The 56,508-nt window shown below is 62.2% G+C and carries 44 protein-coding genes and 1 pseudogene; 27 read left to right on the top strand and 18 right to left on the bottom strand.

Annotated features, from left to right (window positions below; translation table 11 throughout):
- A pseudogene (locus tag SM763_RS21085) lies at positions 1-301 on the top strand (hypothetical protein); the annotation flags it as partial.
- A gap of 6 nt (positions 302-307) precedes the next feature.
- Here the strand turns inward: SM763_RS21085 and SM763_RS21080 are convergent.
- Entirely contained in the window at positions 308-1,879 is a 1,572-nt protein-coding gene (locus tag SM763_RS21080) for a glycosyltransferase family 4 protein (RefSeq protein ID WP_368999637.1), read from the bottom strand.
- A gap of 125 nt (positions 1,880-2,004) precedes the next feature.
- On the opposite strand from SM763_RS21080, the gene SM763_RS21075 reads away from it, so the two are divergent.
- Together SM763_RS21075 and SM763_RS21070 are read left to right on the top strand one after the other, a co-directional pair.
- Complete coding sequence (locus tag SM763_RS21075; RefSeq protein WP_368999636.1) at positions 2,005-2,541, top strand: hypothetical protein; 537 nt, start codon at positions 2,005-2,007, stop codon at positions 2,539-2,541.
- Positions 2,538-4,550, top strand: coding sequence for a glycosyltransferase family 2 protein (locus SM763_RS21070; RefSeq protein WP_368999635.1), 2,013 nt, complete (start codon positions 2,538-2,540; stop codon positions 4,548-4,550). The genes SM763_RS21075 and SM763_RS21070 overlap by 4 nt, the downstream gene beginning before the upstream one ends.
- Positions 4,551-4,644: 94 nt before the next feature.
- On the opposite strand, the gene glmS is transcribed toward SM763_RS21070, so the two are convergent.
- From glmS to SM763_RS21050, 4 genes are all read right to left on the bottom strand, one after another.
- Positions 4,645-6,462 carry a glutamine--fructose-6-phosphate transaminase (isomerizing) gene (gene glmS, locus SM763_RS21065; RefSeq protein ID WP_368999634.1) on the bottom strand — a complete coding sequence of 606 codons (1,818 nt, stop codon included), beginning with the start codon at positions 6,460-6,462 and terminating at the stop codon, positions 4,645-4,647.
- Positions 6,463-6,480: 18 nt separating this feature from the next.
- On the bottom strand, positions 6,481-7,827 hold the full coding sequence (gene glmU, locus SM763_RS21060; RefSeq protein ID WP_368948826.1) for a bifunctional UDP-N-acetylglucosamine diphosphorylase/glucosamine-1-phosphate N-acetyltransferase GlmU: 1,347 nt from the start codon (positions 7,825-7,827) through the stop codon (positions 6,481-6,483).
- A 69-nt stretch (positions 7,828-7,896) separates the two neighbouring features.
- Positions 7,897-9,069: a UDP-galactopyranose mutase gene (gene glf / locus SM763_RS21055; protein ID WP_368981813.1), complete on the bottom strand. Its 1,173-nt coding sequence runs from the start codon at positions 9,067-9,069 to the stop codon at positions 7,897-7,899.
- Between the two features lie 80 nt (positions 9,070-9,149).
- Positions 9,150-10,067: a sulfotransferase gene (locus SM763_RS21050; RefSeq protein WP_368981814.1), complete on the bottom strand. Its 918-nt coding sequence runs from the start codon at positions 10,065-10,067 to the stop codon at positions 9,150-9,152.
- A gap of 156 nt (positions 10,068-10,223) precedes the next feature.
- Between SM763_RS21050 and SM763_RS21045 the strand changes: the two genes are divergently transcribed.
- Complete coding sequence (locus SM763_RS21045) at positions 10,224-12,947, top strand: amino acid adenylation domain-containing protein (protein ID WP_368999633.1); 2,724 nt, start codon at positions 10,224-10,226, stop codon at positions 12,945-12,947.
- Positions 12,948-12,983: 36 nt separating this feature from the next.
- Positions 12,984-13,952, top strand: a complete 969-nt coding sequence (locus SM763_RS21040) for a sulfotransferase family protein (RefSeq protein WP_368999632.1) — start codon at positions 12,984-12,986, stop codon at positions 13,950-13,952.
- 47 nt (positions 13,953-13,999) lie between these two features.
- Here the strand turns inward: SM763_RS21040 and SM763_RS21035 are convergent, their stop codons facing one another.
- From SM763_RS21035 to SM763_RS21015, 5 genes are all read right to left on the bottom strand, one after another.
- Positions 14,000-15,109, bottom strand: coding sequence for a hypothetical protein (locus tag SM763_RS21035; protein ID WP_368999631.1), 1,110 nt, complete (start codon positions 15,107-15,109; stop codon positions 14,000-14,002).
- Positions 15,110-15,124: 15 nt separating this feature from the next.
- Positions 15,125-16,321 (bottom strand): hypothetical protein, encoded by a 1,197-nt coding sequence (locus tag SM763_RS21030; RefSeq protein ID WP_368999630.1) that lies wholly within the window; start codon positions 16,319-16,321, stop codon positions 15,125-15,127.
- A gap of 56 nt (positions 16,322-16,377) precedes the next feature.
- The gene (locus tag SM763_RS21025; RefSeq protein WP_368999629.1) at positions 16,378-18,222 is read right to left on the bottom strand and encodes a glycosyltransferase; all 1,845 of its coding nucleotides are present in this window, start codon (positions 18,220-18,222) and stop codon (positions 16,378-16,380) included.
- Positions 18,223-18,378: 156 nt separating this feature from the next.
- Positions 18,379-19,032 (bottom strand): ABC transporter ATP-binding protein, encoded by a 654-nt coding sequence (locus SM763_RS21020; protein ID WP_368999628.1) that lies wholly within the window; start codon positions 19,030-19,032, stop codon positions 18,379-18,381.
- A gap of 23 nt (positions 19,033-19,055) precedes the next feature.
- The gene (locus tag SM763_RS21015; RefSeq protein ID WP_368999627.1) at positions 19,056-20,447 is read right to left on the bottom strand and encodes a KpsE/RkpR family capsule polysaccharide export protein; all 1,392 of its coding nucleotides are present in this window, start codon (positions 20,445-20,447) and stop codon (positions 19,056-19,058) included.
- A 92-nt stretch (positions 20,448-20,539) separates the two neighbouring features.
- Between SM763_RS21015 and SM763_RS21010 the strand changes: the two genes are divergently transcribed.
- Complete coding sequence (locus SM763_RS21010) at positions 20,540-21,382, top strand: ABC transporter permease (protein WP_368999626.1); 843 nt, start codon at positions 20,540-20,542, stop codon at positions 21,380-21,382.
- A 38-nt stretch (positions 21,383-21,420) separates the two neighbouring features.
- Here the strand turns inward: SM763_RS21010 and SM763_RS21005 are convergent, their stop codons facing one another.
- A complete protein-coding gene (locus tag SM763_RS21005) occupies positions 21,421-22,446 on the bottom strand; it encodes a glycosyltransferase family 2 protein (RefSeq protein WP_368999625.1) in 1,026 nt (341 codons plus the stop codon).
- A 182-nt stretch (positions 22,447-22,628) separates the two neighbouring features.
- On the opposite strand from SM763_RS21005, the gene SM763_RS21000 reads away from it, so the two are divergent.
- A complete protein-coding gene (locus SM763_RS21000) occupies positions 22,629-23,630 on the top strand; it encodes an NAD-dependent epimerase/dehydratase family protein (RefSeq protein WP_368999639.1) in 1,002 nt (333 codons plus the stop codon).
- 145 nt (positions 23,631-23,775) lie between these two features.
- Positions 23,776-25,080 (top strand): UDP-glucose dehydrogenase family protein, encoded by a 1,305-nt coding sequence (locus tag SM763_RS20995; protein WP_116560410.1) that lies wholly within the window; start codon positions 23,776-23,778, stop codon positions 25,078-25,080.
- Positions 25,081-25,206: 126 nt separating this feature from the next.
- Here the strand turns inward: SM763_RS20995 and SM763_RS20990 are convergent, their stop codons facing one another.
- A complete protein-coding gene (locus SM763_RS20990; RefSeq protein WP_368999624.1) occupies positions 25,207-26,316 on the bottom strand; it encodes a ParB/RepB/Spo0J family partition protein in 1,110 nt (369 codons plus the stop codon).
- Between the two features lie 51 nt (positions 26,317-26,367).
- Positions 26,368-27,783, bottom strand: a complete 1,416-nt coding sequence (locus tag SM763_RS20985) for an AAA family ATPase (RefSeq protein WP_368981826.1) — start codon at positions 27,781-27,783, stop codon at positions 26,368-26,370.
- 63 nt (positions 27,784-27,846) lie between these two features.
- On the opposite strand from SM763_RS20985, the gene SM763_RS20980 reads away from it, so the two are divergent.
- Together SM763_RS20980 and SM763_RS20975 are read left to right on the top strand one after the other, a co-directional pair.
- On the top strand, positions 27,847-28,128 hold the full coding sequence (locus SM763_RS20980; RefSeq protein ID WP_368999623.1) for a hypothetical protein: 282 nt from the start codon (positions 27,847-27,849) through the stop codon (positions 28,126-28,128).
- Between the two features lie 192 nt (positions 28,129-28,320).
- Entirely contained in the window at positions 28,321-29,334 is a 1,014-nt protein-coding gene (locus tag SM763_RS20975) for a replication initiator protein A (RefSeq protein ID WP_274834139.1), read from the top strand.
- Positions 29,335-29,447: 113 nt separating this feature from the next.
- Here the strand turns inward: SM763_RS20975 and SM763_RS20970 are convergent, their stop codons facing one another.
- A complete protein-coding gene (locus SM763_RS20970) occupies positions 29,448-30,695 on the bottom strand; it encodes a glycosyltransferase family 4 protein (protein ID WP_368999622.1) in 1,248 nt (415 codons plus the stop codon).
- 282 nt (positions 30,696-30,977) lie between these two features.
- Between SM763_RS20970 and rfbC the strand changes: the two genes are divergently transcribed.
- The 4 genes from rfbC (at position 30,978) to rfbA (ending at position 34,427) form a co-directional block, all read left to right on the top strand.
- On the top strand, positions 30,978-31,532 hold the full coding sequence (gene rfbC / locus SM763_RS20965) for a dTDP-4-dehydrorhamnose 3,5-epimerase (RefSeq protein WP_368999638.1): 555 nt from the start codon (positions 30,978-30,980) through the stop codon (positions 31,530-31,532).
- Between the two features lie 3 nt (positions 31,533-31,535).
- A complete protein-coding gene (rfbB, locus tag SM763_RS20960; protein WP_368999621.1) occupies positions 31,536-32,588 on the top strand; it encodes a dTDP-glucose 4,6-dehydratase in 1,053 nt (350 codons plus the stop codon).
- Between the two features lie 109 nt (positions 32,589-32,697).
- Positions 32,698-33,546 carry a dTDP-4-dehydrorhamnose reductase gene (rfbD, locus tag SM763_RS20955; RefSeq protein WP_368999620.1) on the top strand — a complete coding sequence of 283 codons (849 nt, stop codon included), beginning with the start codon at positions 32,698-32,700 and terminating at the stop codon, positions 33,544-33,546.
- The gene (rfbA, locus tag SM763_RS20950) at positions 33,543-34,427 is read left to right on the top strand and encodes a glucose-1-phosphate thymidylyltransferase RfbA (RefSeq protein ID WP_368999619.1); all 885 of its coding nucleotides are present in this window, start codon (positions 33,543-33,545) and stop codon (positions 34,425-34,427) included. Before rfbD ends, rfbA begins: the two co-directional genes overlap by 4 nt.
- Positions 34,428-34,433: 6 nt before the next feature.
- Here rfbA and SM763_RS20945 read toward each other — a convergent pair whose 3' ends face one another.
- Complete coding sequence (locus SM763_RS20945; RefSeq protein WP_368999618.1) at positions 34,434-35,549, bottom strand: polysaccharide biosynthesis/export family protein; 1,116 nt, start codon at positions 35,547-35,549, stop codon at positions 34,434-34,436.
- A 111-nt stretch (positions 35,550-35,660) separates the two neighbouring features.
- On the opposite strand from SM763_RS20945, the gene SM763_RS20940 reads away from it, so the two are divergent.
- A complete protein-coding gene (locus tag SM763_RS20940; RefSeq protein WP_368999617.1) occupies positions 35,661-36,578 on the top strand; it encodes an NAD-dependent epimerase/dehydratase family protein in 918 nt (305 codons plus the stop codon).
- 48 nt (positions 36,579-36,626) lie between these two features.
- Here the strand turns inward: SM763_RS20940 and eda are convergent, their stop codons facing one another.
- Positions 36,627-37,274 (bottom strand): bifunctional 4-hydroxy-2-oxoglutarate aldolase/2-dehydro-3-deoxy-phosphogluconate aldolase, encoded by a 648-nt coding sequence (eda, locus tag SM763_RS20935; protein WP_368999616.1) that lies wholly within the window; start codon positions 37,272-37,274, stop codon positions 36,627-36,629.
- Positions 37,275-37,371: 97 nt separating this feature from the next.
- A complete protein-coding gene (gene gntR, locus SM763_RS20930; protein ID WP_368999615.1) occupies positions 37,372-38,403 on the bottom strand; it encodes an HTH-type transcriptional regulator GntR in 1,032 nt (343 codons plus the stop codon).
- 96 nt (positions 38,404-38,499) lie between these two features.
- Here gntR and SM763_RS20925 point away from each other — a divergent pair, with 96 nt between their 5' ends.
- The 12 genes from SM763_RS20925 (at position 38,500) to glmM (ending at position 53,460) form a co-directional block, all read left to right on the top strand.
- Entirely contained in the window at positions 38,500-39,522 is a 1,023-nt protein-coding gene (locus SM763_RS20925) for a TRAP transporter substrate-binding protein (RefSeq protein WP_368999614.1), read from the top strand.
- Positions 39,523-39,588: 66 nt separating this feature from the next.
- Entirely contained in the window at positions 39,589-40,149 is a 561-nt protein-coding gene (locus SM763_RS20920) for a TRAP transporter small permease subunit (protein ID WP_368999613.1), read from the top strand.
- A gap of 3 nt (positions 40,150-40,152) precedes the next feature.
- Positions 40,153-41,478 carry a TRAP transporter large permease gene (locus SM763_RS20915; RefSeq protein WP_368999612.1) on the top strand — a complete coding sequence of 442 codons (1,326 nt, stop codon included), beginning with the start codon at positions 40,153-40,155 and terminating at the stop codon, positions 41,476-41,478.
- A gap of 9 nt (positions 41,479-41,487) precedes the next feature.
- Positions 41,488-43,284, top strand: a complete 1,797-nt coding sequence (locus tag SM763_RS20910) for an IlvD/Edd family dehydratase (protein ID WP_368999611.1) — start codon at positions 41,488-41,490, stop codon at positions 43,282-43,284.
- Between the two features lie 9 nt (positions 43,285-43,293).
- A complete protein-coding gene (locus SM763_RS20905) occupies positions 43,294-44,232 on the top strand; it encodes a sugar kinase (protein ID WP_368999610.1) in 939 nt (312 codons plus the stop codon).
- 100 nt (positions 44,233-44,332) lie between these two features.
- Complete coding sequence (locus SM763_RS20900) at positions 44,333-44,944, top strand: sugar transferase (protein ID WP_368999609.1); 612 nt, start codon at positions 44,333-44,335, stop codon at positions 44,942-44,944.
- Between the two features lie 259 nt (positions 44,945-45,203).
- The gene (locus SM763_RS20895) at positions 45,204-47,078 is read left to right on the top strand and encodes a polysaccharide biosynthesis protein (RefSeq protein WP_368999608.1); all 1,875 of its coding nucleotides are present in this window, start codon (positions 45,204-45,206) and stop codon (positions 47,076-47,078) included.
- Between the two features lie 91 nt (positions 47,079-47,169).
- Positions 47,170-49,443: a YjbH domain-containing protein gene (locus tag SM763_RS20890; protein ID WP_368999607.1), complete on the top strand. Its 2,274-nt coding sequence runs from the start codon at positions 47,170-47,172 to the stop codon at positions 49,441-49,443.
- Between the two features lie 2 nt (positions 49,444-49,445).
- Positions 49,446-50,165 carry a YjbF family lipoprotein gene (locus SM763_RS20885; protein ID WP_368999606.1) on the top strand — a complete coding sequence of 240 codons (720 nt, stop codon included), beginning with the start codon at positions 49,446-49,448 and terminating at the stop codon, positions 50,163-50,165.
- Positions 50,166-50,339: 174 nt separating this feature from the next.
- Positions 50,340-50,591: a hypothetical protein gene (locus tag SM763_RS20880; RefSeq protein WP_368999605.1), complete on the top strand. Its 252-nt coding sequence runs from the start codon at positions 50,340-50,342 to the stop codon at positions 50,589-50,591.
- A gap of 204 nt (positions 50,592-50,795) precedes the next feature.
- Positions 50,796-52,070 (top strand): Vi polysaccharide biosynthesis UDP-N-acetylglucosamine C-6 dehydrogenase TviB, encoded by a 1,275-nt coding sequence (tviB, locus tag SM763_RS20875; RefSeq protein ID WP_368999604.1) that lies wholly within the window; start codon positions 50,796-50,798, stop codon positions 52,068-52,070.
- A gap of 46 nt (positions 52,071-52,116) precedes the next feature.
- Entirely contained in the window at positions 52,117-53,460 is a 1,344-nt protein-coding gene (gene glmM / locus SM763_RS20870) for a phosphoglucosamine mutase (RefSeq protein WP_368999603.1), read from the top strand.
- 12 nt (positions 53,461-53,472) lie between these two features.
- On the opposite strand, the gene SM763_RS20865 is transcribed toward glmM, so the two are convergent.
- Positions 53,473-56,157, bottom strand: a complete 2,685-nt coding sequence (locus SM763_RS20865) for a methyl-accepting chemotaxis protein (RefSeq protein ID WP_368999602.1) — start codon at positions 56,155-56,157, stop codon at positions 53,473-53,475.
- Positions 56,158-56,508 lie beyond the last annotated feature (351 nt).

Below are 56,508 nucleotides of genomic sequence, written 5' to 3'. Positions count from 1 at the left end.
TGAAGGCGACCCTGGAAGCCATCGCCGCCGGTCACCCGGCCAGAAGGATCGACGAGCTGCTACCTTGGAACTTCACCCCGTCAAGCTGAACAGGCGTGGGGTGGCGACAGCGCTTACGAATGTTCTGTGCCCGATCGACAATCAGGGGGTTGAAGGCGCAGGGTGCTGGTATTTGGGCCTTCGTGGCGACATGTTCTGGCTGCGCGCCATCGCCAGATTCTATAACCCCGTCCGGCGACATTCATCGCTCGGCTTTCTAAGCCCCATCGCATTCGAGCAAAAGGCCCGGAAAGTGAGCTAAACGCTCTCAACGGAAATCAGCACGTAACACGTCCAGTTTTCGTAGTATCTGATCAGCAATACGCGACCAGGCGTATTCTGAATTGGCCCGGACCTGAGCAGACTTCCCCAACCGCGCGCGCAGATCCACATCTGTGAGCAGCAATGCTATCTGGCGCTGAAGATCCTCGCCATCACCCTTGTTAAAGACCAGCCCACTTTCGCCATCTTCCAGCAGCCCTTGCATGCCTCCGACCGACGAAAGAACAATCGCTTTACCTGCTGCCATCGCTTCTACCGGCTTCAGCGGCGCGACCGTTTCGGTAACCAGTAGCGGACGGCGGGGAAACACGCAGATGTCGAACAACTCCAGCCAGTGCGCGACCTGCTCCAGAGGTACCCGTCCCGGCATGATGCACCAGTCCTCCAGCCCCAGTTCCGCCGCTTGGCGGCGCAGGGTCTGGCTTACTGGGGTTCCATGCACCCCGGTGCCCTTTTCATCTCCGACCAGCACGAGCCGAAAGCGATGGCCTGCGGTCTTCAATCTGGCCGCCACAGCGATTAGATCCTCCAAGCCCTCATAGGCCGGAAAACTTCCTGCATAGCCGATGACCGGCACACCTTCCGGTAAATTCAGTTCCGCTGCCAGCCTCTTATTATGGCCCGTCGGAACAAAGTCGGTTGGATCGCAGCCGTTGGGTAAAAAGGTAACCCTCTCCGCCGTTAGCCCACGGGAAATCAAAGTCTGGCGCATCGGCTGCGACAGGACAAAGACGTGGTCGGCCTGCATCGCAACCTGGGTTTCCAGCCATCGTTCATAGCGGTACTGCGGCGCGCCGAGAAACTCCGGTTCTCGGGCTGTGCGGCTCAGTTCCCAAAAGCCGCGCATCTCATATACGATGGGCAAACCAAGACGGCGGGCAGCGATCTGCGCGGGCAACGCACACGCATGGTTCGAGGCCGCCAGCACCACTTCTGGTCGCAACTCCAGCAGCCGCGCCGTGAGCACATCGGCACTTTCACGAACATAGGTCCAGTAATTCTGCCAATTTCCAAATTGAGGTTCCGCGCAACGCAGGTAAGGCACACCTGCAATCTCCTCTTCAAAGGATCCAGCGCAGGATAAATCAACCGACAGCACCGCCGGATCCTCATCCCAGGGAAATCCAGGACGGGTCAGGCAATGAAGATCCGCCCCAGCATTGCGTAACGCCGATGCCAAGCGTTGCGAACGCACTGCATAGCCAGTGGAGATCCAAGGCAGGCTGCTGTACAGAACATAGGCGATGCGCCCGGGTACAGGCGCCCACCCCCCAGGGGGTGCAGGCTGGGGCATCCGTGTCAGAGCGAACATCCGCTCTGCACGCTGCTGCAACAGCTGCCGATCCGGGGTATCCGGCAGCAGCGCAAGCGCCTCCGCAACGCATTCCGGCTCTGCCAGATCCAGCGCAGCTGTCGCTAGCTCAAGCCTGTCGCTCTCACTATTTGCCTCCGCAAGCGCCCGACGCAGCAACGCCTCGGCCGCATATTCGGATTGCCGCATGGCCAGCATCCGCCCAGCTGAAATATAGCCCTGAATCAAGCTATTATTGTGTTGCATTGTTCTCTCATCTAGCGGAGCCGATACGTTGGCACAGCAGCTGTACCCCCTCTTTTGCCGATGGACAAACCAAAGCGAACACGGCACTACAAGTGCCCGACGAATATACGTTTGAGGCACCCCTTATGATTGATAATATTTCTTCTGGGCCAGAAGCCAATCTGAACTATGCCCTTTCAGTACTGCGTGAAAATCAAACCAGTGGAGATATTGCCGAACACCCCGAGATCCAACCAGGCATTACCTTGCATGCGGATCCAGCCCTCAAGCTGCAAGGCCAGTGGCATTCTCCTGCCGGGCGGCTATTGGAGTTGGACATTTCCACCAATGGCCAGGGGAGCTGGTTCGGTCTGCATATGGAGCTTGGCGATATCGATTTATCCCAAGTCGGTATCATCGGTATCGCCTGTCGTAGCGCCGCTACGACGATTGAGGTGGTTCGCGCCTGCATCCGCTCGGGCCGCAGCGAAGGCGGCTTCGACGATTGCTTTTTCACAAAACGTATTTTGGCGCATCCAGAAGCCTCCAGCCATCTTGACGCCTTGCAGGTCGGACAGCAACAGAACTTACCCCCCCAAGCCCCCTGGCGCGAACTGATCCTATTTCTTCCACTGCACAGCTTTCGCTTGAATCTGCACGATCTGCGTCTTTTCATCGTATGACTTTAACCGTTATAATCCCTGTCCATAATGATGAAGCTCGGCTGCACCGCCTGCTCAGGCACATGCAGCAACTGAACTTCGCCAGCCATGTAATCATCTGCGATGATGGCTCGACACCTGAGGTTTCCTTTGACCCTTTGCCGATCGCGGTAGGTCTGCCCCCGGAACGGATCACACTTTTGCGTCAGGAAACGCCACGCGGTGCGGGCGCAGCCCGCAATCTTGCGCTTCGGCATGTGACAACGGATCATGTGATGTTTCTCGACGCTGACGATTTGCCACTGCGCGAATTGCCGGACCTGTTGAAAGATCTAGAAGGCAAAACCTTTGATTTTTGCATCTTCCAGCACCACGACAGCCGTCGTGGCGCTGAAGGTCAATGGGGGCAGATGCCCATGGACCAACAGCTGTGGCACACCGCAGGCGTGGATGTGGGCGCTTTGTCACAAGTCTCCCCGACTGCCGCTCTCAGCCTGAGTCAGACCGCCAATTATCCGTGGAACAAGATCTACCGTACCAATTTCTTGCGGGAACATGAGATCCACTGCACTGAAATCATGGTTAATAATGATATAGAGCTACATTGGCGCAGTTTTTTCAATGCAACAACCATATTGGCAAGCGACCGTATCGGGGTAATCCATTATGTCGCGCCCAACCAGGATCGGCTAACCAATCGCAACGGCCCGGAACGCCTTCAGGTGTTCACAGCCCTGTCTCGCGTATCTGCCGAAATCCAGTCTTCCAGGACATACAGCCCTTTTGCCGTTCCCTATTACCGTTTTGCGATCGGGCTACTGCATTGGATCAGGAGCTTTATTCGGTCAGACCTGCTGCCCGAACTCGCGCGCCGGACTGGAGATTTCTGGGAAACTGAAGTACCAGCGGACATCAAAGCTATGATTGCTAGGGATCAGGACACACCTCCCGATCCTATAAAAACTGACCCTCTGTTGCGCTCGATAGCCACTCCTGCATACCTAGGAAAGCGGCCCGAGCGTCAAGTCTGGCTGCACGTCGGGCTTCCCAAATGCGGGTCGACAACCCTTCAGCAGCATATGTTAAAATCCGAAAAGCTGCATCAAGAACAGGGGTTTTGTTATCCGCAAAGCTGGCGCAGCCGGGATGGATACCAAAATCACCTACCATTGGCCAAATTAGCACCAGAGGCTTTGCCACAGGCCTTGGAAGATATCACTTCCGAAGCGCTCAACCGGCAATGCAAACACATCGTACTGTCATGCGAACATTGGACCAACGCCTTTTCCAGCAGCAATCTGCCCCAACTTCACGCAACATTGCGTGCCCAGTGCCCTGATTGGCAGGTCCGGATTCTAGCTTATTTTCGAAATCCATATGATTTCGTTGAATCTTGCTATGCGCAGTATGTACGGGCCGGACTCTTCCAGATTTCCCGTCACCGTTTCTATGCCGATGGCGCTCCCTCAATCGAAAAATTCCTTGCCTGCTTCGAAGACAGTTGGGGCTTTCCACTCTATTCCAATTTACAATTTGCCCGCCTTCTGAGCGAGCATTTCCCTTCTGATGAGCTACTGTTGCGCTCAATCGAGCCACAAGACCTTGCAGAACCCGATATGCTAGCGGATTTTTGCCACCTGCTGGAGCTACCCACACCGGACAAGACCCAGCGGAGCAACCAGCGTATTAGGACCCGCAAGCTGGCTGAGCTGGAATACGTACAGACGCTCACAGATCAGGATAGTTTTTCCAAGATGCGTTCACGGTTGCTGGAAACGGATATTATAAAGTCTCCAAGGACCGACAATAACCGGAGCTCCACGTTACATATTGGCGCCGAAACTGCAGAGATCATTACGAAGCATATCAAAAATGAAAAAGAAGAGTTACAGAAGATATTCTCTACAAGAGTCCATAGCTTGTGCTCAACACGCAGCCCTGAATCTGCGACAGACTGGGCCCGCAGCGACCTTTTAGGTACGGAAGACAAAATCGCGTTGCAGACATTTGTAGCTCGTCAGAACAGCTGATGCGTTGACTCTCACTCTTCGCCAAAGGTGCGATGCCGAAAATTTTAACCCCGCTCGGTCTAATTTTCGACAGGCACATAAGATGAGCGTTCTTCTACTCCACCGTCACCGATTTCGCCAAGTTGCGTGGTTGGTCCACGTCGGTGCCTTTCTCAACTGCAGTATGGTAGGCTAAAAGCTGTAGCGGCACCGCATAGGCGATAGCTGCGAAAGGCCCCTGAACCGGTGCCATGCAGATTTGCTGCCAGATACCCTCTCCAGCCTCTTTCAACCCCTTGGCATCACTCACCATTACAATCCTGCCGCTGCGCGCCATCACTTCCTGCATGTTGGAAACCGTCTTGTCGAAGAGCGGATCATGCGGTGCCAGCACCACAACCGGCATTTCCTCGTCAATCAGTGCGATGGGACCATGCTTCAGCTCGCCGCTGGCATAGCCCTCGGCATGAATATAACTGATCTCCTTCAACTTCAGAGCTCCCTCCAGTGCCAGCGGATAAAGCGCGCCGCGACCAAGAAACAGAGCGTGGCTGAAACGGGCAAGCTGCGCGGCCACACCACGCACCTCTGCCTCGCAGGTTAGCGCCTCCGCGACCTGGCTGGGCATATGGCGCAGTTGAGCCTTATAGTCCTGCAGCAACCCTGTTGGCTGGGTCCCGGCCTGATGTGCCGCTTCCAACGCCAGAGCAGCTAGCACCGCCAACTGGCAGGTAAAGGCCTTGGTAGAGGCCACACCAATTTCCGGCCCCGCCATGATCGGCAGCGCCACGCCACTTTCGCGCGCGATTGAGCTTTCGGGTACGTTAACGACAGACAGGATCATACCGGCCTTTCCCGCGCAGTAACGCAGCGCCGCCAATGTGTCGGCAGTCTCCCCTGACTGCGATACAAACAATGCTAGGGTTCGCTCTGACACCGGCGGTTCGCGGTAACGGAATTCTGAGGCGATATCGACCTCGACCGGTAGGTTGGCGATTTGCTCGAACCAATATTTTGCAGTCAGGCAAGCCAGAGAAGCAGTCCCGCAAGCCACCATCACAACCCGATCAAAACGGCTGAAGTCAATCTGCTCCAAAGCCCGTTGCCCATCACCACCGTCCAGATAGTACTGGAGAGCTGCGCCCAGAACCCCAGGCTGTTCCGCAATTTCTTTGGACATGAAATGGCGATGGCCATCCTTTCCCACAGCGGCAACCGATTGCCCGATTTCTTTGCGGTTACGTTCTACCGGAGTACCTTCGGCATCTTCAATGTCACAGCCTGCCCGGGTTACCACTGCCATGTCACCCTCTTCCAGATAAGTGACTTGCGAGGTCATCGGTGCCAGCGCCAATGCATCTGACCCGATGAACATCTCGCCTGTGCCCCAGCCGATCGCCAGCGGGCTGCCGTGGCGGGCGGCCACAATCAGGTCCTCTTCCCCTTCAAACAGGAAACACAGCGCATACGCCCCTTCCAGTCGAGAGATGGTCGTACGGGCAGCTGCCACTGGCTCCAGCCCCTGCTGCAGATAATACGCGCACAGCATCGCCAGGGTTTCGGTATCGGTCTCGGTTTCCGCCTTCAGCCCATGCTCCGCCAGAAAAGCACGTAGCTCACGATAATTTTCGATGATACCGTTATGGACAACCGCAACCCGGTCCCGGGCATGGGGGTGGGCGTTTTTCAAGGACGGCCCACCATGGGTGGCCCAACGCGTATGACCAATGCCCGCAGTACCGGCCAGAGGCTCATGCACCAGCAGATCACTCAAGTTGGCCAGCTTTCCGACTGCCCTACGGCGGTCCAAGCAACCTCCACTCAAGGTTGCGATACCCGCGCTATCATAGCCACGATACTCCAGCCGTTTCAATCCTTCGATCAAAACAGGCGCTGCCTGATGCTGGCCCAAGACACCAACGATTCCACACATGCTATGTAGTCCCTTGCATTATTTCACTGCAGTCTTTCGGTTTCTCTGGCGCTGCCGTAATCGGTCTGCGCCGCCTGCCTTATTGTTCTGATCCGCCCGCGATAGAGCCAGCGCATCGCTTGGCACCTCATGAGTAATCACGGACCCCGCTGCCACAATGGCCCCGGCTCCAACGGACACCGGCGCCACCAAGGCACTGTTACTTCCGATGAAGGCCCCCGCCCCCACCTCGGTTTGGTGCTTCATCACCCCATCATAATTGCACGTAATCGTACCCGCTCCGATATTGGCTGCAGCGCCAATATGCGCATCCCCCAGATAACTCAGGTGATTGGCCTTGGCACCCGCCTCAAACGTGGTGTTTTTAGTTTCCACAAAATTACCAACCTTAGCCCCTTCACCAATAGAGCTGCCAGGCCGTATACGGGCATAAGGACCAATCACGGCCCCCCGACGGATCCGGCATCCCTCTAGGTGCGAAAAGGCGCGCACCACCGCACCTTCATCCAATCGAACCCCAGGTCCGAACACCACATGCGGCTCCACCAGAACATCCCGGGCCATCCGCGTGTCAGGCGCAAAAAAAACAGTTTCCGGCGCAACCAATGTCACACCTTCAGCCATTGCAGCCTGGCGCGCCCGGTTCTGAAAAATCGCTTCAGCTCGCGCCAGCTCTGCCCGTGAATTGATGCCAAGCGTTTCTTCCTCCGCACAGGTCACAACCGAGCAAATAAGCCCCGCATCATTGGCTTTTTCCACGACATCTGTAAGGTAATATTCTTGAGCTGCATTATGGCACCCAATTTGACTGATCAACTCAAACAGGTTTTTCCTGTCCGCACAGACCACCCCAGAATTGCATAGCCCGATTTTCAGCTCTTCAGCCGTCGCGTCTTTGGCTTCAACAATCCGGCGCAAACGCCCTTCTTCCACGACCAGACGACCATAGCGCCCCGGATCTTCAGGTTCGAACCCCAAGGCGACAAAATCCGCCCCCGCACGGCGCGCCTTCAGCATCGCCTCCAGCGTATGAGGACGAATGAACGGAGTATCCCCGAATAAAACAATAACATCACCCTCAAAATCTGCCAGAAGTCCACGTGCCTGATCGACCGCATGGGCTGTTCCAAGCTGTTCGTCCTGAATAACAATTTTGGCATAAGGAGCATACGCCTGCACAGCATCAGCCGTTTGCTGTGCGCCAAAGCCCGCAACGACAATGAACTGCTCGGGCTCCAGAGAAGACGCTGCCCGCATCGCATGGAACAGCATCGGAAGACCTGCAATCGGGTGCAGAACTTTAGGCTGCGCTGAAACCATCCGCGTTCCGCGGCCGGCAGCCAAAACAACAATCGCCAGTGCCATAATAAATCCTGATATTAGGTCTGAAGGAAATGTGGATCGCTCACTCGTGGCAAATCTGCCTGAGACCCTCTACAGCGGCGCCACGGCAAAGGCCGGGGCCGCATTGCCCGCCTCGGCGGCCTCAAGGAAGCCGCGCGCGGTGTCCAGCGCCTCGCGGATGGTCACATCCATGTCGAGATAGCGATAGGTGCCAAGACGCCCCACGAAGGTGACGCCCTCGGTCTGTTCGGCCAGTTTCACGTAATCGGCCAAGAGGGCTTTTTCCTTCACCTGGCGGATCGGGTAATAGGGGATATCGCCCGGCTCGGCGCTGCGGGAATATTCGCGATAAAGCACCGATCCCTCGTGCTCTTCCCAGGGGGAGAAATGCTTGTGCTCGGTGATGCGGGTATAGGGCACCGCTTCCTCGCCATAGTTCATCACCGCGCAGCCCTGGTAATCGCCCTCATGGGTGAAGCGTTCGAAATCCAGCGTGCGGTAGCCAAGGCGGCCCAGCTCATAATCGAAATAGCCATCCAGCGGACCGGAGTAGAACACGTGGTCATATTCCGCAGCCATCTCACGGGTGAATGTGGTCGACAGCTTCACGGTGATGCTTGGGTGGTCGAGGATCTTCTCGATCATCGAGGTATAGCCGTTTTCCGGCATGCCCTGGAATTTGTGGAAGAAATAATTGTCGTCGTAGTTGAAGCGCACCGGCAGGCGTTTCAGGATCGAGGCCGGCAGTTCAGACGGCTGCACGCCCCATTGCTTGATGGTGTAGCCCTTGAAGAAGGCCTCATAGAGATCCTTGCCGACAAAGCGCATCGCCTGTTCTTCAAAGGTCTGCGGATCGGTGATCGAGGTATCGGCCTGTTCCTCGGTGATGAAGGCGTGTGCCTCTTCCGGGCGCAGGGTCTTGCCGAAGAACTGGTTGATGGTGTGCAGGTTCACCGGCAGCGAGAAGACGCCGCGCTGCCCCTTGGGATCGACCGAAGTGGTCTTCACCCGGTTCTTGTAGGGCAGGAAGGTCTCATAGGTGTTCACATAGTCCCAGACCTCGGCATCGTCGGTGTGGAAGATATGCGGCCCGTAGATATGCACCATGACACCAGTGTCGACATCCCGTTCGGTGTGGCAGTTGCCCCCGATATGATCGCGCGCATCCACCACGGTGATGTCATAGCCCGCCTCGGCCAGATGCCGCCCGATCACTGCACCGGAAAGGCCTGCGCCCACCATAAGGAGTTTTCCTGCTGACATAACCCTGCCTCCTGCATCAAATTTCTAAGGGGATACCCTGTCATCGTAAAACAGGGAATACAGCCCGTCCGCACCACGCCTCAGCCAAGTCCCCTGCTATAGCCAAGGGTTTCCGCAAAGGGAAAGGTCACCTCTTCGGCCATGGCATGAAGATCGGCATTCTTGGCCTGCTTCCAGCTTTCGGCAGGACGGATCTCGATCTTGGACTTGCGTTCTTTGAGAACCGTAGCATTGGCCGGCGGGAAGAGATGCGCCTCCTCCCAAGAAATATCCGCAGTATCGGGGCCGGTGAACAGGGTCAGATCCTGCGGCACCCCGGCCCAGTCCTGAATCCGTCCCATCCAATGCTGCGGATCCACCGTGAGATCCTCATAGCGCAGTAGCATGAATTTCGCAGGATCCAGCGCCTCAAGCCGTTTCAGACGGCGCTGACGGCCCGCCCAGTTACGGGTCCGTCCCCGCAGCACCTTCGGACGTTTCAGCACCTTGGCCCAGCTAACCGCCACCGCGCGCGGATCGCGCACCAGATTAAGGATATGCAGATCGACCTGCGGCAACAGGCTCAGCGCCAGACACAGGTCCACCGATTTCGAACTGTCGATGAGCATCCGCCCACCTGCCTGCTCCGCCGCCGCCGCATAAAGATCACCGAACAGGGTCAGAAACTCTGCATTCTCCCGCGCCAGTTTGTCGCGCACCTGCGGCTCATGCCAGTTGGGGGCCTCCCCGGAGGCCGTGCCGAACGCCGCCATTCCTGCCTGCAGCGCCTGCAGCGCATCCGGGCCATGGGCTGCCTCGAGCCGGGCGATCACCGGTCCCCAATACGCACAATCCGGCACCGGTCTGCGGCAACTGCAGGGCGCCGCACTCCTGCGGGCCTCAGGCAGGTCGCGGATCTGGCCAATGTTATAGGTCTGCGCATGCTGGGACAGCATCAGAGACAAAAACGTCGACCCCGATCGTCCCGCTCCCGCAATATAAAGCACTTTGATCGACATCCGCTTATATGTCCTATTCTGGATCGTGTTTTCCCTGCACGCCTGCCCCAGCCGCAAAAGCCTCGGTGGCGGCTGGCTCAATAATTTACACCTTGTTTCACGACTGCGTTTTTGGGACAAGCTCAATGATAATTTCAGCTGGCGGACTCTTCGAATATGGCAAACCTTGAACCGCGTTCTCAAGTTCATGGGACATGGCAGGCGGCTGACGACTTCCGGGCTTCAACCCTGCATTACGCAGATCAGCCCGCCCTCAGCGCAGGTGGTAAAACGCTCAGCTACGCGGCCCTCAACGCCCGGGTTCAGACTATTGCAGCCGCCATTGCCGACACCGAAACGGCACAGACACAACCAGTCACCGCGATCTACGCCAGCCGCGGTGCGGATATCTATGCCGCTGTGCTGGGGGCGCTGATGCGTGGCCATGCCTATGTGCCGCTGAACCCGAAGTTCCCGCCTGAACGCAACCGCTATATCCTGGAGCGCTCCGGCGCCTCGGCGGTGCTTTATGAAGCGCAGGATGCCGCAGCCGTAGAAGGCATCCTGGCCGTGCCTGCCGACGGGCCGCTGCCGCAGCAGATTGATCTCAGCGCCCTGCCCCAAGAGCGTACGCCGCCTGCGCGGATCCATGACAACCCCTACGCCTATGTGCTGTTCACCTCAGGCAGCACCGGCCAGCCCAAGGGGGTAGCGATCCGGCACAGCAACCTCGGTGCCTATCTTGATGCCACCTTCCAGGTCGCCGATTACGGCCCCGTCGACCGGCTGTCGCAGAACTTCGACTTGACCTTCGATCTGAGCGCCCATGACATGTTTGTCTGCTGGCGGGCTGGCGCGCATCTGATCGTGCCCTCGGCTGCGGATCTGGAGGCCCCGGCCGACTATGTCCGCCGTCAGGGTATCACCTGTTGGTTTTCGGTGCCGAGCCTTGGCCAGAAGATGCGCCAGCAGGGCGCGCTGACCCCCGGCGCCCTGGATCAGCTGCGCTTGTCCCTGTTCTGCGGTGAGGCCCTTCCGGTCGATCTGGCGCAGGACTGGGCCCGGGCCACCGGCCACCGGGTGGAAAACTGGTACGGCCCGACCGAGGCCACCATCGCCTGCACCCGCTATGTGCTGCCCGCCGACCCTGACAGAATTCGCGGCCGTTTCAACCTGGTCCCGATCGGCACCGCCCTGCCAGGCATGGAAACCCTCGTGCTGAAAGAGGACGGCACCCCCGCCAGTGTCGGCGAAAGCGGTGAATTGCTGGTGACTGGCCCGCAGGTGGCTGATGGCTATGTGGCAGATGCTGAAAAAACCGCCGCGGCCTTTGTGCAGCCCGCGGGCAAGGACAGGGTGCATTACCGCACCGGCGACCGGGTCGATGTGGGGGCCGATGGCACTCTTCAGTTCATTGATCGCATAGACAATCAGATTAAGATCCGCGGGTACCGGGTAGAACTGGGCGAAATCGAGTCCCTGCTACGCGCCACCGCCGCCGGCTGCAACGCCGTGGTGGTGCCGATGCCGCTAAAATCCCCGACCCCCACATCGCTGGTCGGCGTGGTCGAAGGCTGGGACGGCCCCGGCCACCAAATCCGCACGGCCATCAAGGGGCACCTGCCCGACTACATGACCCCCACCCGAGTTCTGGTCATGCCGCAATTCCCCAAGAACGCCAGCGGCAAGGTCGACCGCGGCGCCATTGGCCAGCGCGTTCTAAAGCGTCTCGAGAAACAGAACCAGCAATCCGCCCCCAAACAGAAGATGAAGCGCTATGACCGGCTGATCCAGTTTGCACAGGAGATCAACCCGGCCCTGTCACGCAAGGAACTGGAACAGGCCGAAAACCTCATGGATGGCGGGCTGGATTCAATGGGGTTCGTCGATTTCACCGTGCGGCTGGAAAAGCATTTCGGACTGGAGCTAACCCAAGAGACCGCAACCGAGCTGTCGCAAATGTCCCTGTGGCAGATGGTGGCATTTCTACGCCGCGCTCTGGCACCGAAAGGAGCGGACCGCTTTCAGCCTCCTGCCCCGGGCAGCCTGAAAGCCCCCGAACTGAAACGCAACCTGCACTACCGCGCCATGCGGGCGCTGGATATGCTTGATAAATTCCCCGGGTTCGTCGCCGACACCCCAAAACCGCTGGTACTCTGCGTCGGCTCTTCCGGCTTCATGCGCGGGATCAGCCCGGAAACCATCGAATCCTGCGCATCCGGACAGGATGTGCGAGTTGCCAATCTTGGCATGGCCATGCTCAGCGTCCAGGGCATCGCCGAAGTCTGCGAATATATCCGTGACACCCTGCAGGCCCAGGGGCGTCGTCTGGCCCATGCCGTGATCGAAATGGAAATCATGCAGCTGTCGATCATGCCCCCCGCAGGCGACATCGAGATCCTGGAGGATTTCAAGGCTGGCCTGTTTCGCGATGTTCCGCGCAAATACTATGACGCAGACACCATCTGGGACACCGCCACCGGCGGCGCCATCGCGCCGATGGACACCCCTGGGAAGGTCGCCCCGCAAGCCAACTGGGAACGCAAGCGATCCAAGGAAATCTGCGAGGCTTTCGAGGGCGGGATAAAAATGGACGACAAGGCTGTCGCTGCCTGGATCCGCGGCGTCAGGGCTTTGCAGGAGGTCAGCGACCGCGTAACCGCAGTGATCCACCCCATCCAGCACCCCGAGGGCCAAAGCGCCCTGAACGCAGCAAGAGCCCGCGGCCAAAATCATTTCAGCGCCGTGGTGGAGCAGGCTGTCCGCGAGACCGGAATTGACATCATGCTGGACACCGATTTCGTGGTCGAGCAGGCCGATTTTAAAAATATCAGCCATATGAATGACTATCACGGGCGACAGAGTTTCTCGCGCCAGATCGCCCGGCGCATATTTCGCTGACCCGCTCCCTGCGTCGGCCCCAACGAAAAGAAAAAAATGCAACACCCCCCCGTTTTCCTGATCTGCTCTGAACGTTCCGGCTCTAACCTGATCAGCCGTATCGTGGGCGCCCATTCTGCGTTTTATGCCCCGCCGCCGTTTCACTTTGGCCAGAATGTCCTGCTTAATCTTCACCAGACCCTGGCCGGTGGCACCCAATCTGTCGCCTGGCAGCGGATGTGTAACAGGATCCCCAAAAGGCTGGAAAAGCTGCTCGGCACAAAGAAAGAAGCGCAGGCCGCCGCCGCCTGGCTCTCTGCTCAGGATCAGATCGATCCGCATCGCCTGGCCCGGTTTCTCTATATCGACGCCACGCCTGCAGCCGCAGGCAAACGGGTCTTCATCAAGGAAAACAACCTGCACAAGCTGCTATTCTTCATTCTGGAGTGTTTTCCGGATGCAAAATTTATTTTTCAGGTGCGTGACCCCCGCGACTATTTTGCCTCAGCTGCAGCCCTGAGAGAGGGCACAAAAAACAAATTCGGAACCACCAAGAACGCACTGCGGATCTGGAAAGAAGACCAGTTGGGCGGCCTGCATGCGCTTGGCGTCCTTGGGCCTGAACGCGTCTTTCTGCATCGCTACGAAGACCTGCTGATTGATGCCGAAGCTGTTCTGCGGCGCCTGTGCCTCTTTCTCGACCAATCATTCGAGCCGGAGATGCTAGACTTTCACAGCACCGAGGAGGCCACCACCTTGGCAGGTAGCAACCGGCAACGTCAGAATGTCGCCAAGCCTCTCATGACCACAAATTTCGCCAAATTTCGCCACGCGCTTCCCGCCCAGCAGATCAGGCTGGTGGAAAAACGGCTGGGGCGGCTGATGCACCAGTTCGGTTACCCGCTGGACAAGATGAAGATCACGTCCAAGGGACGCATCGTGCCGCGTAGCTCCCCCGGGGATAAAGGCGGCTATCAGGCAAGATCGCTTTTGTCCCCTCTGGACTACGGCCCGCCAGACACCTGACAGAAGGCTAAGCTAGGCGTCCCGGCAGGGGCCATCCAGCAGGAAGGTTAGCCTCGCCCCCCTGTCGACCCTCTGTTTCCGTTCTGTCTGTAAGCCGCTTTCATCTTCTTCTGAAACTGCTCCGGGGTATGCAGCGCCAAGGCAGAGAGCGCGCCGGACAGAGCCTCGACCCCCAGCAGTGTCTCTGTGTCAAAGTAATCTGCAGCACTGAAGGATTGTTTCTTCCCGCTCAGTTTCTGCGGCGCCGCCTGCAAGGCCTCCGTCATTGGTGTCCCTGTGAAGAAGGCTGCGTCCAGTGCTGCCGCATCCTCTTGATAGCGATCAATGACCTTTCCAATCAGGCTCCGGGGAATATGCAGGCGGCCAGTCTCTTTGCCGATACCTGTTCTCTTGATTTCCTGCGTCACGGCCTGGCTAAGTGCGGTCAGGGCCCGCCGCATAAGCTTTCTGTCGATCTCCCGCCTGGCGGCCTCGGATCGAAACACGTGATGCACATGCTGCAAAAGCGCGATCTGTCCCACTGTCAGCGCCGGGTTGTCGACTGTCTTACCCTGCAGTTCCGTGCCTTCTTCTCCTGTGAGAAAGTGAAAAAAATCGGCCGAAATATCTTCACGGAACAGCTCCTGGCGGACAAAAGGGCGCAGCTCGAAGCGATCGCCAAAGGTATCCCTCCATTCCAGGAACCGGGGCGTATAATCCAGCGTACCCCGTGCGGACATCCGGTTGAAGAAACCCCGAAGCCCGCCTTTTACCATCCCAAATTTTATCTGTTCCGAAAACGCGGACAACAGCTTTTCCGCATGAGGGCGAACATAGGAGATCAGACGGATTTTATGCTCATACCCAGGGAGTGTCTCCTGGATCACCTGTTGCAGGTGCCTCGGAGAGGCAAACTGGAAATGCTCCGCCGAAACCACAGCAAAATCTGCATCACTGCTCTCCAGCGCCTGATGCAGTTTCCTGAAACGTCTCGTGTTTCCGGCTTTTTTCTCTTTCCGGTACAACCCTTGGGCTAGGTAGTTGTGATTAAGGTGCCGCCCCGGGTACGATAGCTGCTGTGCGCCCGGCAGGGTGTAGGACCCGGACCGCAACACGCCTTGCAGCGTCGTGGAGCCCGTTTTCGTGTCCCCCAGGTGAATAATCAGTTCCTTGACCATAAAACGGCTTTCTCATTACGCTGTCTTGTCCGGAGTGGTCCACCCACCAGCCAACCCCGACAAAAATGTTTCTACGGCCTCATCTTCACGCCAGCTCTCACGCCAGGCCTTGCGGGCCTCGATCTGTTCCAGTGCGATGCGGGCCGCCTCCAGTTCCGGCAGCGGGTCCAGCTCCAGAACGGCTTCCAGATCGTCAAAAAAGCCCTCCTGGCCCATCACCTCGCCCAGCCAGGTATCAATCGGGCGGAACCGTTCCAGCAGCCGGGCGCGGTTCTCCGCCCCGAAGAGTTCCACAGAATGACTGGGTGGCAGGTTCAATTTCGGTGCCAGCGCGCGCAGGCTGTGGCGCAGCTCTGCCGCCTGAGGCTGGGGCAGCTCCACATTGGCGCGGCGGATAATCTCATAGATTCCGCGGTGAATAGAGTCGTTCTCGCGCCGCTCCGGGGCCAATCCCTTGGGCAGCTCTAGCCCCGTCTGGGTAATGAAATCATTCACTGACCCGCCATTCGCACGAACATCGGCATAATCGCGCAGGATAACGCGGGCCTCGGGCAGCACCTTCAGCCAGCCTTCAATCATAAGGCGATAATTGAAATGAATCCCCATGCCGTAGCTGTCGACCCCACCCTCGCGCAGGGGTTCCAGCTTGTGACCGAACTTCAGCCGCTGTCCGTGCCAGGAGGCCAGATATTCATCAATCCGGCGCAGGGTCGCCACGACGGTGAACTCCGCCCCTGGAAAATGTTCGACCAGCTGCTCGATCAGCTTGGGTGAGGCTGCATTGAAATTGGCAAAGACCTCGGCCGCGAGGATCACCGTATGCGGCTGGGAAAAGCGGATCTGCTGGCGGATGGCATGCAGCATCTGCGATAGGGCTGGCAGGCGTTTGTGATAGGCAGGCACCACGCCGTTCTTCTGCGCCGCCAGCATCCGGAAGGCCAGCGCATTATGCGGCTCGCGCACATTGATCGGCAGAGGCCCTTCGGGCTGCACATGCCCGGCCGCCGTCGCAGCCATATGCGCCATGCCTTCGAAATCCACGTAAGGATAAAGGATCCCCGCCCGCGACAGGGCGGCGGCATTGCGCGACAGGTAGTCCTGCAGCGATGTCGATCCCACCTTGTGATGGCCGATGAACAGGATCACCTTGAGCGGCGCCTGAGCGGTGGGCGTCAGGGTCCCAGACATCCCACTGGCAGGGAGGGCTTTCATCTCGGCAATCCCCCCCTGCCCCGGGGCGATGCGGCGAAGCAGTCGTTTAATCGATTTCACTCGGCGGCGTCCTGCTGAATCTTTGTCACGGGCGTCAGGCCCAACTTGCTGTGCCAGTAGTCCTCACTGGTCAGATCGTCATAACGCTCTCGGTAGCTAGCCGCCAGCCGATCATAGTCTTTCAGGAAAGCGCGGGCGTTGCGGATGAAGCGGCGAATCTGATGCCAGGCGACCGCTTTGGAATGGCGCACGGTGTAAAATTTGTCCTGACCGGCGTTCAGCACGGTGATCTCCGAGGCGCCCCAGACATAGCCGATATGGCCCCTATGCGGCGCCTCCAGGGTGATCTTGCGCCCCAGACGGGTAAAGCCGGGGATCAGAAGCCCGTTCAGCGTCAGCTTCATCGCCAGGCGCGCTGCCCAGCTTGGCGGTTTTTGGCGCACCGGCGCCAGCGGCCTGTGCGGATCCAGCGCCTGCCAGGCCTCGTCTTCGGTCAGCGCCTTCAGATCGGCACGGCGGGTGGCCATATCGGCGTTCTGGTCGAAGAACTCCGGCCCCTGCATCACGTCCTCGACCGCCAGGTTGATGGCCGCCAACGTGTCGTAATGCATCCGCGGCAGGTTGCGCAGGAAGAACCATGCGGCGATCTTCAGAACACCCTTGGCCCCCACGTCCAGCATCGGCAGGCTCATGTGGTGGGCCATATGGCTGCGCAGGTCCAAGTACCAGGTCTGCGGGCTTTCCTTCTCGGTAAAGCTTTCCTGGAAGGAAACCACCCCGTTGAGGGTGAGAATGTTGAAATCATTGGCCAGCGAGAAACTGACATCATCGCCGCGCACGAAGAACGGAAAGGCAAGGTGCCGGGCCGCGTCCACCGGGAAGGCGAAATACCACCAGCCGCCATAAAAGGTATTCGGCACCGGCCGGGTGGCCAGGTTTTCCATCGCGATCATCTCGCTCTTGTTGCGCAGATCGGTGCCCATGTGCTGCGGCAGGCAGCGGGTGTGAAAGAGAGCGCCGTTTTCCCAAATCGCCCAGCGGTGCTGTTCGCTGATCATCGCCCCGGCAATGGCGGTTTTGGGATCCGTGGCATAGGCCAGCAGCATCCAGGTGCGCTCCAGGCTTTCCATGTGGATCGAGGCATCGTCATCCATGAACAGGCAATGGGACGCCCCACGCGCTCGGGCCTCCAGCAGCCCCCGGGTAAAGCCGCCTGCCCCGCCCAGGTTTTCATTGGGCACGATGCTGACGCCTTCGGGGGGATCCAGATCGACCGTTCGCCCGTTGTCGGTGACGATCATCTGCACGTGGTCCTTCATCCAGGACTGCTCCCGGAAGGCGGCGAACCGCTTGACCGTGCGCGCCACCTCGGCTTCGCGTCGGAAGGTGGTGACCGCCAGCGCCAGCTGCGGCTGGCGTTTCGGCGCATCCTGCGTCTGCCAGGCAGCCCCGACCAGATGTCCCGGTCCCATCGCCCGCAGCGCGAAATAGAGCACACCCTCGGCGCAGCCCTGTTGCAGCAGATGCGACAGATCCACCCGCAGTCGGCCCTCTTCGGCCGCGTCTTCCGAAAGAGTCACATACTCGCAGCTCACCAGGTCCCAGGACCGGTTGGACGGCGCCAGGAAAACCGAAAGTTCGAAATCCCCTGCGCCTTCAAGGGTCAGGACCAGCGAGCTCAGATCGCATTCGCGCTGCCATTTTTCCAGATTGAACAGGTTGAACCAGGTGGCAAAAGAGGCTTCTCCGCCGGTGGCAAAATGTATGTCATGCCGGGTATCAGACAGCGCCACTGCGCCCTCGGTACACACGTATAGTTCCCGCTCGGTGCAGATGCCGAACTCGGGCCACATCAGCGCCTGCAACGTAGTGAACGTTGCGACCTGCGCCTCATCTTTCATCACTGGAACTCCCCTGCACCCATACGCCTTTGCCTGCTGTCTGCTCCTTACTGGAGTAGGCTGCAAAAGTACAATTCATCTTTCCCCGGAAGGGTGCTTTCCGGCCGCAAAGCGCCCGAGATTGAAGCCGCCCGGCTCTGGAGCAGCGGCCTTTGCTCAGGACAGCATCGCTTCATGAACCGCGATAGCTTCTTCCAGATCGTCGAAATACTGCATCCGGCCATGTTCCAGCACGACGCCGGCATCACAGAACTTGCGCACCTGCCCCATCGAGTGGTTGACCATGATGGCGCTGGAGTGTTGCAGCCGGTCGGCAAAGACCTTGCGGCTCTTGCGCCGGAAAGACCGGTCCCCCACCGAGGTCACCTCGTCCACCAGGTAGGTGTCAAAGTGGATCCCCATCGAGGCCCCGAAGGTCAGCCGCGAACGCATCCCCGAAGAATAGCTGCGCATCGGCATGTGGTAGAATTTGCCCAACTCGGCAAAATCCTCGACAAAGGCGACCAGATCCTCGGTATCCACCCCGTAAATTCGGGCGATGAAGCGGACGTTCTCTGCCCCTGTAAGCTCCCGGTGAAAGGAAGCCCCCAACCCGACCGGCCAGGACATGGTGCCATCGGACACCACCCGGCCGTGATCCGGACGCATGGTGCCGGCGATGATCTGCAGCAGGGTGGATTTGCCCGCGCCGTTGCGCCCCAAGAGCGCCAGGGAGCGGCCCGTGGGCAGGGTGAGGTTGAGATTGTCGATGACAATCTTGCGCTCGCCCCGCAACCAGAAGCTCTTGGTCAGATTTTCAAAGCGGATCATGCTCTTATGCTCCCCGGCCCGCCTCAGCTGCGGTCCCGGATCGAATAGTAGATCAGCGCCAAGATCGACCAGGTCAAGAGCAGGAACAACCCGGCCAGCCCCGCCAGCATGGGACGGTCGGGATATTCAGATTCCTGAGCCTGGGTCGGCTTGATATAGGTGGCCAGATAGCGGCTTTGCCGGGTGGCCTCATCCCGGGCCACCTCCAGCGCGGTGAGCGCCGCCCGGTAGGTTTCCTCGGCATATTGCAGATCCACCGTGAGACGTTCGAATTCCGAGATCAGCGAAGGGTAATCCTCCCCCACAGCGCCGGTATCGGTATTGCTCGAGGCAAAGGTCTGCCGCTCGATATCGATACGATCACGGATCACGTCGATATGCTGCTGCGCCTTTTTCAGACGCGGGTCCCCCTCCCCCACGGTGCCGCGCAACAGGTCGTATTCGATCAGCGCTGCCGCCAGTTGCTGCTGCAGGTTGTTCATCACTCCCATGCGGCCCTGGATATCCGCCGCCGGATCCACGATCCGGGTGCGGGTGCGGAATTGGGTCAGCGCCTCGCGCGCGCCTTTCAGCCGCTCCAGCGCCTCGTCCAGGTCCTCACGGGCATAGCGCATGGCATCCTCGCGCGCCTGCTCGTTCAGCGCATTTATGCGGGTCTGGCTGACAGAGACGATGGCGCGAGTAATGGCCTGGGCTGTTTCGGGATCAAAGGCCGTCGCCTGCACCTCGATCAACCCCGAACCGCTGTCATAGGAAATGCCGACGATGCGCTGCCAGTACCAGATCATCTGTTCCAGCGTGGCATCGGGCCAGAGCGAAAACACCCAGTCGTCAGGCCAGTGCTGGCTGTAATGGGGCCGCAGTGGCACCGTCTTGTCCACCGATTCCACCATTTCCTGGCTCTGGATGAATTCATAAAGGATATCACTGTCCGAAGCTGTGCTGTTGCCTGCGAAATTGGCCAAACCGCCCAGGATATCGGTGGCGCCGCCGCTTTCCTGGCTGCGCACGGTAAAGCCGGCGGTGGAGATATACTGATCCTCGGCCACTGCCCAGAGATAGAAGACCGCTGCGGCCAGCGGCGCCAGCACCATCAGCACGAAACTGGCCACCAGCCCCCAGTGGCGGCGGCGCATCTGCGCCGGGCGCGCCATGGGATAGGCCGGTGTCTCGGCTACCTGCCGCTGCGCCGCCTCAAGCGCGGCTTCGGCGGCTTTGACCTTCTGGCGCAGCTTCTTGAGCTTCTTACGCCCCCCACCGCCACCGCGCCTGTTTCCCGGCGTGTCCTCCTGACTGGCCGTGTTTTCCTGCACCTGAGGGAGATGTTCGATGTTACTGGTTGCCTCTTCGGCTGTAGCAACGCCTTTGCCCACCTGCCCGCTCTGCAGCTTCTTCACTCGACGTTCCTGTGCCATGATCCGCCTGTCCAGCTTTTCGCCGTTTGAATTTGACTTTTATCTCTTTCATAGTATCGCCTGCAGACAGGCTATTCACAACACAGATATTCATGGCAGATCCTATGACCTCTCAGCCCCCGACAGCCGCGCCGCGGATCGCCCCGGCGCAGCGTCCCCGGGGGCGTTCTCACCGCTTTGCCAGCCTGCGAACAATCGCGGCGTTGGTGCTGCGGGAAATGTCGACCCGCTACGGGCGCACCCCAGGTGGCTATATCTGGAGCATTCTGGAACCCCTGGCCGCCATCCTGTTTCTCAGCATCGGCTTCTCCCTGGTGATCCGCACCCCGTCTCTCGGCACCAGTTTCTTGCTGTTCTATGCAACCGGTTTTCTACCCTTCAACCTCTATCAGACCATCAGCGGCACCACCGCCCGGGCGCTCAACTTCTCCAAGCCCCTGCTGAAATACCCGGCTGTCACCTGGATCGACGCCATTCTGGCCCGCTTCATCCTCAACAGCCTGACTGGCCTGCTTATCTCGTTCATTCTGATCGGCAGCGTGCTGCTGATCGCAGACAGCCGCGCCGTGGTCGATATGGGGCCCACACTGGAAGCTCTGGGGCTGGCCATGTTGCTCGGGCTAGGCGTGGGTACGGTGAATTGCGTGTTGCTGGGGCTTTACCCCCTGTGGGACGTGGCCTGGTCGATCATCACCCGACCGCTGTTCCTGGCATCCGGCATCCTTTATGTGTTTGAGGATCTTCCCCCCGTGGCGCGAGATGTTCTATGGTACAATCCGCTGCTGCACATCACCGGGCTGATGCGCAGCGGGTTTTACCCCACTTATACGGCCTCATTTGTCAGCGTGATTTATGTTCTGCTTATCAGCATGATCCTGCTGGTGCTCGGTCTGATCCTGATGGGACGCTATCACCGGGTCATCCTGAATCGCTGATCCGCAACCGAACCTTGCGCGCGGTTTGCGCTCGCGCCCTACCCCTTTGTGCTGGCCATCTCCAGCACCTCGGCATGGGGCACATGGGTGCGCCGCCTCAGCCCGTCCAGCACCGCCCGGCCCATAAGCCGCAGAAAGGCGCGCCGTTCGCCCTGATGGGCGCGCACCTTTGAAAGCCATTTGGGCAGGATCACCAGCATCACCGGCCAGAACCAGATCCCCGCCGCCATCCGGTACAGAAGAAGCAGGTTGCGGTGATAATAATAGACCTTCCACAGGGGAATGAAGCGGCCGCGCTGCGCCTGCTCTTCCCCCGCCTTGGGCACAAAGGTCGTCAGGTCGTGCTCGAACCGCACGCCGGGCTCAAAGCCGATGCGGCCGCCCGATTTGGTCAGCCCCAGAGTATAAAGCCCGTCATCGCCATAGATGAAAAGATCGGGATCCGGATAGCCGATGCGCCGCACCGCATCCGCCGAGATAAAGAATCCCACGAAGGAGGTCACGTCGATCTGCATCCCCTGCCCTTCATAATCGGCAGGCTGCACGTGAAAGCCCGAACGCCCACCGCCAAAGAGCGTGCGCAGAAATTCGCGGCTGTGCCAGAAGGGATTGCGCGAGGGGCGGTTCATCTCGCAGATGCCGCCGGTGGGGAAATAGACCGCCGCCGCCACCCCATCCCAGGCGCGCGCCGGATCGTCATGGGCGGGCAGGGCGTGAAACGCCGCCAAGGCGCCCGGCGCCGGACGACCATCGTCATCCATCACCACCAGCCAGTCGGGCGCGTGCGCCTCCATCGCGCGGCGCATGCCACGCTCAAAGCCGCCTGCCCCGCCGCGGTTGGTCTCGCTCACCTGAATGTCCAGCCGCGGATCGTCCAATGTCGCCAGCCAGTCACTCGTGCCATCGGTCGAGGCATTGTCCACCACCACCAGCGCCGCCAGCTCTTCGGCCGGGCTTTGCAGCAGCCGAGCGATGGTGTCCTTCAGCTTGTCGAGACGATTATAGGTCACCACCACCGCCACTAGGCGGCGGGGGGACGGGCTGGGATCTGTCTGTGCGCTCACGAAAATCTGCTCCCCGGCCTGTTCTGCTCGTCTGTGTGGTCGTTTTTGCGTTGTGGGAGCGCAAAACTCATAAATCCAGCCTCATGTCAAACCCCAAGGGCTGCCCCGCGCCGCCGCCTGCCCCGCAGAAGGACGCAGGATAGGGTTTGACAGGACCGCCGGAAGCGGCCACCAAGCATGTCATGCGCACTGCTCTTGTCACCGGATCGGCCGGCTTCATCGGCTATCACCTTGCGGCCCGCCTGCTGGCCGCGGGCTGGCAGGTCGTCGGGCTGGATTGCATGTCGCCCTATTACGATGTCGCCCTGAAGGAGCGCCGCCACGCGATGCTGGCGGAAAGCCCGGCCTTCACCCCGGTGATCGGCAAGCTGGAAGACCCCGGGCGCCTGGTGGAACTCTTTGCCCGCCACCGCCCCGATGCGGTCATTCACCTGGCCGCCCAGGCCGGGGTGCGTCATTCTATCGATGCGCCGCGCGACTACCTCGAGGCCAACCTGATCGGCACCTTCGAACTCTTGGAGGCTGCCCGCGCCCACCCGCCTGCGCATCTTCTGATGGCCTCCACCTCTTCGGTCTATGGCGCCAACACGGAAATGCCCTTTGACGAGCGGCAAAAGGCGGACACACCGATGTCCTTTTATGCCGCCACCAAGAAGGCGGGCGAGGCGATGGGCCATTCCTATGCGCATCTTTACGCGCTGCCGATCACCATGTTCCGGTTCTTCACCGTCTATGGCCCCTGGGGCCGGCCCGACATGGCGCTGTTCAAATTCACCAAGGCGATGCTCGCGGATGAGCCGATCGAGGTCTATAACCGCGGCCGCATGAGCCGCGATTTCACCTATATCGACGATCTGGTCACCGGCATCACCGGGCTGATCGAGGCGGTGCCAGGCAATGCTCCGGTGGGGCCGCAGGACAGCCTCAGCCCCGTCGCGCCCTTCCGGGTCGTGAATATCGGCGCCAGCCAGCCCACCCCGCTGATGGACTATATCGCCGCCCTGGAAGAGGCGCTGGGACAGCCCGCGCAGAAGATCCTGAAGGAGATGCAGGCCGGCGACGTGCCCGCGACATGGGCTGACACATCGCTGCTGAGCGCCCTCACCGGGTACCGGGCAGAGGTCGATGTCAGGACCGGCGTTGCCCGTTTCGTGGATTGGTACCGGGGTTATTACAGCGCCTGATGCCGTAACGCGGTGACACCAGCAGGAGCCGTCAAATGTTTCGCGCGCGAAACATTTGAGCACGGGCGCCCCCAGCCCCATTGCGCCCAGCCTGCGCTTTCTTCAAAGTTGCAGAACGACATAGCATCAGAACAGGGGACACCCCATGCGTATTGCGATGATTGGCACTGGCTACGTGGGACTGGTGTCCGGCGTCTGTTTCTCCGATTTCGGCCATGACGTAATCTGCGTCGACAAGGACGCCGCCAAGATCGCCCGGCTGAAGGCGGGCGAGGTGCCGATCTACGAACCGGGCCTGGATACGCTGATGGAAAAGAACGTCGCCGCCGGGCGGCTGGAGTTCAGCGACGATCTGGCCGCCGCCGTGGATGGCGCCGAGGCGGTGTTTATCGCCGTCGGCACCCCGACCCGGCGCGGCGATGGCCACGCGGATCTGACCTATGTGATGGCCGCCGCCGAAGAGATCGCCGCGGCGCTGACCGGCTATGCGGTGGTGGTGACCAAATCCACCGTGCCGGTGGGCACCAACCGGCAGGTGCAAGAGGTGATCGCCAGCGCCAATCCGGATGCGGACTTCGATGTGGCCTCCAACCCTGAATTCCTGCGCGAAGGCGCGGCGATCGAGGATTTCATGAAGCCCGACCGGGTGGTGGTCGGCGTCGAAAGCGCCCACGCCGCCGAGGTCATGAGCGAGATCTACCGCCCCCTTTACCTGCGCGATTTTCCGATCCTGACCACCGATCTGGAAAGCGCCGAGATGATCAAATACGCCGCCAATGCCTTTCTGGCGACCAAGATCACCTTCATGAATGAAATCGCCGGGCTTTGCGAAAAGGTGGGCGCTGATGTCAAAGAGGTCTCGCGCGGGGTCGGTCTGGACGGGCGGATCGGCAACAAGTTCCTGCATGCCGGCCCCGGCTATGGCGGCTCCTGCTTCCCGAAAGACACCGCCGCGCTGGCGCGCATCGGCCAGGACCATTCCTTTCCGATGCGGATCACCGAGACGGTGATGCGGGTCAATGACGAGGTGAAGGCGCGCATGGTGGAAAAGCTGCGCGATGCCTGCGGAGGCTCTTTCAACGGCAAGACGGTGACAGTACTGGGTGTCACCTTCAAACCCAATACCGACGACATGCGCGAAGCCCCCAGCCTGACCATCGTGCCCGCCATGGTGGGCGGCGGCGCCCATGTGCGGGTGATCGACCCGCAGGGCCGCGCCGAGGGCGAGGCCCTGCTGCCCGGCGTCGACTGGCTCGAGGACCCCTATGAGGCGGCAGAGGGCGCCGATCTGGTGGTGCTCCTGACCGAATGGAACGAGTTCCGCGCGCTTGATCTGAAGGCTCTGGCCGCCAGGATGGCCTATCCGCGGATGGCGGATCTGCGCAATGTTTATTCCGCCCGGGCCGCCGAACGGGCCGGATTCTCCCAGTATATCGCGGTGGGCCGCTGAGCCTGCCTCCGCTTCCAACAGGTCCCAAATGTTTCGCGCGCGAAACATTTGGACACGCTGCAGAGTCTACAAAAAGACCCTAAACCGGGGTTTAGGGTCGAATTCGTTCTGATTGCAGCCTTGGATTCAGCGGTGTTTCAGCCAGTCCAGCAGCGCCGCCATCAGCTCTGCATCGACAGCATCGCCGGTCAACTCAATCCGGTTCTGTCCAGGCGTGAAGCCCAGCCGCACACCCGCAGCAGCCTGAACCGAGATCCGCTCGGATCCCTCGGTACCGGGGGTGCGCACACGCGGGCGGGCAGGGGCCTCGGGCGTCGCAGTTTTCGTCTCTAAAGCGACGTTTAGAGACGCATCAGCCTTTGCCGTTTCGACCTCAGATCCGTCCTGTGTCTCGGCCAGAACCCGGTTCAGGATCTCCAACTCATCCGCTCCAGACTCGCGCGGCGCCGCCTGAAGGGCAGCACGCAGGCGCTCTGCAAAACCTTCGTCCTCGCCCATGGCGCGCACCAGTGACAGGCCCAGCTTCTCGCTGATGGCGGTGGGATAGAACAGCACTGCATCCAGCTCCTCGACCAGGGTCACGAAGCTGCGGATCTTGGAGCGTTTGGCGCGGGGTACATTAGCAAAGAGACTCTGAAGTGCCTTTTTCAGAGTCGGAAACACCTCTTCCTTCATCGCCCGCACCGCGATCCGCGCGCGTTCGTAATGGGAGAGGTTCACCCGGATTTCGTTTTCCTCGACCATGGCGATATAGGCATCCTGCGCCGTCTCCGGGCGGATGATCAGCGCCTTCACCGTGGCGTATTTCGGGTCTGAAGTCTCGGCGTAGAGCCTGCGCAGGGCGCCAAGGCGGCGCCAGCCCGAGATCAGGCCATGACTGCGGCCATCGGGGCGGGGTTCCAGCGGCACCAGTTCGACCGGGGTCTGCTGGCCACGGGCGCGCAGGGATTCGACGAGGGCATCCATTTCCTCGGCGTCCTGTTCGATCCGGTCGCGCACCAGATGGGTTTCGTCGATGGCCGACAGCGGCACCTCTTCGATCATCAGCCCCTTGCTGCGGGCGTTTTCCAGCACGTCGGACAATTCCTGCAAGGCCGCTTGCGAAGCGGTTTCCGACGCCACCTGCGCGATCGGCGCCGCCCCCACGGCCATCGGACCGCCAAGGGCGGATTTGCTTTCCGGGGCGCCGGAAAGATAGCTGCTCTGTGCCGGCATCAACCGTTTGCGTTTTGCCATCTGCCTGTCTCCTTTGGGCGCGCAGTCTGCGCCATCATCCCTGCCGGGGCCTTACTCGGCCGCGCTCTGCATCTGCACCTCGGCGCGGCGCCAGCAGCCGATCAGCAGCCGTTTGAAGGCGGCGTAGGTTTCGTCGAATGTTTCGCGACCGCGCGCATAGGTCTCGCGGTTGAAATCGCGGTAATCGGCCTCGTAGATGCCGGAGACCTGTTCGCCGGCCTGACCGATCAGCGCGGTGTAATCCTGTTTATGCGGAGAGAGCACCGGCCCCATATAGGCCTGCATCAGCCCGGCCAGCTCGCCCTGCTGCGCGCTGTCGTAGCGGGTGATTACAGCGCGCACCGCATCCCATTCAAAGCCCATCTCGGGTCGGCCCAGGGCGCGGGCGGCGAGGTTCTCGCCCTCCTCGATACTGGCAAAGGTGGAATGCAGCATGTCAAAGAAGCGCCCCGTCGAGTCGAACTCCAGAAAGGACGCTCCCATGGGCACCAGCAGGATATCCGCCGCTGACAGCCCGTTGATGGTGAGATAGCCAAGAGCGGGGGGCGTATCGATAAAGATCACATCGTACTGGTCCAGCACCCCGTCGGCCTCCAGCCGGTCGGTGAGCGCATCCCAGAGCTTCCAGGAGCGCGCCGCCATGCGCCAGACCGGGATCTGGAATTCGGCCCAGTAGAGGTTCAGCTGGGCGCCGATGAGATCGATATTGGGCCAGTGGGTGCTCTGGATGACATCCGCCGCCGTCATGTCCATCGCCGCGGTCAGCGCATCGTCCATCGGCTGGGGCGCCTCGCCCCGGTCCAGGCGGCGCTGGTTCTCGCTGCGCAGGTGTTCGCCATAGTGGCGCGCCAAGAGCGGAAAGGCGGTCTGCCATTCATCCTCGACCCGGCCGCCGAAGATCGAGGTCATCGAGCCCTGGCTATCGAGATCGATGACCAGCACCTTGTAGCCATCCAGCGCCGCCGACATCGCCAGATGCGCCGCGGTGGAGGTCTTGCCGACACCGCCCTTGAAGTTGGCCACGGCGACCATCTTGGCCGGCAGGCCCTTGGGGCGGTAGGGGATGTAATCCTTGGCCTTGGATCCTTGCGCCGCGAAATGCGCCCGCAGGACCAGCACCTCGTCGAGGGTGAACCACTTGGCGCCGCCCTCGGTTTCCGAACGCCCCTGCGGCAGCTCCGGGTTGGCCTTCAGCACCCGGCGGAAATGGGCCTGGGCGACGGGGATCAGGTAGCGGGTGATTTCCCAGGTGGAGAACAGGCGCAGGGTTTTGCGCCCTTCCTCATCCAATCCCCGGCTGGCCAGATCGGCCCGGCCCCGGGCGCAGCCTTCGGCGATTCCGGCAAAGCCTGCCGTGCTGGTGGGCGCCTCCAGCTCGGCCAGGGCCGCGTCGGGATCAATGTTGAAATAGGGGGGCAGGGCGCTGTCTTTTCGCCCGGTTTCTTTCCTGTGGATATCTCGTGCCATGGATTGCTGCCGGTTTCTTTGCTGCTGCGCTGCGCCCTTCTGGAAAGAGTACAGCCCTCTTGGATGAAACGCCTGATGTGCGCTCTTTTTGGCAAGATAGCAGAAAACAGAGCACATGGAAGAAATATGCGCACCTCTTTTGCTTTTTCTAAGCAAATCCGTCTGTTGCAGCGGTGGAAAGCCGTGGTTTTGGAGGCGTTGGGCCAGGCTGAAAATTTTTCTGCCCTGTTATTTATGAGTTATATAATAGTTACGGGAAGAAGCCCGGTGCTGCAAAGCCCTTTTTTCATTGGCGATTGGGCGTGTTTTTCTGGAAGCAGTGACTCTGAAACCCCGTTCATATGACTCCGAACCCCCGATGTTCCGATTCCGGAACCCCGTTGCGGCGGTATGTGGATAACTTTAGGGTGAGCGTAATCAAAACCACGAAAAACGAGTCACCCCGGAGGGCGCAATGATCGCCCTGAAAACCGGGGGGCCAGGCAGAGCGACAGGGCAGGGATCATGGCAGCTGTGGGCACAGCAGGCGGAACGGGTATGCAGGCTCCCGTGGCGCAGACATCGGAGCAGGGGGCGTTCTTCCTCTGCGATATTTTCGATGCGATCCCCAAGAACGACCTCGCCTCGATGGAGCATCCGCTGTTCTCGCTGGGCACCCGGCCGGACCGGCGCATTCTCAACTATGAACACAACGGCGCCGAGATTACCGTGACCCCCAGCGTCAAGGGGCTGGCGACGATCCACGACAAGGACATCCTGATCTTCTGCATCAGCCAGCTGATGGCGGCGCTGAACGCCGGACGGCAGGTCAGCCGCACATTGCATCTGAAGGCGCATGATCTGCTGGTGGCGACTAACCGGGAAACCTCGGGCGATGCCTACCGGCGGCTGCGCGAATCCTTTGAACGGCTGGCGGGCACCCGCATCACCACCAATATCGTCACCGGCGGCCAAGAGGTCACCTCGGGTTTTGGCCTGATCGAAAGCTGGGAAATCGTGCGCAAGGCCCGGGGCGGGCGCATGGTCAACGTTGCTGTCACCCTCAGCGAATGGCTGTTTCGGGCGGTGCTGTCGAAATCGGTGCTGACTCTCAGCCGCGATTATTTCCGCCTGCGCAAACCGCTGGAGCGGCGCATCTACGAGCTGACCCGCAAGCATTGCGGCCGCCAGGAAGGCTGGACCATCTCGGTGGACACCTTGCTGAAGAAATCCGGATCGGCCAGCCCGCGCCGGGTGTTCCGCAAGATGATCCGCGATATGATCGAGGCGCAGCCCTTGCCGGATTATGCGATGGAAGAGCTGCCGGGCGATCTGATCCGGTTCAGCCAGAAACACGCGGTGGTCGCCCCGGCGTCCGGTATGGGGATGGGCGCCGCCCCGGTGCTGAAGCCGGAGACGCTGGAGCGCGCCCGCAGCCTGATGCCCGGCGCCGATGTCTATGCGCTGGAGGCCGAGTGGCGCGCCATGTGGCAACGTTCGGGCAGCCCGCGCCTGCGCCAGGCGGATGGGGCTTTCCTGGGCTGGGTGAAAAAACGCGCCCGAGAGGCCTAAAGCAGTCTCTAAAGAGCTTAAAGTCGTCTCTAAACCGGCCCTCAGGAGAGAGGGCCAGTCTCGTCATTTGTCATGGCAGATACCTCCAAATGTTTCGCGCGCGAAACATTTGCTCAGATCCGGATCCGCTTCTCTTCAGGCACCAGCGCGTTGATCTGCGCGATATGTTCCGGCAGGCAGCGGGTCAGGAAATCGTAAGTCTCCACCACATGGGCGCGGGCATTGGGGCCAAGGTGGGCATAAGATCCTGGGTTGGCCACCACATCCACCACCTGTGCCGCCAGCGCGTCGGGGTCGAAGAAGTCCACCAGCATGCCGGTTTCCCCATGGGTGACGGCCTCGCGCACCGGCGCCACATCGGCGGCCACCACCGTGGCCTGCATCGACATCGCCTCCAGCAGCGACCAGCTGAGCACGAAGGGCATGGTCAGATAGATGTGGCAGCGGCTGATGCGGATGATATCGCAGAGGGCATCATAGGGGATGCGGCCAAGGAAATGCACCCGACTCCAGTCGATCTGGCCTTGCAGCTCATCTTCCATCTCGCCGCGCAGGCCTTCCGGGTGTTTGCTTTCGGCGCCATAGGAGGTCTCATTGCCGCCGATCATCAGGACGCGGGCGTTGGGGCGTTCCTTCAGGATCTTCGGCAGGGCGCGCATCATGATGTGAAAGCCGCGGGCGCGCTCCATGTTGCGGGCGACATAGGTGATCACCTCGTCGTCCCGGGTCAGCGGGCGGTCGAGCCGCCCCAGCGAAATCGAGGCCTCGGGGTCGGGCTGCAGCCGGTCGGTGCGGATGCCGTCGTGGCAGACATACATGCGGTCATGGAAGCTTTTGGGGAAGCGGTCGCGCTGCCAGTAGGTGGGAGTATGGCCGAGATCGACGGTGTGGATATTGGTATAGGGCACCGTGTTGCGGGCCTGGGCAAAAAAGCCGGCCTGATCGTTGGGCGGGTTGTCCGGGTCGAACCCCACCAGCCCGCCGGAAGTGCGGTAGAAATATTCGAAGAAGCCGATCATCGGCACATCGGGCCAGACCTCTTTCAGGAAGGTCAGCTCGCCCCAGCCGGTGTGCCCGATGATGATATCGGGGCTCCAGCCGCGGGTGTCTTTCAACTGCCGCGCGGCCAGTGCTGCGCCGATACCGGTGCCGGCCGCGGCCTCCCAGTCCTTGGACAGCCCATAGGCGTCCTTGGCGGGCTGATGATGCGCCTTGTAGGTTACCGTGGTGACGCCGGGCAGCTGGATGTCACTGCGCTGGGTCAGGAAATAGATCTCGTGACCCTCGGGCTGCGCTGCCAGCCAGGTGATCAATTCCCGGTACTGGCCGGGCATGTTCTGATGGACAAAGAGAAATTTCATGGGCGATTTTGACACCGTCTTAGGAATGTTTTTTGCATGCTTGCCCTGCGGGGGCGGCTGGCGCAACCGGATTGCGGCTGAGCGCCCCGGTTCTGTCGTCTCCGTGTCATGAGGTGGTCATGGGCTGGTCATGGGGTTGCCGGTTTTACAGAGCAGAAGGGGCAGGCCCTCCGCGCTGCGGTTGCGGAGGCAGAGCTGAAGGCTGGCCTGATGACTGGCGCGGGGGCGCCGGAGCGGCTAGGACTGCGGCAGGAAAAGATCATCCAGATCGGGACGGACAGGATGCAGATCGAAGAGACAGGCATGCCGGGACTGAAGGTCCTGACACCGCAGCGGTTCGGGGATGCCCGCGGCTTTTTCAGCGAAAGCTGGAACCGGCAGCGGATGGCAGACCACGGGCTGGATTTCGAATTCGTGCAGGACAATCATTCGTTGTCGTCGCAGGTCGGCACCCTGCGGGGGCTGCATTTCCAGGCGCCGCCCCATGCTCAGGACAAGCTGGTGCGCTGCGGGCGCGGGGCGCTTTTTGATGTGGCGGTGGATATCCGCAAGGGCTCGCGCAGCTATGGCAAGTGGTTCGGGATCGAGTTGAGCGCGGAAAACGGCAAGCAGTTGCTGGTGCCCAAGGGCTTCCTGCATGGGTTCATCACCCGCGCGCCGGATACCGAGATCATCTACAAATGCACCGATTATTACGCGCCCGAGTGTGATGGTGCCGTGGCCTGGGACAGCTGCGGCATCGACTGGGGCTTTGAGGGCACGCCGGTCCTGTCGGATAAGGACGCCGCCGCCGGCGCGCTGGCAGATTTCGACAGCCCGTTTGTCTGGGAAGGATAACCCATGAAGATACTCGTGACCGGCGGCGCCGGATTTATCGGCTCTGCCGTGGTGCGCCTGGCGATTGCCCGGGGCCATCAGGTGGTGAACCTCGATGCGCTGACCTATGCCGCCTGTCTTGAGAATGTGGCCGGAGTGGCAGACAGCCCGGATTACGCTTTTGAGCAAGCCGACATCCGCGACCGCGCCGCGCTCGACCGGGTCTTTGCTGCGCATAAGCCCGATGCGGTGATGCATCTGGCCGCCGAAAGTCACGTGGACCGCTCGATCGACGGGCCGGGCGATTTCATCGAGACCAATATCACCGGCACCTTCAACATGCTGGAGGCCGCGCGCAAATACTGGGCTCGGAATGACCGCCCCGAAGACTTCCGCTTCCATCACATCTCTACCGATGAGGTCTATGGCTCGCTGCCCAATGATCCTGAGATGATGTTCACCGAAGACACCGCCTATGATCCGCGCTCACCCTATTCGGCCTCCAAGGCCAGCTCCGACCATCTGGTGCGCGCCTGGGCCGAGACCTACGGGCTGCCGGTGGTGCTGACCAATTGTTCCAACAACTACGGCCCCTATCATTTCCCGGAGAAACTCATTCCGGTGGTGATCCTCAACGCGCTGGCCGGAAAGGCCCTGCCGATCTATGGCGATGGGTCGAACATCCGCGACTGGCTTTATGTGGAAGATCACGCTGATGCGCTGTTGCTGGTGTTGCAGAAGGGGGCGCTGGGGCGCTCCTATAATATCGGTGGCGAGAACGAGCGCAGCAATCTGGAACTGGTGCAGACGCTTTGCGCGATCCTGGACGAAAAACGTCCGCGCGCCGATGGTAAGTCTTATGCCGATCAGATCACCTTTGTCACCGACCGGCCGGGTCATGACGCGCGCTATGCCATCGATCCCTCGCGTATCCGCGAGGAACTGGGCTGGCGGCCAAGCGTCACGGTCGAGGAAGGTCTGGCCCGCACCGTGCAATGGTATCTCGACAATGAACCCTGGTGGCGCGCTCTGCAGGACCGTCACGGTGTTGGGCAGCGGCTGGGGACTGGCGAATGATGGCCCGGGGTGCGTATAGCAGCCCGGGCAACGCCCGCCCCGCCCCCATGGGCGGGCGTTTCACGCCCACCCCGGTGCGGGCGCTGCCCTTGGTTTGGGGGAAGAGGACATGATCCTTGTCTTCGGAGAAACCGGCCAGTTGGCCCGTGAATTGGCGCTGCATGAGGAGGTCACCTGTCTGGGGCGGGATCAGGCGGATCTCTCCGATCCCGATGCCTGCGGGGAGATCATCCGTGCTCATGCGCCTGCGGCGGTGATCAATGCCGCCGCCTATACCGCTGTCGATCGCGCCGAAGAGGAAGAGGAACTGGCCACGGTGATCAACGGGGTTGCCCCCGCCGCCATGGCCCGCTCCTGCGCTGATCTGGGGATTCCCTTTGTCACCGTTTCCACCGATTACGTCTTTGATGGCCGCGGCTATGCCCCCTGGAACCCTAAGGATACGACCGGTCCGCTTGGCGCCTATGGCCGCAGCAAGCTGGTCGGCGAAGAGGCGGTACGCGCAGCAGGGGGGGCATATGCCATCCTGCGCACCTCCTGGGTGGTCTCGGCCCATGGCAACAATTTCATCAAGACCATGCTGCGCCTGGGCAAGGAACGCGACCGCCTGACCATCGTGGCGGATCAGATCGGTGCCCCGACCCCGGCGCGCGCCATCGCGGTGGCCTGCATGACGATCGCCGGGCAACTGGCCGAGGATCCGGGCAAGAGCGGCACCTATCATTTAGCAGGTACACCGGACACCAGCTGGGCCGGGTTTGCGCGCGAGATCTTTGCCCGCGCGGGCCTTGCGTGCGAAGTGGTGGATATCCCCTCCAGCGAGTATCCGACTCCGGCAAGGCGGCCGTTGAACTCTAGGCTCGATTGCGCGTTGTTAGAGACTGTTTTTGGCATCACCCGTCCCGATTGGCGGGCGGGCCTTGATGATATTCTGAAAGATCTGGGGGAGAGCGCATGACGGCACGCAGCACCACGCGCAAAGGCATCATTCTGGCGGGGGGCTCCGGCACCCGGCTTTATCCGATCACCATGGGGGTGTCGAAACAGCTTTTGCCGATCTACGACAAGCCGATGATCTATTACCCGCTGTCGGTGCTGCTGCTGGCGGGCATCCGCGAGATCTGCATCATCACCACGCCGCAGGATCAGGGTCAGTTCAAGCGCACCCTTGGTGATGGCAGCCAGTGGGGCGTCTCGCTGACGTATGTGGTGCAACCGTCGCCCGATGGTCTGGCGCAGGCCTATATCCTGGCCGAGGACTTCCTTGATGGCGCGCCCTCGGCGCTGGTGCTGGGCGACAATATCTTCTTCGGCCATGGTCTGCCGAGCCTGCTGGCGGCAGCAGATGAACAGGCCAGCGGCGGCACCGTCTTTGGTTATCACGTGGCCGACCCCGAACGCTATGGCGTGGTAGATTTCGATGACCAGGGCACCGCCAGGGAGATTATCGAAAAGCCCGAGGTGCCACCGTCGAATTATGCGGTGACCGGGCTTTACTTCCTCGATGGCACCGCGCCCGCCCGCGCCCGCAAGGTGAAGCCTTCGCCGCGCGGCGAGCTGGAGATCACCGATCTTCTGCAGATGTATCTGGATGAAGGCAGCCTGCGGGTGGAAACCATGGGCCGCGGTTATGCCTGGCTTGATACCGGCACCCATGGCTCGCTTCTGGATGCGGGCAATTTTGTGCGCACCCTGACCAAACGCCAGGGGCTGCAGACCGGCTGCCTTGAGGAAATCGCCTATGAGCAGGGCTGGATCGACGATCAGCAGCTGCAGGCCCGCGCCGATCTATTCAAGAAGAATGACTACGGCACTTATCTGGAGCGGCTGCTGGACTGACGCGCGTTACAGCACGCCAGCCCGACTGAAGACACCGAAGAAGTTGCCGATGAGATTGGAGACGGTCAACGCATCGTTCACCGGGGATTCGGTGGCAATGACCAGATCGCCTGGGTTGATCTCGAACTTGCGGGCGGAAAACAGCCCGTCCGCCGTGGTCAGGTCCAGGGTGAAGACCACGCGGTTGTGGCGCGGGCCACGTCGGCCCGGCGCCACCGCCGAAGCCGGGTATTCGCGCAGGACCAGCAGCCCTTCGGGATCGGCCTTGCTGTCCTGAAAGCCCCCCGAGACCGAGATCGCGTCCATCGCCGACATCTCGTCCTTGGTGAAGATATGCAGATCCTCGGTACCGGTGGCCCCGAAGGAGAGGAAATAGCGCTCGTCCTCTTCCACGAAAACCCGGTCGCCGCCGCGCAAAAGCGTATCAAGGCGGGGATTGTTCAGCAGGTTCTGCACCGAGGTGCCGTAGATATTGCTGCCCCGCACCAGGCGGATCTGCGGGTTGTTGAGGTTGGAGGAAATACCGCCCCCGGCCGAGATCAACCCCATCACGGTATAGTTGCGGTCCGGCATCGGGTAGGTGCCGGGCCGGGCAACGCCGGAAACCAGATCGACCGAGTTGCCGCGCCCTTCGGCCATGTCCAGCTGCAGCTGCGCCGAAGGCACGATGGCTTCCAGCTCTTCCTGCAGTTTTTCCCGCGCCAGATCCGGGGTCAGCCCCAGCACGTTCACATTGCCCACATAGGGCATGAAGACAGAGCCGTTCGAGGCCACCCGCACGTCCTGCAGCTGCACCATCTTCTGCTCGGAGGAGGTCAGCAGGGAATTGTCGCTGCTGTCCCAGATCCGGAGCGTCAGCGTGTCGCCGGCCTGGATGATCTGGGTCTTGGCGCCCTGGCTGGCGCGGATCCAGCCCAAAAGCTCTTTCTGGCCGGTTTCCGGCCATTGCCCCACCGTCGGCAGGAAGGCGCGGGTGACCTGATAAAGCGCAAAATCGGCATCCGGTTCGCTGGACTGGGCCAGGATTTCCTCGCTGACGGGGGCGCCGCTTGGCAGACGGCCACAAGCCGCCGACAAAAGAACGAGGCTGACGGCGGCGAGCAGTGAAATGAAAGAGCGCATGGAGTCCCTGTCCGGAAACGGCTTGATTTCTGATCCGGTTTCGGACCTGTGGTTATTATTCGAGCAAGATACTGGGCCTGTGCCATGCGTCAACAACAAGCGTCAACACCTATGGAGGCAGAATCGGGGGGCGATCCCACAGCCCCGGCCATTCTGGTGCTCGGCGCTGGTGGGCGGATCGGCGGGCTGTTGCGCCGGGATTGGCCGACCCTGCTGCCTGTGGGCAGCGATCTGCGCTGGCAGGCGCGCCGCCGTCCGGCTGATTGTACCGCAGGGGAAGCCTGGCATATCCTTGCGCCGCTGGAAGATCCCGCGACCCTGGCGCGGGCGGCAGAGGGCACCGATACGATTCTCTGCCTCGCTGGTGTCACCCCGGGCCACGGCGGCGATCTCGATGACAATGCCCGCCTCGCCGAAGCCGCGATAAAGGCGGCGCAGGCAAGCAATCAGGCCAGCTCCCAAAACCCCGCCAGTGACAGAAAGACGCGGGTGTTGCTGGCGTCCTCGGCGGCGGTCTATGGCAATCAGCCCGGTGTCCTGTCCGAAGAGGCGCCGTTGCATCCGGCCAATCCCTATGGCGTCGCCAAGGCCGAAATGGAGGCGCAGGTCCTCAGGCTGGGGGCAGAGGCCGGGGTGGCGGTCACCGCCCTCAGGATCGGCAATATCGCGGGGCTCGATGCCATCCTTGGCGGCTGGCGCCCTGGGTTTCAGCTGGACCGTTTCGCTGATGGCACGACGCCCCGGCGCAGCTATATCGGGGTGCGGATGCTGGCGCAGGTGCTGGCGGCGCTGGTGCAGCACCCCGACTTGCCGAATGTCTTGAACCTGGCCCAGCCCGGCCCGGTTGCCATGGGCGATCTGCTGCGCGCAGCGGGGCTGGATTTCAGCTTGCGCCCGGCGCCCGATACCGCCATCCCCGAGGTTGCGCTGGAGGTGACCCGGCTGGCCGGTCTGCTGCCGCCGGATGTGCCGCTGCCCCTAGCCGATCCGGCGCAGCTGGTGGCCGAATGGGCTGCGCGGGCCTCATGAAGCCCGGCCTTGCCCGCCCGGCTTGCCTCACTTGGCCTGCCTGGCCGGTCAGGCAGGCAATTGGGCTGCCGCCCGGGCCAACGTCCGGATCGCGCTCCAGTCGCCTGCGCTCACCAGCTCTTGCGGGGCGATCCAGCTGCCACCCGCGCAGACCACATTGGGCAGATCCAGATATCCCTGCACATTTCCGGGGGTGATGCCGCCGGTCGGGCAAAAGGAAATCTGCGGCAGCGGCGCGCCTATGGCCTTCAGGGTCGGAGCGCCGCCAGAGGCCTCGGCCGGGAAGAATTTCTGCATCCGGTAGCCGCGGGCCAGCAGCCGCATGGCCTCTGACGCGGTGGCGGCGCCGGGCAGCAGCGGCAAGCCGATCTTCTCGCAGGCGTCCAGCAGCGCATCGGTGGCGCCGGGGGAGACGCCGAACTCTGCGCCGGCCTCTTTCGCCGCCACCGCATCATCCGGGGTGATCAGCGTGCCGGCCCCGACCACGCAGCCCGGCACCTGCGCCATGTCGCGGATCGCCTCCAGCGCCGCCGGAGTGCGCAGGGTCACTTCAAGGGCTGGCAGGCCACCGCTGATGAGGGCCTCGGCCAGCGGCCCGGCGGCTGCGGCCTCCCGGATCACCAGCACCGGCATCACCGGTGCCAGGGCGCAGATCTCGCGGCTGCGGAGGCTGGCTTCCTGAGGGGTTATTTGCATGGGGTATGCTCCGGAATTGAAGGCGCCGGGGCAGGCGGAGCGCGCCGCCCGGCGGTTGCGGGGGGAGTTGAAAAGGGAAAGAGGCCGCGGTGAGGGTTCAGCCGCCCTGCCGTTTTGTCGTGCCGCGCGGGATGACCTCAAAGCCAAGGTTGATATCCTGGCGCTCGGCACTCTCCGGCGCCTCCAGGGCGCGCATCAGATGCGCCACCGCTTCGGTGCCGATCTGGTAGCGCGGCGTCGCCACCGAGGTCAGCGCGGGGTTGAGGTGACGGCTCATCTCCAGGTCGTTGAAGCCGCAGATGCCAAGATCCTCGGGCACCCGGATGCCGCGGCGCTGCGCTTCGAACAGCGCCCCGGCGGCCAGGTCGTCGTTGTTGCAGAAGATCGCATCGGTGTCCGGCGCCCGGGCGAACAGATCAGACAGCAGGGTGCCGCCCAGCCCGACGCTGGAGGCCTTGGGGGTCGTCACCACCCGGTCGGGGTCGAACAGGCCGCGCTCCTCCAGCTCGCTGCGGAACCCGGCAAAGCGGCGCTGCGAGCGCGGGTCCATGCGGGCGCCGAGAAAGCCGATGCGCTGGTAGCCCTGATCGGCAAGATGCCCGGTTGCGGCGCGGCCGGCGTCAAAGTGGGACAGGCCGATCAGACTGTCGACCGCCTCGCCATCGCTGTCCATGATCTGCACCACCGGGCAGGGCGCTGCCTGCAGCAACCTGCGGCAGGCCTCGGTCTGATTGACGCCCGCCAGAATCATGCCGGCCGGCTTCTGGTTCAGGAAGGTGCGCACCAGCTTTTCCTCGGTCTCGGGGCTGTAGCGGTAATTGGCGATCTGGATGGAAAACCGGCTGCCTTCGAGCGCATCGTAAAGCCCGCGCAGCACATCGGTGAAGACGCTGTTGGTCAGCGAGGGAATCAGCAGCCCGATCACATCGGTCCGGGTCGAGGCCAGCGTCGAGGCGGCCGCATCGGGCACGTAGCCAAGCGCGTCGATGGAGCGCCTGACTCGCTTGCGGGCGCTTTCGGAAACCAGCTGGGGGGAACGGATCGTCCGGGAAACAGTGATCGCGCTAACTCCAGCGTGGGTAGCGACGTCCTTTAGGGTAATCCTATAGTTTTCGGTCTTTTTTTTCATTGGAAAACACTCTGCCATGAAAGCCTTTGGATGGCAAGTTGACAAATGATTGCGCAATCATTACTCCTGCCGTCAACTTTTAAGGGAGGAAGGCTCATGAAAGATACTTTTGCGAAACTGGCCTGGTCGGCGGTGGCCATGCTGTCGGTGTCGGGCGCGGCGCTGGCGGCCGAATACGATTTCCGCTTCCAGTCCTCGGATCCGGCGGGCAATGCGAATTTCCTGCTGCAGCAGAGCTGGGCCGAGGATGTCGCGGCGCGCACCGATGGCCGGATTGCCATCGAACTGCTGCCGGTTGGCACCATCGTGGCGCATAGCGAAACCCAGGACGCGGTGGCGGCGGGCATCCTCAACGGCCATTTCACCGACACCTCCTATTTCGCCGGCAAGGAGCCGGCCTTTGGCCTGATCGCGAACCCGGTCGGCGCTTGGTCGGACCCCGAGCAGATGCTGGATTTCATGGAGAACGGCGGCGGCAAGGAGCTGATGAACACGCTGATGGAGCCCTATGGGCTGCATTTCATCGGCGCCACCACCCCCGGGCTTGAAGCCTTCCTGTCCAAGGTGCCGCTGGACGGTGTGGACGATCTCAAGGGCCTGAAAATGCGCGCCCCCGAAGGCATGGTGCAAAAGGTCTTTGCCGCGGCCGGCGCCGCGCCGGTGAACCTGCCGGGCAGTGAGGTCTTCACCTCGCTCGACAAGGGCGTCATCGATGCGGCCGATTACACCGTGTTCTCAACCAACCATGCCCAGGGCATGCACGACATTGCCACCCACCCGGTCTATCCCGGCTTCCACTCGATGCCGCTGGTCGAGGTGAGCATCAACAAGGCGACCTGGGATGCGCTGCCGACAGATCTGCAAGAGGCGCTGGAGGACAGCGTGTCCGACTTCGCCCGTAAGCAGATCGGCGTTCTGGCCGAGCGCGATGCGGCGGCCGTGGCCGAGGCGACCGCGTCGGGCAAGGTGACCGTGCATGACTGGCCGGCCGAGGAACGCGCCCGTTTCCGTGCCATCGCCAAGGACGAATGGGCCGCGGCAGCCGAGGCCTCCGAAGCCTCGATGCTGGTCTATGAAACCCTGACCGGCTATCTCAGCGACAAGGGCCTGCTGCAATAAGCAGTCCGGCATGCAAGCGCCCCGACCCCCGCGGGCCGGGGCGCGTTCTTTTTCTGGATCCGCCCCATGACCGAAGACACAACGCCTCAGACTCACGACGCCGATGCTGATACCGGCGCCGCTCCGGAAGCCGGCGCCCTAGGCCGGATCGTCAATACGGCAGGCACCGGCTTTGCCCTCGCCATCCTGTCCTGCGCGGGCATCCTGTTTCTCGAGGTCATCCTGCGCTACGGCTTCAACCGTCCGACGGTCTGGGCGCATGAGACGGTGATCTTCCTCACCGCCTGCTCCTTTGTCTTCGGTGGGCTTTATGCGGCGGCGCGCAATGCGCATATCCGGGTGGTGCTGATCTATGACCAGCTTTCGGCCTCTGCCCGGCGGATCATGGATGTGGGGATCTCGGCCGCCTGCAGCCTGGCCTGCGCCTGTTTCGCCTGGGCCTCCTGGACCAGCGTCGCGCGGGCGGTCTGGACACCCTCGGGGGCGCTGCGCCTGGAAACCAGCGGCAGCGCCTGGAACCCGCCGACGCCGGGCCTGACCAAAGTGTTTCTCTTTGTCGTGCTGCTGCTGCTGGCGCTGCAATTCGCGGTTCTTGCCGTCAATTATCTTCGTAAGCCGGGGTCCTGATCGATGGAACTTCTGATGCTGATCCCCGACTTCAAGGCGATGGGGATCGAATGGGCGACCTTTTCGATGTTTGCCATGCTGCTGGTGCTGCTGCTGACCGGCATGCCGCTGGCCTTTGTCACCCTGCTGGTGGCGCTGATCTTTGCCCTGGGCTGGTTCGGGCCGATGGCGGTGCCGCTGATCACCTCGCGGATCTTCAGCTTCGTCAACAGCTTTGTCTTTGTCTCGGTGCCGATGTTCGTGCTGATGGCGGCGATTCTGGACCGGTCTGGCATTGCCCGCGATCTGTTCGACGCGATGCGGGTGGTCGGCGGCCGCCTGCGCGGCGGTGTTGCCATCCAGACCCTGCTGGTGGCGGTGGTACTGGCGGCGATGTCCGGCATCATCGGCGGCGAGGTGGTGCTGCTGGGTCTGCTGGCGCTGCCGCAGATGCTGCGGCTGGGCTATGATCAGCGGCTGGCGATCGGCGTCTGCTGCGCGGGTGGCGCGCTTGGCACCATGGTGCCGCCCTCGATCGTGCTGATCATCTACGGGCTGACGGCCAGCGTCTCGATCGGCGATCTGTTCACCGCCTCTTTCCTGCCCGGGCTGATGCTGGCCGGGTTCTATATCACCTATGTGCTGATCCGCGCCTATCTGAACCCGGCGGTGGCGCCGGTGCCCGAGGCCGGGGAAATCCCCACCCGGGAAAAGCTGCGCCTGCTCAAGGGGCTGATCCTGCCGATCCTGGTGGTGATCTTCGTTCTCGGATCGATCTACGGCGGCATCGCCTCGGTCACCGAGGCCTCGGCCATCGGGGTGATCGGCGTGACCCTGTCGACGGTGATCCGCGGCGAATTCACCCTGGCGCTGCTGAAGGGCGCAGCGCTGCAGACCCTGTCGACCGTCGGCATGATCGTCTGGATCGGCATCGGCGCCTCGGCTCTGGTTGGTGTGTTCAACCTGATGGGCGGCATCAATTTCGTCTCCACGCTGATCACCGGCATTTCAGACAATCCCACCGTCATCGTGCTGGTGATGATGCTGCTTCTCTTTGTGCTGGGGATGTTCCTGGATTGGGTCGGTATCGCGCTTCTGACCATGCCGATCTTTGTGCCCATCGTGCGCGATCTGGGCTTTGATCCGGTCTGGTTCGGGGTTGTCTTTGCGATGAACATGCAGGTCAGCTTCTTGTCGCCGCCCTTTGGCCCGGCAGCCTTTTACCTCAAATCGGTGGCGCCTGCGGGCATCTCGCTGGGCGAGATTTTCCGCTCGCTGCTGCCCTTCATCGCGATGCAGATGCTGGCGCTGGCACTGCTGATTGCCTTTCCCGGCATCACCGGAAGATAGGAGCCTGACATGACTGGCAAAACTGGCAAGAAACTGCGCTCGCGCGAGTGGTTCAACAACCTGGCCGATCCGGAGATGACGGCGCTGTATCTGGAGCGCTACCTGAATTACGGGCTGACCCTCGAAGAGTTGCGCTCGGACAAGCCGATCATCGCCATCGCCCAGACCGGCAGCGATCTGTCGCCCTGCAACCGGCACCATCTGGAACTGGCCAACCGCACCCGCGAGGCGATCCGCTCCGCAGGCGGTATCGTGCTGGAAGTGCCGGTGCATCCGATTCAGGAAACCGGTAAACGCCCCACCGCCATGCTGGACCGCAACCTGGCCTATCTGAGCCTGGTGGAGACGCTTTATGGCTATCCCATCGACGGCGTTGTCCTGACCATCGGCTGCGACAAGACCACGCCGGCCCTGCTGATGGCGGCGGCAACGGTGAATATCCCGGCCATCGCGCTGTCGGTCGGGCCGATGCTGAATGGCTGGCACAAGGGCAAGCGGGCCGGCTCCGGCAGCGTGATCTGGGAAGCCCGCCAGCAGCTGGCCGCGGGCGAGATCGACGCCGAGGGGTTCCTCGAAATGGCTGCTTCCTCGGCGCCGTCGGTGGGCTATTGCAACACCATGGGCACCGCCTCGACGATGAACTCTCTGGCCGAGGTGCTGGGCATGCAGCTGCCGGGTTCGGCCGCGATCCCGGCGCCCTACCGGGAGCGCGGCCAGATGGCCTATTACACCGGGCTGCGCATCGTCGAGATGGTCAATCAGGACCTGCGCCCCAGCGATATCATGACCCGCGCGGCCTTTGAGAATGCCATCGTCGTGGCCTCGGCGCTTGGCGGCTCCACCAATGCGCCGATCCATATGAACGCCATCGCCCGGCATCTGGGTATCGAACTCAGCAACGGCGACTGGGAGCGACTGGGCCATGAGGTGCCGCTGCTGGTGAACATGCAGCCTTCGGGTCAGTATCTGGGCGAGGATTTCTTCCGCGCCGGCGGGGTGCCTGCGGTGATTGCCGAGCTGCTGAAGGCGGGGCTGCTGCCGCATCCGGAGGTCGCCATGGCCAATGGCAGGACGGTGGCGGAGAATTATCAGGCGGCGGAAACCGCGGATGCGGATGTGATCCGCCCGGCCTCGGCGCCGCTGCTGGCCAATGCAGGTTTTCTGAACCTGTCGGGCAACCTGTTCGACAGCGCGCTGATGAAGACTTCGGTGATCAATGATGAATTCCGCGGCCGCTACCTGTCCGATCCGCAGGATCCCAATGCCTTTGAAGGCCGGGTGATTGTCTTCGATGGCCCCGAGCAGTTCCATCAGACCATCGATGATCCGGCGCTGGATATCGATGCCCATTGCATCCTGGTGATGCGCGGTGCCGGCCCCAAGGGCTATCCCGGCGGCGCCGAGGTGGTGAACATGCGGCCGCCCTCCTATCTGATCAAGCAGGGGGTGCATGCGATGCCCTGCATCGGCGACGGGCGGCAATCCGGCACCTCCGGCTCAGCCTCGATCCTGAATGCTTCGCCCGAGGCTGCGGATGGTGGCGGCTTGGCGCTGCTGGAAAACGGCGACCGGATCCGCGTCGATCTGAACGCGCGCAGCGTGAATGTGCTGCTGAGCGCAGAGGAACTGGCGGCCCGCCGCGCCCGGCTTGAGGCCGCAGGCGGCTATGCGATGCCGCAAAGCCAGACCCCCTGGCAGGAGATGTTCCGCGCCAGCGTGCGGCCCTTCTCGGACGGCATGGTGATGGAAGGGGCGACGGAATACCGCGATGTCGCCCGCAAACATCCCTTGCGCAACAATCACTGAGGGGCGGCGATGATATCGGGAAGACTGCTCTGTCTGGGCGAGCCTCTGGTCGAATTCAGCGATGCGGGCGATGGCAGTTGGCGCGGTGGCATTGGCGGCGATGTCTCCAATGTGGCCATCGCAGCCGCCCGCCAGGGCGCGGATGCGGCGATGCTGGCGCATCTGGGCGATGATGCCTTTGGTGCCATGATCCGCCAGGTCTGGGACGATGAAGGGGTGGATCACCGCCATGTGGCGGCCGTCGCGAGGGCCGAGACCGGGCTCTATTTCATCACCTATCGCGATGGCGCCCATCACTTCGAATACCGCCGGGCCAATTCGGCAGCGGCGCAGATGCAGCCGCAGGACCTGCCGGAAGAGGCCTTTGCCGGGGTTGGTGTGCTGCATCTGTCCGGCATTTCGCAGGCCATCAGCGCCTCGGCCCATGCGGCGGCGGACCGGGCGGTGGCACTGGCGCGACAGGGCGGCGTGAAGATATCCTATGATCCCAACCTGCGGCTGAAGCTCTGGCCACTGGAGCGGGCGCGCGCAGCGGCGGAGGCGACCATCGCCCAGGCCGATATCGTGCTGCCGGGATATGAGGATGCGCGCCAGTTGACCGGGCTGGACCGGGCTGAGGATATCCTTAGCCATTATCGCGGCCTTGGCGCCGGGCTGGTGGCGATGACCATGGGCGGGGAGGGCGTGCTGGTCTCTTTTGATCAGGAGGTGCAGCATTTTTCCGCGCCAAAAGTGCAGGAAGTCGATGCCAGCGGCGCCGGTGATTGCTTTGACGGCGTCTTTCTGGCGCAAGTGCTGCAGGGGCGCGGGGTCCCGGAGGCCGCGCAATATGCCACCGCGGCGGCAGCCCTGTCGGTGACGCGCTATGGCGCGGCGCTGTCCGTCCCCACGGCGCAGGAGGTCAAAGCCGCCTTTCCGGATCATGTCGTGCCGGGCTGCCGCGCCTGACTTGGGGCTTGGCAGGGAAGAGCGCTTAAAATACGAGGAGACCCTGAAGGCTGTCGTGCCTTTGACCTTGCCGTACCACCCCCATGACGGAAGCAGAGACATGACCTGGGACAAACGCCTTTTCGATCTTTTCTTTGCCACGCTGCTGATCGTGATTCTGGGGCCGATCCTGCTGGTGCTGCTGCTCTGGCTGCTGCTGAAGGAAGGGCGACCGCTGTTTTATGTGGCAGAACGGATGAAAACGCCGGACCAGCCCTTTGATCTCTGGAAGCTCCGCACCATGACCGTGGTGGCCGAGGATGCGGGCGTCTCCGGCGGCGACAAGGCGGCGCGCATCACCCGCACCGGCGCCTGGCTGCGGCGCAAGCGGCTGGATGAATTTCCCCAGCTCTGGAACATCCTCAAAGGCGATCTCAGCTTTGTCGGGCCGCGCCCGCCGCTGCGCCAATATGTGGAGGCCCATCCTGAAGTCTATGAAAAGGTGCTGAAAAGCCGTCCCGGCGTCACCGGGCTGGCTTCGATCACGTATCACAAGCACGAGGCGGCGCTGCTGGCACGCTGCAACAGCCCCGAGGAAACCGATGCGGTCTATTCGCGCATCTGCGTGCCTGCCAAGGCGCGGCTCGATTTGATTTACCAGCGCCACCGTAACATGTGCTATGATTTCGATCTGGTGTTCCAGACCATCGGCAATATTTTCCGCCGCGGTTAGTTGCCTGTTTTTGGGGGCAGACAGGGTCCGGATTTGGCGACTTTCCGCTGCCCCGGGGTTTGTGCTAAAGCCAAAACAGGATAGAGATAACCATTAGACGAATTTGAACAGTGATCCGGGTGATTTTAAAAAACCGGGCGGATAGCATGGGCGGGATTGCAAAAAAACGCATCATGCAAAGGCGGCAACCCGAAGTCGTGACCGGGCAGGGTCATGGCAGGGACAACCGGGCAGGCTGTCAGGGAACAGGGGCACAAGCGTGTTTAATCTGATCAGTGCATTATCGCGCAAACAGAAATCCTATATCTTTCTGGCTATTGATCTGGCTCTGATCCCCTTGGCGCTTTTGTTCACCTTCGCAGTGCAGCCGCTGCCGGATCCTGCCCTGAAAACCCTGATTCTGATGGTGCCGGTGCTGCCCTATGCCATGGCGGTGATGGCGGCGATGTCGGTCTGGCTGGGGCTGCCGATGGTGCAGCTCAACGCCTATGAACGCCACGCGGTGACGCTGACGGCGGCGGTCGCCTTCGTGACCGCCCTTGTGGTGGCCGGGCTGACCTATCTGTTCGGCCCCGACCTGACGCCCGGCACCCATGTGGTCTTCGGTACCAGCTATTTCCTGTTCCTGGTCGCCACCCGTGGGGTTCTGCATCAGGTGGTCATGGCGATCTACCGCCGCGCACAGCCGCGCTGCCGGGTGCTGATCTACGGTGCGGGCACCACCGGCACCCAGCTGGCACAGGCACTGAAGGCCCATGACGGCATCGATCCGGTGGCATTTGTCGATGACAATTCCTCGCTGCAGGGCATGACGCTGGTGGGCTTGCCGGTCTTCCCACCCGCCCGTATCGACCACATCGTCAAGACCCGCAGCATCAAGCGGGTGCTGCTGGCGATGCCGTCGCAAAGCCAGCCGAAACAGGCTCAGATCACCAAGCACCTGCAGGATATGCAGCTGGAAGTGCAGGCGCTACCCTCCTTTGCCCAGCTGATCGGCGAAGAGGCGCTGGTGGACAAGCTGACTCCGGTGGCGCCGCAGAAATTCCTCGGCCGCGCGGCCCGCGATGTGCCCTTGCAGGAGGCCGCCGCCTCCTATGCCGGGCGGGTGGTTCTGGTCTCTGGCGCCGGCGGGTCGATCGGCTCGGAGCTCTGCCGTCAGGTGCTGGCCTGCGCGCCGACGAAACTGGTGCTTTTCGAACTGTCCGAACTGGCGCTTTATACCGTGCATCAGGAAATGAAGCAGTTGACCGCGGGCACCGGGATCGAGGTTGTGCCGGTGCTGGGATCGGTCACAGATCCGCGTCAGGTGCGGTTGGTGCTGAACACCCACGACGTGCAGGTGGTGCTGCATGCGGCGGCCTATAAACACGTCCCCCTGGTCGAGGCCAACCCGCTACCGGGCCTTGCCAACAACGTCTTTGGCACCGAAACCCTGGCCCGGGCGGCGGCGCAGACCGGGGTGGAACGTTTCATCCTGATTTCCTCGGACAAGGCGGTGCGGCCGACCAATGTGATGGGCGCCTCCAAACGCATGGCCGAGCTGGTGGTGCAGGATCTGGCCAGCCGCCATCCGAACACCGTCTTCACCATGGTGCGCTTTGGTAATGTGCTGGGCTCTTCCGGCTCGGTGGTGCCGCTGTTTCAGGAACAGATCAGCCGCGGCGGCCCGGTGACCGTTACCGATCCCAATGTGAAACGCTATTTCATGACCATCCGCGAAGCGGTGCAGCTGGTGCTGCAGGCCGGCGCCGAGGCCATGGGTGGCGAGGTCTTCGTGCTGGACATGGGCGAGCCGGTCTCGATCCTGCAGCTGGCCCGGCAGGTGATCGCCAGCGCCGGTTACACGGTGCGCGATGAAGACAATCCCGATGGCGATATCGCCATCGACATCATCGGGCTGCGCCCCGGCGAGAAGATGGAAGAGGAGCTGACCCTCAGCCAGGAGGTGATCGGCACCCGGCATCAGAAGATTTTCTGCGCCCGGGAAACCGTGTTGTCGGAACTCGAAACCGCCGCCCTCTTGCGCGGGCTGCGCCAGGCGGTGGCGGCCGGGGACGAGACGGCGGCCCGGCAGGTGGTCACGCGCTGGGTCGAAGGCTATACCCAGCCCCCGGCGGACCGGAAAACCTCATGAGCGCACGCCGCGCTGTTCTGACCGTTGATCCGGTTCGGGATTCTGTGTTCTAACCGCCTGAGGCAGGCATTTTCAGACAGTCAGGACCGTCGTGACCTCTTCCCGCAGATATACGTTCCGGCGCGTTTTCCCCTCTTTCGCAGGGCCGGGCCCCTCTGGCCTCTCTGCCGCGATCATCGCGGGGATCTGCACAGGCGCCTCTGGCGCCCTGGCGCAGGACAGTACCACGGCGCCGGGATTTGCCACCGCAGCGCAGGTCGACAACTTTGATGCGCCCAGTCTGGAGCCACCCGCAGCACCGGGGCTCAATTTCTACGGCACCCCCGGCCTGATGGACACGCCAAGCGCCGAAATGCTGCCGGACGGGCATTTTGCCACCACCTTTTCCTGGTTTGGCGGGCAGAGCCGCTACAACCTGACCTTCCAGGCGCTGCCCTGGCTCAGCGCTTCCTTCCGCTACAACGGCATCCGCAATCTCAACCTCTTTGGCTTCAACACCTATTACGACCGCGGCTTTGACGTGCGCTTCCGGCTGCTGCGTGAACGGCGCTACCTGCCGGAACTGACCATGGGACTGCAGGATTTCGCGGGCACCGGGGTCTATGCGGCGGAATATCTGGTCGCCACCAAGCGGATCGAGACGCCGCCCCTGCGCTTTGGCGGCGCGGCCGGGCGCAGCCCCGGCCAGCTGAAAGTCTCGGCCGGTCTTGGCTGGGGGCGGCTTGGCTCCTATGGGGCGGTGGGCAATATCGGCGGCAAGCGCCCCAGTTTCGTGGGCGGCGGCACCGGCGGCAACCTGTCCTATGACCAGTGGTTCCGCGGCGATTTCGCGCCTTTTGCGGGCATCGAATGGCAGGCCAATGAACGCTGGTCCGTCAAGGCGGAATATTCCTCGGACGCCTATGTGACCGAGACCCGCATCTCCAATGTCTTCGAGCGCAAGTCGCAGGTGAACTACGGGCTTGAATACCAATGGTCCAAGACCACCCGCATCGGCGCCTATTACATGTATGGCTCCGAACTTGGCATCACCGCGCAGTTCCAGCTGAAGCCCCGGCACCCGATCATCGCGACCCAGGTGCCCGCCCCGGCCCCCATCGTGCCGCGCAGCCAATGGGCCACGAAAGAGGAACACTGGAGCCAGGACTGGACCGAGAGCGAATATAAACGCACCCGGTTCCGCGATCTGGTGGCCGAAGGGCTGAAGCCGCACGGGCTGGTGCTGGAGGCGATCGACCTCAAGGGAACCGAGGCCGAGGTGCGGTTCCGCAACCCGCGCTACCGCTCCTATGCCATTGCAGTGGGCCGGGTGGCGCGCACCATGGCGCTGACGCTGCCGCCCTCGATCGAGACCTTCCGCATCATTTCGGTGCGTTCGGGCATGGGCCTGTCGACCACGGTGATTCGGCGCTCCGATCTGGAAGAACTGGAATTCTCGCCCGAGGCCTCCGATGGTCTGATGGCGGTGGCGGCGGTGACCGGCGCCGGGCCGCTGCCCGAGACGGCGATTTTTTCGGAGGAGCTTTATCCCGCCTTCACCCGCTCCATCAGCCCTTATGCGGCGCCGGCCTATTTCGATCCGGCTCGGCCATTCCGGCTGGACGTGGGGGTGGATTTCGCCGCGGGCTATTCCCCGGCGCCCGGCTGGCGCATCGCCGGTAGCATCCGCCAGCGGGCTTGGGGCAACGTGCAGGACGGGCGGGCGTCGAACTCGGTGCTGCCGCATGTGCGCACCGACCAGTCCTTCTATGCGCAATACGGCACCACGCTGGAAAACCTCTACGTGGACCGCAGCTGGCAGCCGCGGCGCAACGTCTATGCCCGGCTGCGCGCGGGCCTGTTTGAAAGCATGTATGGTGGTCTGTCGGGCGAGGTGCTGTGGAAACCGGTCTCCAGCCCGCTGGCACTGGGGGTCGAGGCCAATTACGTCATTCAGCGCGATTACGACCAGCGCCTGTCCTTCCGCGATTACAAGACCTTCACCGGCCATGCCTCGGCCTATCTGGAGCTGGGCGAAAGCTATCAGGCGCAGGTCGATGTGGGTCGCTACCTGGCCGGGGATTACGGCGGCACCTTCAGCCTGTTCCGGGAGTTCGAGAACGGCTTCAAGGTCGGCGGCTTCTTCACCCTGACCAATGTCTCGGCGGCAGAGTTCGGCGAAGGCTCCTTTGACAAGGGGTTCTACTTCCGCATTCCGCTCGGCTGGCTCCTGGGCAAGGAAACCCGCAACGCCTACGGGCTGACCATCCGCCCGATCCAGCGGGACGGCGGCCAGCGCGTCGGTGGGGTTGGCGGTCTTTACGGCGATGTACGCACCGCCCACCGCCGCAGCCTGCAGGCGCAACGGGCGAGGTTCTGGGAATGAACATGGCACAGCTGACCCGCCCCCTGCGCGTGCTCGCCGGGATCCTGAGCGCTGCGCTTGTGCTGGCCGCCTGCAGTGGCGGGCCGCAGGATGCGCCGCTTGAGGTGGAAATCATGCAGGTCGTCGGCCAGCAGGTAAAACAACGCCTCAAGCGCCAGCCCGAGCGTCCGCCGGTGACGCGGGCGCTGCTCGACAGTCTGGATGAGACCTATATCGAGGTCACCATCGAGGACGATGGCCAGCGCGCCTATCTGCAGCCGCAGCTGGTGAAACAGGACAGCACCCCGGGTCAGGTCACCGTCTGGCTGACCGAGGATGCGGTGACGCTGGCGATGCGCAATGGCGTGCTCACCGCCACCCGCGGGCTGCGCAACGACATGCTGTCCTCCTCGGCGCTGGTCCGCGAGACCGGCGGCGCCATGGGACCTGTGGGGGGGGCGACGGGCGCACGGCGCTATGAGTTTGCCGCGCTCGACAACCGGTCGCAGGCCTTCACCCTGGCCTGTACCGTCTTGGATCTGGGCCCGGAGACCATCGAAATCATCGAGTTAACCTACCAGACCCGGCATCTGCAGGAACGCTGCGAGTCCGGTCCGGATGGCGAATCCGGCGTGGTGGTCAATGACTACTGGATCGATTCCCGCAGCGGCCATTTGTGGCAATCGCGGCAATGGGCCGGTCCCACCACCGGCTATCTGCGCATCCGCCAGCTGACACTTTGAGCGAATTGTCGCCTTTTTCGCCTTATTTTCCCCGCATTTCGCAGGGGGTGAGCGGTTTTCGCGCAACGTTCAAAAAAAATGTTTTTTTCTGCCTGCTGCAGTCTCTCCTTTCGTTGAATTGAAAGGAGACCTCGCATAGGGTCACCCTCAAAGGTCTCCACAGGAGTTTGGATCATGAAACAGTTCTTCGCAGCATTCGCACTGGCCGCACTGGCCGCAACATCCGCATCCGCACAGGCAACTGGCGCCGCAGCTGCCGGTAACGGCGGCGGCGGCAGCGGTGGTGCAGGTCTCGGCGGCGGTCTGGGTGCAGGCGGTATCGCAGCAGGTGTGGTCGCGGCAGCGGTCATCGTTGGTGTTGTCACCAACGACGACAACGAAACCGGCACCACCACCACCACGACCACGACCGGCAACGGCAACTAAGCCAGAGGGTCGCAGCCGGTATTCTCCGGCGGATGATATTTCGAAAAAGCGGGTCCTCTGTGGCCCGCTTTTTTGCACCCTGTTGAAGCCTCTTTCGCAGCGGTTTATAGCCGAGGGTCAGACGCCTGCCGATCCGGTCTCTATCCCGATCCCTGGCAGGATTTTCGGCACGTTTCCCGGCCCGAACAGGAAAAGGACCCCGGCATGAGCGATCCAGAGGCGCGGATTTGCGTGATCGGCCTTGGCTATGTGGGCCTGCCGCTTGCGGTGGCCTTTGGCCAGCAACGCCCGACCCTGGGGTTCGACATCAGCGCTGACCGTATCACCGAGTTGCGCGGCGGCCGGGACCGCACCGGCGAGATCGCCGCCGATGATCTGACCGGGGCTGGCCAGCTTTCCTTTACCTCGGACCCAGGCGAGATTGCCGGTTGCACGATCTTCATCGTCACCGTCCCGACCCCGGTGGATGCCAGCCACCGCCCGGATCTGACGCCGCTGCTGCGCGCCTCGGAGACCGTGGGCGCCGCGCTGAAACCCGGCGATCTGGTGATCTATGAAAGCACCGTCTACCCCGGCGCCACCGAAGAAGACTGCGTGCCGGTGCTCGAAGCCGCCTCCGGGCTGGTGTTCAACCGGGATTTCCACGTCGGTTATTCGCCGGAGCGGATCAACCCGGGCGACAAGTCCCGGCGCCTGGCCGATATCGTCAAGGTCACCTCCGGCTCGACCCCCGAAGTGGCGGCACAGGTCGATGCGCTTTACCGACAGGTGGTGCAGGCGGGCACCCATCCCGCGCCCTCGATCCGGGTGGCCGAGGCCGCCAAGGTGATTGAGAACAGCCAGCGCGACATCAATATCGCCCTGATCAACGAGCTGGCGATGATCTTCAACCGCATGGATATCGATACCGAGGCGGTACTGCAGGCGGCCGGCAGCAAGTGGAATTTCCTCAACTTCCGCCCGGGTCTGGTGGGCGGGCACTGTATCGGCGTCGACCCCTATTACCTGACGCATAAGGCCGAAAGCCTTGGCTATCATCCCGAGATCCTCCTGGCGGGGCGGCGGCTCAACGATGGCATGGGCGCCTATGTGGCCGGCGAAATGGTCAAGGCGATGCTGCGCCGTGGCCTGCCTGTCGCAGGCGCGCGGGTGCTGGTGATGGGGCTGACTTTCAAGGAAAACTGCCCCGATCTGCGCAACACCCGGGTCATCGACGTTCTGCGTGCGCTTGAGGAGTTCGGTGTCCTCCCCGAGGTCCACGACCCCCATGCCGACCCCGAGGAGGCGCTGCGAGAATATGGTATCTCCCTGGTAACCGAGCCCGCTGCGGGGCGCTATGACGGGGTGATGCTGGCGGTGGCCCATGATACCTTCCGGCAGATGGGCGCCGAGGCGATCCGTGCCTATGGCACCCCCGGCGCGCTGCTTTATGATCTGAAATACATCCTGCCGCCCGAGGCCTCGGACCTGCGTCTTTAGGCAGCGGTCGGCTTTGGGGCATATCAACGGAAAGAAGACCCGACCCATGCGCAAACTCTTTGGCACCGACGGGGTGCGCGGCACCGCCAACACCCACCCGATGACCGCCGATATGGCGCTGCGCATCGGCGCTGCCGCCGGACGTTATTTCCGGCGCGAGGTCGGCGGCGTCCACCGGGTGGTGATCGGCAAGGACACCCGTCTCTCCGGCTATATGTTCGAAAACGCGCTGACCGCCGGTCTGACCTCCACCGGCATGAACGTGCTTCTGCTGGGGCCGGTGCCGACCCCGGCGGTGGGGCTGATGACGCGCTCGATGCGCGCCGATCTTGGCGTGATGATCTCGGCCAGTCACAACCCGGCCGAGGATAACGGCATCAAATTCTTCGGCCCCGATGGATTCAAACTGTCGGATCAGGCGGAGATCGAGATCGAAGCCCTGATCGAAGCCGGGGTGGAACCGGCGCAGGCAGGCAATATCGGTCGCGCCAAGCGGATCGACGATGCGCGCTTTCGCTATGGTGAGCGGGTGAAATCCTCGCTACCGCGGGATATCCGTCTGGATGGGCTGAAGGTGGTGGTGGATTGCGCCAATGGCGCAGCCCACCGCGCCGCGCCGGAAATCCTCTGGGAACTGGGCGCCGAGGTGATCGCCATGGGGACATCCCCCGATGGCACCAATATCAACCGCGGCTGCGGCTCCACCCAGCCGCAGGCGGCGGCCGAAATGGTGGTCGCCCATGGCGCCCACGTGGGGATCTGCCTTGATGGCGATGCCGACCGTGTGATCGTCATCGACGAGAACGGCACCATTGCCGATGGCGATCAGCTGATGGCGCTGCTGGCGGCGCGCTGGTCCGAGGCGGGCCAGCTGGCAGGCGGCGCGCTGGTGGCCACGGTGATGTCGAACCTTGGGCTCGAACGCTTCCTTGAGGGCAGGGGTCTTAGGCTGGAACGCACCGCTGTTGGCGACCGCTACGTGGTTGAGGCGATGCGCGCGGGCGGGTTCAACCTTGGCGGTGAACAATCCGGCCATATCGTGATGAGCGATTACGCCACCACTGGCGACGGGCTGATGGCGGGGCTGCACGTGCTGGCCGCCATGGTGCAGACCGGGCAGGCGGCCTCTCAGCTGGTGCGCCAGTTCGATCCGGTGCCGCAGCTTTTGAAGAACGTGCGCTTTGGCGCCGGGCAGACACCGCTGGAAGAGACCGGCGTTCAGGACGCGATCCGCGACGCCGAGGCCGCGCTGAACGGGCAGGGGCGTCTGCTGATCCGCAAATCCGGCACCGAGCCGCTGATCCGGGTGATGGCGGAATGCGAGGATGATGCCCTTCTGATGCGCACCGTGGATCAGGTGGTCGAAGCCGTCGAAGCCGCAACCGCCTGACGGGTCCCCGGATTAGGCCGACAGGCGCGGGGCTTCTTCAGCCATCAAATCCTGATCTGATGCGCTCTGGCCGGTGCGGAACCGGTCCAGCGCTGCGGCCATGGCCTGCGCCTCCTGCGACAGGGAGATGGAGGCCGAGGTTACCTCTTCGAAAAGGGCGGCATTCTTGGTGGTGGCATCGTCCAGATTGGCCACCGCGCCATTCACCTCCTGCAGGTTGCTGGACTGTTCGGCCGAGGCGCGCGAGATATTCTGCATCAGCTCGGCGGCGCTGGAGACGGATTGCGAAATCTCGTTGATCACCTCGCCGGTGCGCCCGACCAGATCGGCGCCCAGTTCCACATGTTCGCTGCTTTCGGCCACCAGGCTGGCGATCTCGTTGGCCGCCTCTTTCGAGCGATGTGCCAGGCTGCGCACCTCCGAGGCCACCACCGCAAAGCCCTTGCCCACGGATCCGGCCCGCGCCGCCTCGACCCCGGCATTCAGCGCCAGAAGATTGGTCTGCTGGGCGATGCTGTCGATGAGGCCGATGATCTTGGCGATCTTGTCCGAGCTTTCCTTGATCGCCTCCATGGCGGCAAAGGTGCGCTGCACCACATCCATGCTTTCGCTGGCATTGCGGCGCGCGGTCTCCACCGAGGCCGAGGCCTCGCCCGAGGCCTGCGCCGTGCTTTCGACCGAGACCGACAATTCGTTGAGCGCTGCCGCGGTGGAGGCCAGGGTCTGCGCTGAATGCTCGGAGCGGGCTGACAGATCGCGCGCGGCGCCGGAAATCTCGGTGGTGCCGCTGGCGGTGGACTGGCCGCTCTGGCTGAGGCTGCGTACGGAGTCTTCTAGCGCGCCAAGCGCCCGGTTGAAATCGTCGCGCAGCTTGCCGTAGCCCGCGCTCATCTCGTCGTGGATCCGTACCGTCAGATCGCCTTCGGCGAGCCGTTCCAGCCCCTGACCGATGGCGCTGACGGCAGCCGTCTGCTGCGCCAGATGCTGCTGGCGCTCGGCCTCGGCCGCCTTTGAAATCTCTTCCTTTTCCACCAGCCCGTTGCGGAACACCGACAGGGCCTGGGAGATGCGGCGGATTTCGCTGCTGGAACGCTCAAAGCCGGTGACCGGGCTGAGATCGCCGCCCGCCAGGTTTTCCGTGGTCTCGCTGATCCGGATCAGCGGCCGGGTGATCAGCAGCCGGGTCAGCACCAGCGCCGCCAAAAGCACCGCCGCCGAGACCGCCCAGAGGGTTTGCATCCGGGTTTGCGCCGCCTTCACATCGCGGGAGACGGAGCCGGCCATCTCGGCGATGGCGCCTTGGTTGTCGGCGCTGAGCGCCGCCGCCCGCAAGGCGATTTCGGCCACGGTACTGGCCGCCTCCTGCGAGGCAGAGACGGTTTCGGCGCGGGCGCGGATCGTGGCGATCCGCGAGGCGGCAATGCCGGTCTCCGGATCGGCATCGGCAGCGATCTGTTCCAGATCGGCAGCGAATTGCCCGCCTGCAATATCGCGAAATGCCATCAGCGCCGTGGCCGCCGCCTGCAGCGGCGCAGCGGCCTCTTCGACCGCGGCGGTGCGATCAGCGGCCAGCACCTGCAGCGCCGCCACCTGCAGGGCGTTGACCTGCGTGTTCATTTCCAGAAGCTGTTTCAAGACGCCGATTTCATTGTCCAGCAGGCTCTGCACCGCATCGCGGCTTTCCTCGACGGTTTCCTCGGCGACGATTTCCAGCACAAAGACCATGTCCTCGATCGCCTTGTGCAGGACATTGGCACTGGCCTGGCGGTGATCCAGCACCAGGGGGCGCAATTCTTTCTGTTCAGAGCGGCGCGCGTTCATCATCTGGTCAAAGATGGCAAGCGCCTCTTCGACGATGCCGGCTTCAACCGGGTCTACCTCCATCTCCACCAGCCGCTCGGGCAGGTTTTCCAGCCGCGCGGTCGAGCTTTTGGCGATATTGGACAGGGCTTTTTTCAAAGACGGATCCCGGGTCTGCCCCAGCGCCAGCGCCACCCCGGACAGAAGGTTGATATCGCCCTGCGCCTCCAGAAGGCTTTGCAGGCCGGCAAAATTTTCCTCCACCAGCACCAGAAGCGCGTCTTCGATCGCGGACATCGTGGCATCGCCCCCGGTCTGCAGGTTGGAATAGGCGGCCTCGGCGGCGCTCAGCAGCGTGTTCTGCAGATGCTGGCTGTTCTCTTGCAGATCATCGATCTGCGCCGCGATCCGGGCCTCGCTGTCAAAGGTGGTTTCCCGCGCCGCCATCAGCGCATTCAGCGACTGCACCGTTTGGGTCACCACGGCCTCATACTCGGCGCGCAGATCCGAGGGCAGGCCGGTGACCTCCTCCTGCAGGCGCTGGGTCGCCGCCTCCATCTGGCTGCGGCGGTCCTGCAGCTCTGCGGCATCATCGGCCAGCAGGATATCCGTCATCGCATTGCGGGTCAGGCCGGTGGCCTCGGTCAGCCGGGCGCTGACCTCCAGCTGCGGCAGCATCTCCTGAGTCAGCACCCCCATGTCATCGGACACCCGGGCAAAGACCAGCGACACCAACACCCCGATCCCGGCCGAGGCAGCCCCCATCGCCAGCAGGATCAGCACCAGCTTGGCCCCGATGCTGGAAAACGGCCGGAAGCGGCGCGCGGCGCGCGTCCCACCAGCTGCGGGAGCTGCGGTGGGATCGACTGCGGGATCTGTGGAGGACTTGTGAACCATACTTATCACCTGTAGCAAAGCGCCGCCCGCCTGCCCGGCGGAGGGCCTGCGGATCGGATGGGGGGCAAACAACCGCAGCCTATCAGCCTGTGGTTTAATTTTATTTTAGCCCTCTCACCCCTTTTTCAGATAATTTGATCGGGTTGATCGGACGCGGTCACGGCCAGTGTCTGCCAGCCGTTGCCCGGGGGAGCTTTCAGGTGGTTTCTGAATATTTTCAGTGCCCTGTAGGGGTCGATTCCGGCTGAGTGCAGAATGACACCCTAAGGCTCCCGCTCCCGTCTTTTACCCCCGGTTTTTGAGCCCTCTGACCACCTTCGTTGTGGCGATGAGCGTGGATCGCCTGTTTTG

It is taken from the genome of Pseudophaeobacter sp. C1-32P7, from assembly GCF_041008775.1.
In the GTDB taxonomy this organism is placed as follows: domain Bacteria; phylum Pseudomonadota; class Alphaproteobacteria; order Rhodobacterales; family Rhodobacteraceae; genus Phycobacter; species Phycobacter gallaeciensis_A.
This window is presented reverse-complemented; position numbering and strand designations above follow the sequence as displayed.

What these genes read in the sequence shown, in the direction of transcription:
- SM763_RS21075 (WP_368999636.1), top strand. Translation starts at nt 2,005, where the DNA reads ATGATTGATAATATTTCTTCTGGGCCAGAAGCCAATCTGAACTATGCC.
- SM763_RS20995 (WP_116560410.1), top strand. Translation starts at nt 23,776, where the DNA reads ATGCGTATTGCGATGATTGGCACTGGCTACGTGGGACTGGTGTCCGGC.
- SM763_RS21015 (WP_368999627.1), bottom strand. Translation starts at nt 20,447, where the DNA reads ATGGCACAGGAACGTCGAGTGAAGAAGCTGCAGAGCGGGCAGGTGGGC.
- SM763_RS20905 (WP_368999610.1), top strand. Translation starts at nt 43,294, where the DNA reads ATGATATCGGGAAGACTGCTCTGTCTGGGCGAGCCTCTGGTCGAATTC.
- SM763_RS20970 (WP_368999622.1), bottom strand. Translation starts at nt 30,695, where the DNA reads ATGAAATTTCTCTTTGTCCATCAGAACATGCCCGGCCAGTACCGGGAA.
- SM763_RS21035 (WP_368999631.1), bottom strand. Translation starts at nt 15,109, where the DNA reads ATGGTCAAGGAACTGATTATTCACCTGGGGGACACGAAAACGGGCTCC.
- SM763_RS20945 (WP_368999618.1), bottom strand. Translation starts at nt 35,549, where the DNA reads ATGCGCTCTTTCATTTCACTGCTCGCCGCCGTCAGCCTCGTTCTTTTG.
- SM763_RS21080 (WP_368999637.1), bottom strand. Translation starts at nt 1,879, where the DNA reads ATGCAACACAATAATAGCTTGATTCAGGGCTATATTTCAGCTGGGCGG.
- SM763_RS21070 (WP_368999635.1), top strand. Translation starts at nt 2,538, where the DNA reads ATGACTTTAACCGTTATAATCCCTGTCCATAATGATGAAGCTCGGCTG.
- SM763_RS20865 (WP_368999602.1), bottom strand. Translation starts at nt 56,157, where the DNA reads ATGGTTCACAAGTCCTCCACAGATCCCGCAGTCGATCCCACCGCAGCT.
- SM763_RS21040 (WP_368999632.1), top strand. Translation starts at nt 12,984, where the DNA reads ATGCAACACCCCCCCGTTTTCCTGATCTGCTCTGAACGTTCCGGCTCT.
- glf (WP_368981813.1), bottom strand. Translation starts at nt 9,069, where the DNA reads ATGTCAGCAGGAAAACTCCTTATGGTGGGCGCAGGCCTTTCCGGTGCA.
- eda (WP_368999616.1), bottom strand. Translation starts at nt 37,274, where the DNA reads ATGCAAATAACCCCTCAGGAAGCCAGCCTCCGCAGCCGCGAGATCTGC.
- SM763_RS21025 (WP_368999629.1), bottom strand. Translation starts at nt 18,222, where the DNA reads ATGAAAGATGAGGCGCAGGTCGCAACGTTCACTACGTTGCAGGCGCTG.
- gntR (WP_368999615.1), bottom strand. Translation starts at nt 38,403, where the DNA reads ATGAAAAAAAAGACCGAAAACTATAGGATTACCCTAAAGGACGTCGCT.
- SM763_RS20900 (WP_368999609.1), top strand. Translation starts at nt 44,333, where the DNA reads ATGACCTGGGACAAACGCCTTTTCGATCTTTTCTTTGCCACGCTGCTG.
- SM763_RS20925 (WP_368999614.1), top strand. Translation starts at nt 38,500, where the DNA reads ATGAAAGATACTTTTGCGAAACTGGCCTGGTCGGCGGTGGCCATGCTG.
- tviB (WP_368999604.1), top strand. Translation starts at nt 50,796, where the DNA reads ATGAGCGATCCAGAGGCGCGGATTTGCGTGATCGGCCTTGGCTATGTG.
- rfbA (WP_368999619.1), top strand. Translation starts at nt 33,543, where the DNA reads ATGACGGCACGCAGCACCACGCGCAAAGGCATCATTCTGGCGGGGGGC.
- rfbB (WP_368999621.1), top strand. Translation starts at nt 31,536, where the DNA reads ATGAAGATACTCGTGACCGGCGGCGCCGGATTTATCGGCTCTGCCGTG.
- SM763_RS20990 (WP_368999624.1), bottom strand. Translation starts at nt 26,316, where the DNA reads ATGGCAAAACGCAAACGGTTGATGCCGGCACAGAGCAGCTATCTTTCC.
- SM763_RS21010 (WP_368999626.1), top strand. Translation starts at nt 20,540, where the DNA reads ATGGCAGATCCTATGACCTCTCAGCCCCCGACAGCCGCGCCGCGGATC.
- glmU (WP_368948826.1), bottom strand. Translation starts at nt 7,827, where the DNA reads ATGGCACTGGCGATTGTTGTTTTGGCTGCCGGCCGCGGAACGCGGATG.
- rfbD (WP_368999620.1), top strand. Translation starts at nt 32,698, where the DNA reads ATGATCCTTGTCTTCGGAGAAACCGGCCAGTTGGCCCGTGAATTGGCG.
- glmS (WP_368999634.1), bottom strand. Translation starts at nt 6,462, where the DNA reads ATGTGTGGAATCGTTGGTGTCTTGGGCCAGCATCAGGCAGCGCCTGTT.
- glmM (WP_368999603.1), top strand. Translation starts at nt 52,117, where the DNA reads ATGCGCAAACTCTTTGGCACCGACGGGGTGCGCGGCACCGCCAACACC.
- SM763_RS20910 (WP_368999611.1), top strand. Translation starts at nt 41,488, where the DNA reads ATGACTGGCAAAACTGGCAAGAAACTGCGCTCGCGCGAGTGGTTCAAC.
- SM763_RS20920 (WP_368999613.1), top strand. Translation starts at nt 39,589, where the DNA reads ATGACCGAAGACACAACGCCTCAGACTCACGACGCCGATGCTGATACC.
- SM763_RS21000 (WP_368999639.1), top strand. Translation starts at nt 22,629, where the DNA reads ATGCGCACTGCTCTTGTCACCGGATCGGCCGGCTTCATCGGCTATCAC.
- SM763_RS21030 (WP_368999630.1), bottom strand. Translation starts at nt 16,321, where the DNA reads ATGAAAGCCCTCCCTGCCAGTGGGATGTCTGGGACCCTGACGCCCACC.
- SM763_RS20880 (WP_368999605.1), top strand. Translation starts at nt 50,340, where the DNA reads ATGAAACAGTTCTTCGCAGCATTCGCACTGGCCGCACTGGCCGCAACA.
- SM763_RS20915 (WP_368999612.1), top strand. Translation starts at nt 40,153, where the DNA reads ATGGAACTTCTGATGCTGATCCCCGACTTCAAGGCGATGGGGATCGAA.
- SM763_RS21050 (WP_368981814.1), bottom strand. Translation starts at nt 10,067, where the DNA reads ATGTCGATCAAAGTGCTTTATATTGCGGGAGCGGGACGATCGGGGTCG.
- SM763_RS20975 (WP_274834139.1), top strand. Translation starts at nt 28,321, where the DNA reads ATGCAGGCTCCCGTGGCGCAGACATCGGAGCAGGGGGCGTTCTTCCTC.
- SM763_RS20940 (WP_368999617.1), top strand. Translation starts at nt 35,661, where the DNA reads ATGGAGGCAGAATCGGGGGGCGATCCCACAGCCCCGGCCATTCTGGTG.
- SM763_RS20985 (WP_368981826.1), bottom strand. Translation starts at nt 27,783, where the DNA reads ATGGCACGAGATATCCACAGGAAAGAAACCGGGCGAAAAGACAGCGCC.
- SM763_RS21020 (WP_368999628.1), bottom strand. Translation starts at nt 19,032, where the DNA reads ATGATCCGCTTTGAAAATCTGACCAAGAGCTTCTGGTTGCGGGGCGAG.
- SM763_RS20885 (WP_368999606.1), top strand. Translation starts at nt 49,446, where the DNA reads ATGGCACAGCTGACCCGCCCCCTGCGCGTGCTCGCCGGGATCCTGAGC.
- SM763_RS20980 (WP_368999623.1), top strand. Translation starts at nt 27,847, where the DNA reads ATGAAACGCCTGATGTGCGCTCTTTTTGGCAAGATAGCAGAAAACAGA.
- rfbC (WP_368999638.1), top strand. Translation starts at nt 30,978, where the DNA reads ATGCAGATCGAAGAGACAGGCATGCCGGGACTGAAGGTCCTGACACCG.
- SM763_RS21045 (WP_368999633.1), top strand. Translation starts at nt 10,224, where the DNA reads ATGGCAAACCTTGAACCGCGTTCTCAAGTTCATGGGACATGGCAGGCG.